At 58.0% G+C, this 49,593-nt stretch carries 47 protein-coding genes, 3 tRNA genes and 1 other RNA gene; 26 read left to right on the top strand and 25 right to left on the bottom strand.

Going from position 1 to position 49,593, the window contains the following annotated elements:
* Window positions 1–2: 2 nt before the first annotated feature.
* Window positions 3–75 (bottom strand) — tRNA-Phe (locus L991_RS14870).
* 200 nt (window positions 76–275) lie between these two features.
* Between L991_RS14870 and L991_RS14865 the strand changes: the two genes are divergently transcribed.
* On the top strand, window positions 276–1,217 hold the full coding sequence (locus L991_RS14865) for a hypothetical protein (protein WP_052190939.1): 942 nt from the start codon (window positions 276–278) through the stop codon (window positions 1,215–1,217).
* 183 nt (window positions 1,218–1,400) lie between these two features.
* Window positions 1,401–1,559, top strand: a complete 159-nt coding sequence (locus tag L991_RS17390; protein WP_156129101.1) for a hypothetical protein — start codon at window positions 1,401–1,403, stop codon at window positions 1,557–1,559.
* 76 nt (window positions 1,560–1,635) lie between these two features.
* Here L991_RS17390 and rnpB read toward each other — a convergent pair.
* Both rnpB and L991_RS16695 read right to left on the bottom strand, forming a co-directional pair.
* Window positions 1,636–2,003: RNase P RNA component class A (gene rnpB, locus L991_RS16750), an RNA gene on the bottom strand.
* A gap of 49 nt (window positions 2,004–2,052) precedes the next feature.
* The gene (locus tag L991_RS16695) at window positions 2,053–3,186 is read right to left on the bottom strand and encodes a GGDEF domain-containing protein (protein WP_052190937.1); all 1,134 of its coding nucleotides are present in this window, start codon (window positions 3,184–3,186) and stop codon (window positions 2,053–2,055) included.
* 136 nt (window positions 3,187–3,322) lie between these two features.
* Here L991_RS16695 and L991_RS14855 point away from each other — a divergent pair, with 136 nt between their 5' ends.
* Entirely contained in the window at window positions 3,323–3,661 is a 339-nt protein-coding gene (locus L991_RS14855; protein ID WP_197053911.1) for a DUF2845 domain-containing protein, read from the top strand.
* Between the two features lie 34 nt (window positions 3,662–3,695).
* Here L991_RS14855 and L991_RS14850 read toward each other — a convergent pair whose 3' ends face one another.
* From L991_RS14850 to L991_RS14830, 5 genes are all read right to left on the bottom strand, one after another.
* Window positions 3,696–4,778: a phospholipase A gene (locus L991_RS14850; protein ID WP_052190935.1), complete on the bottom strand. Its 1,083-nt coding sequence runs from the start codon at window positions 4,776–4,778 to the stop codon at window positions 3,696–3,698.
* A gap of 114 nt (window positions 4,779–4,892) precedes the next feature.
* Entirely contained in the window at window positions 4,893–5,384 is a 492-nt protein-coding gene (locus tag L991_RS14845) for a hypothetical protein (protein ID WP_047396825.1), read from the bottom strand.
* Window positions 5,375–5,797, bottom strand: coding sequence for a GFA family protein (locus tag L991_RS14840; protein WP_047396824.1), 423 nt, complete (start codon window positions 5,795–5,797; stop codon window positions 5,375–5,377). The genes L991_RS14845 and L991_RS14840 overlap by 10 nt, the downstream gene beginning before the upstream one ends.
* A 4-nt stretch (window positions 5,798–5,801) precedes the next feature.
* Window positions 5,802–6,851, bottom strand: a complete 1,050-nt coding sequence (gene pyrC / locus L991_RS14835) for a dihydroorotase (RefSeq protein WP_047396823.1) — start codon at window positions 6,849–6,851, stop codon at window positions 5,802–5,804.
* 80 nt (window positions 6,852–6,931) lie between these two features.
* On the bottom strand, window positions 6,932–7,177 hold the full coding sequence (locus L991_RS14830) for a sulfurtransferase TusA family protein (protein WP_028450472.1): 246 nt from the start codon (window positions 7,175–7,177) through the stop codon (window positions 6,932–6,934).
* A gap of 259 nt (window positions 7,178–7,436) precedes the next feature.
* On the opposite strand from L991_RS14830, the gene L991_RS14825 reads away from it, so the two are divergent.
* The 3 genes from L991_RS14825 (at window position 7,437) to L991_RS14815 (ending at window position 10,156) form a co-directional block, all read left to right on the top strand.
* The gene (locus tag L991_RS14825) at window positions 7,437–8,213 is read left to right on the top strand and encodes a sporulation protein (protein WP_047396822.1); all 777 of its coding nucleotides are present in this window, start codon (window positions 7,437–7,439) and stop codon (window positions 8,211–8,213) included.
* Between the two features lie 137 nt (window positions 8,214–8,350).
* Window positions 8,351–8,866 (top strand): DUF4188 domain-containing protein, encoded by a 516-nt coding sequence (locus L991_RS14820; RefSeq protein ID WP_047396821.1) that lies wholly within the window; start codon window positions 8,351–8,353, stop codon window positions 8,864–8,866.
* Window positions 8,867–9,013: 147 nt separating this feature from the next.
* Window positions 9,014–10,156: an alanine--glyoxylate aminotransferase family protein gene (locus tag L991_RS14815; protein WP_156129100.1), complete on the top strand. Its 1,143-nt coding sequence runs from the start codon at window positions 9,014–9,016 to the stop codon at window positions 10,154–10,156.
* 139 nt (window positions 10,157–10,295) lie between these two features.
* Here the strand turns inward: L991_RS14815 and L991_RS14810 are convergent, their stop codons facing one another.
* The 4 genes from L991_RS14810 to L991_RS14795 form a co-directional block, all read right to left on the bottom strand.
* Window positions 10,296–11,933: a methyl-accepting chemotaxis protein gene (locus tag L991_RS14810; RefSeq protein ID WP_047396820.1), complete on the bottom strand. Its 1,638-nt coding sequence runs from the start codon at window positions 11,931–11,933 to the stop codon at window positions 10,296–10,298.
* 100 nt (window positions 11,934–12,033) lie between these two features.
* Window positions 12,034–12,810 (bottom strand): ABC transporter substrate-binding protein, encoded by a 777-nt coding sequence (locus L991_RS14805; RefSeq protein ID WP_197053910.1) that lies wholly within the window; start codon window positions 12,808–12,810, stop codon window positions 12,034–12,036.
* Between the two features lie 166 nt (window positions 12,811–12,976).
* Window positions 12,977–13,570 carry a histidine phosphatase family protein gene (locus tag L991_RS14800; protein ID WP_047396818.1) on the bottom strand — a complete coding sequence of 198 codons (594 nt, stop codon included), beginning with the start codon at window positions 13,568–13,570 and terminating at the stop codon, window positions 12,977–12,979.
* Window positions 13,571–13,734: 164 nt separating this feature from the next.
* Window positions 13,735–14,583, bottom strand: coding sequence for a GyrI-like domain-containing protein (locus tag L991_RS14795; protein WP_047396817.1), 849 nt, complete (start codon window positions 14,581–14,583; stop codon window positions 13,735–13,737).
* Between the two features lie 154 nt (window positions 14,584–14,737).
* Between L991_RS14795 and L991_RS14790 the strand changes: the two genes are divergently transcribed.
* Complete coding sequence (locus tag L991_RS14790) at window positions 14,738–15,616, top strand: DUF2167 domain-containing protein (RefSeq protein ID WP_047396816.1); 879 nt, start codon at window positions 14,738–14,740, stop codon at window positions 15,614–15,616.
* Window positions 15,613–16,320 (top strand): site-2 protease family protein, encoded by a 708-nt coding sequence (locus L991_RS14785; protein ID WP_028450463.1) that lies wholly within the window; start codon window positions 15,613–15,615, stop codon window positions 16,318–16,320. Before L991_RS14790 ends, L991_RS14785 begins: the two co-directional genes overlap by 4 nt.
* Before the next feature lie 83 nt (window positions 16,321–16,403).
* Here L991_RS14785 and L991_RS14780 read toward each other — a convergent pair whose 3' ends face one another.
* From L991_RS14780 to L991_RS14770, 3 genes are all read right to left on the bottom strand, one after another.
* Window positions 16,404–17,363 (bottom strand): sensor domain-containing diguanylate cyclase, encoded by a 960-nt coding sequence (locus tag L991_RS14780; protein WP_047396815.1) that lies wholly within the window; start codon window positions 17,361–17,363, stop codon window positions 16,404–16,406.
* A gap of 11 nt (window positions 17,364–17,374) precedes the next feature.
* Window positions 17,375–18,181 (bottom strand): hypothetical protein, encoded by an 807-nt coding sequence (locus tag L991_RS14775; RefSeq protein ID WP_047396814.1) that lies wholly within the window; start codon window positions 18,179–18,181, stop codon window positions 17,375–17,377.
* Between the two features lie 366 nt (window positions 18,182–18,547).
* On the bottom strand, window positions 18,548–19,288 hold the full coding sequence (locus tag L991_RS14770; RefSeq protein WP_156129099.1) for a hypothetical protein: 741 nt from the start codon (window positions 19,286–19,288) through the stop codon (window positions 18,548–18,550).
* Between the two features lie 273 nt (window positions 19,289–19,561).
* Between L991_RS14770 and yiaY the strand changes: the two genes are divergently transcribed.
* The 3 genes from yiaY to L991_RS14755 all read left to right on the top strand — a co-directional run bounded on the left by yiaY (window position 19,562) and on the right by L991_RS14755 (window position 23,196).
* A complete protein-coding gene (gene yiaY, locus L991_RS14765) occupies window positions 19,562–20,713 on the top strand; it encodes an L-threonine dehydrogenase (protein WP_047396812.1) in 1,152 nt (383 codons plus the stop codon).
* A 430-nt stretch (window positions 20,714–21,143) separates the two neighbouring features.
* Window positions 21,144–21,509, top strand: a complete 366-nt coding sequence (locus L991_RS14760; protein WP_047396811.1) for a hypothetical protein — start codon at window positions 21,144–21,146, stop codon at window positions 21,507–21,509.
* 142 nt (window positions 21,510–21,651) lie between these two features.
* Window positions 21,652–23,196 (top strand): hypothetical protein, encoded by a 1,545-nt coding sequence (locus tag L991_RS14755; protein WP_047396810.1) that lies wholly within the window; start codon window positions 21,652–21,654, stop codon window positions 23,194–23,196.
* Between the two features lie 60 nt (window positions 23,197–23,256).
* On the opposite strand, the gene L991_RS14750 is transcribed toward L991_RS14755, so the two are convergent.
* Entirely contained in the window at window positions 23,257–24,753 is a 1,497-nt protein-coding gene (locus L991_RS14750) for a S41 family peptidase (RefSeq protein ID WP_047396809.1), read from the bottom strand.
* 162 nt (window positions 24,754–24,915) lie between these two features.
* Here L991_RS14750 and L991_RS14745 point away from each other — a divergent pair, with 162 nt between their 5' ends.
* Together L991_RS14745 and L991_RS14740 are read left to right on the top strand one after the other, a co-directional pair.
* Window positions 24,916–25,599 carry a response regulator transcription factor gene (locus L991_RS14745; RefSeq protein WP_028450455.1) on the top strand — a complete coding sequence of 228 codons (684 nt, stop codon included), beginning with the start codon at window positions 24,916–24,918 and terminating at the stop codon, window positions 25,597–25,599.
* A complete protein-coding gene (locus L991_RS14740) occupies window positions 25,596–26,876 on the top strand; it encodes an ATP-binding protein (protein ID WP_047396808.1) in 1,281 nt (426 codons plus the stop codon). Before L991_RS14745 ends, L991_RS14740 begins: the two co-directional genes overlap by 4 nt.
* A gap of 106 nt (window positions 26,877–26,982) precedes the next feature.
* Here the strand turns inward: L991_RS14740 and L991_RS14735 are convergent.
* Together L991_RS14735 and L991_RS14730 are read right to left on the bottom strand one after the other, a co-directional pair.
* A tRNA-Lys gene (locus L991_RS14735) sits at window positions 26,983–27,055 on the bottom strand.
* Window positions 27,056–27,075: 20 nt separating this feature from the next.
* Window positions 27,076–27,151: transfer RNA gene (locus tag L991_RS14730), tRNA-Lys, on the bottom strand.
* 179 nt (window positions 27,152–27,330) lie between these two features.
* On the opposite strand from L991_RS14730, the gene gloA reads away from it, so the two are divergent.
* The 4 genes from gloA (at window position 27,331) to L991_RS14710 (ending at window position 33,241) form a co-directional block, all read left to right on the top strand.
* Complete coding sequence (gene gloA, locus L991_RS14725; protein ID WP_047396807.1) at window positions 27,331–27,711, top strand: lactoylglutathione lyase; 381 nt, start codon at window positions 27,331–27,333, stop codon at window positions 27,709–27,711.
* Between the two features lie 103 nt (window positions 27,712–27,814).
* The gene (locus L991_RS14720; protein ID WP_047396806.1) at window positions 27,815–29,212 is read left to right on the top strand and encodes a sodium:proton antiporter; all 1,398 of its coding nucleotides are present in this window, start codon (window positions 27,815–27,817) and stop codon (window positions 29,210–29,212) included.
* 536 nt (window positions 29,213–29,748) lie between these two features.
* The gene (locus L991_RS14715) at window positions 29,749–32,286 is read left to right on the top strand and encodes a phosphoketolase family protein (RefSeq protein ID WP_308417286.1); all 2,538 of its coding nucleotides are present in this window, start codon (window positions 29,749–29,751) and stop codon (window positions 32,284–32,286) included.
* Between the two features lie 184 nt (window positions 32,287–32,470).
* Complete coding sequence (locus tag L991_RS14710) at window positions 32,471–33,241, top strand: inositol monophosphatase family protein (protein ID WP_028450450.1); 771 nt, start codon at window positions 32,471–32,473, stop codon at window positions 33,239–33,241.
* 60 nt (window positions 33,242–33,301) lie between these two features.
* Here the strand turns inward: L991_RS14710 and L991_RS16690 are convergent, their stop codons facing one another.
* Together L991_RS16690 and L991_RS14700 are read right to left on the bottom strand one after the other, a co-directional pair.
* Complete coding sequence (locus L991_RS16690) at window positions 33,302–34,135, bottom strand: DUF1700 domain-containing protein (protein WP_052190931.1); 834 nt, start codon at window positions 34,133–34,135, stop codon at window positions 33,302–33,304.
* Window positions 34,122–34,466 carry a PadR family transcriptional regulator gene (locus L991_RS14700; protein ID WP_047396805.1) on the bottom strand — a complete coding sequence of 115 codons (345 nt, stop codon included), beginning with the start codon at window positions 34,464–34,466 and terminating at the stop codon, window positions 34,122–34,124. The genes L991_RS16690 and L991_RS14700 overlap by 14 nt, the downstream gene beginning before the upstream one ends.
* 347 nt (window positions 34,467–34,813) lie before the next feature.
* Between L991_RS14700 and L991_RS14695 the strand changes: the two genes are divergently transcribed.
* Both L991_RS14695 and L991_RS14690 read left to right on the top strand, forming a co-directional pair.
* Window positions 34,814–37,666 carry a PAS domain-containing methyl-accepting chemotaxis protein gene (locus tag L991_RS14695; RefSeq protein WP_081986707.1) on the top strand — a complete coding sequence of 951 codons (2,853 nt, stop codon included), beginning with the start codon at window positions 34,814–34,816 and terminating at the stop codon, window positions 37,664–37,666.
* Window positions 37,656–39,134 carry a chemotaxis protein CheW gene (locus L991_RS14690; RefSeq protein WP_047396804.1) on the top strand — a complete coding sequence of 493 codons (1,479 nt, stop codon included), beginning with the start codon at window positions 37,656–37,658 and terminating at the stop codon, window positions 39,132–39,134. The genes L991_RS14695 and L991_RS14690 overlap by 11 nt, the downstream gene beginning before the upstream one ends.
* Window positions 39,135–39,188: 54 nt before the next feature.
* Here the strand turns inward: L991_RS14690 and L991_RS14685 are convergent, their stop codons facing one another.
* Complete coding sequence (locus tag L991_RS14685) at window positions 39,189–39,398, bottom strand: hypothetical protein (protein ID WP_047396803.1); 210 nt, start codon at window positions 39,396–39,398, stop codon at window positions 39,189–39,191.
* A 73-nt stretch (window positions 39,399–39,471) separates the two neighbouring features.
* Here L991_RS14685 and L991_RS14680 point away from each other — a divergent pair, with 73 nt between their 5' ends.
* From L991_RS14680 to L991_RS14665, 4 genes are all read left to right on the top strand, one after another.
* The gene (locus L991_RS14680; RefSeq protein WP_047396802.1) at window positions 39,472–39,813 is read left to right on the top strand and encodes a zinc ribbon domain-containing protein YjdM; all 342 of its coding nucleotides are present in this window, start codon (window positions 39,472–39,474) and stop codon (window positions 39,811–39,813) included.
* A gap of 60 nt (window positions 39,814–39,873) precedes the next feature.
* Window positions 39,874–41,775 (top strand): radical SAM protein, encoded by a 1,902-nt coding sequence (locus tag L991_RS14675; RefSeq protein ID WP_047396801.1) that lies wholly within the window; start codon window positions 39,874–39,876, stop codon window positions 41,773–41,775.
* A gap of 158 nt (window positions 41,776–41,933) precedes the next feature.
* Window positions 41,934–43,097 (top strand): PleD family two-component system response regulator, encoded by a 1,164-nt coding sequence (locus L991_RS14670; protein ID WP_047396800.1) that lies wholly within the window; start codon window positions 41,934–41,936, stop codon window positions 43,095–43,097.
* Window positions 43,098–43,267: 170 nt separating this feature from the next.
* Window positions 43,268–43,495, top strand: a complete 228-nt coding sequence (locus L991_RS14665; protein ID WP_034619744.1) for a hypothetical protein — start codon at window positions 43,268–43,270, stop codon at window positions 43,493–43,495.
* A gap of 91 nt (window positions 43,496–43,586) precedes the next feature.
* On the opposite strand, the gene L991_RS14660 is transcribed toward L991_RS14665, so the two are convergent.
* Window positions 43,587–44,684 carry an ATP-binding protein gene (locus L991_RS14660; RefSeq protein WP_047396799.1) on the bottom strand — a complete coding sequence of 366 codons (1,098 nt, stop codon included), beginning with the start codon at window positions 44,682–44,684 and terminating at the stop codon, window positions 43,587–43,589.
* The gene (locus L991_RS14655) at window positions 44,684–45,367 is read right to left on the bottom strand and encodes a response regulator transcription factor (RefSeq protein WP_047396798.1); all 684 of its coding nucleotides are present in this window, start codon (window positions 45,365–45,367) and stop codon (window positions 44,684–44,686) included. Before L991_RS14655 ends, L991_RS14660 begins: the two co-directional genes overlap by 1 nt.
* A gap of 157 nt (window positions 45,368–45,524) precedes the next feature.
* Here L991_RS14655 and L991_RS14650 point away from each other — a divergent pair, with 157 nt between their 5' ends.
* The 3 genes from L991_RS14650 (at window position 45,525) to L991_RS14640 (ending at window position 47,927) form a co-directional block, all read left to right on the top strand.
* A complete protein-coding gene (locus L991_RS14650; RefSeq protein ID WP_047396797.1) occupies window positions 45,525–45,959 on the top strand; it encodes a Spy/CpxP family protein refolding chaperone in 435 nt (144 codons plus the stop codon).
* Window positions 45,960–46,349: 390 nt separating this feature from the next.
* A complete protein-coding gene (locus L991_RS14645; protein ID WP_047396796.1) occupies window positions 46,350–46,934 on the top strand; it encodes a hypothetical protein in 585 nt (194 codons plus the stop codon).
* 204 nt (window positions 46,935–47,138) lie between these two features.
* Window positions 47,139–47,927: a hypothetical protein gene (locus L991_RS14640; RefSeq protein WP_028450438.1), complete on the top strand. Its 789-nt coding sequence runs from the start codon at window positions 47,139–47,141 to the stop codon at window positions 47,925–47,927.
* A 76-nt stretch (window positions 47,928–48,003) separates the two neighbouring features.
* Here L991_RS14640 and L991_RS14635 read toward each other — a convergent pair whose 3' ends face one another.
* Window positions 48,004–48,663: a thiol:disulfide interchange protein DsbA/DsbL gene (locus L991_RS14635; protein ID WP_034619742.1), complete on the bottom strand. Its 660-nt coding sequence runs from the start codon at window positions 48,661–48,663 to the stop codon at window positions 48,004–48,006.
* Window positions 48,664–48,711: 48 nt separating this feature from the next.
* Window positions 48,712–49,380 carry an SPOR domain-containing protein gene (locus L991_RS14630; protein ID WP_156129098.1) on the bottom strand — a complete coding sequence of 223 codons (669 nt, stop codon included), beginning with the start codon at window positions 49,378–49,380 and terminating at the stop codon, window positions 48,712–48,714.
* Window positions 49,381–49,593 lie beyond the last annotated feature (213 nt).

Raw genomic sequence — 49,593 nt, 5'->3', positions numbered from 1 at the left:
GGTGGCCAATCGCGGAATCGAACCACGGACACGCGGATTTTCAATCCGCTGCTCTACCAACTGAGCTAATTGGCCAGTGTGCATTGCTGCTCACAAGGGTTGCAATTAAAGCGTATTCACTGGCTTGCGTCAAGGTTAATTGCGAAAAATGGCGCAGGTGAGCCGATGTGTGGCAAAAATGTGGCGCTCGTTGCGCTTTGTTGGGGCCGGCGCTGGATGGTTTGCGCAGGTGGGCTTGGCTTTGCTACGGTAGTGGCTGGCCAGAGGGGAGCAAAATGGCGCAGCAAAGTGCAGAACAAACATGGGCCTGGTTGCAGCAAAACCCGGGTTTTAGCGAATTGGCCGCGGCTTTTCCCGCTTTGTGGGCCGGGGTGCGCGATGAGCTGGCGCAGACGTTTGCCCGCCGTGATCCGGCTGAACTCAAGCGCCTGCTGGCTAAAGCCGCGCAGCGAGCACAGCCGGATGCCCGTTTTCTGGCCGGTGAACGTGATGGGCGCGCATTTGCCTTGTTTGTTGAGCAACAAGTGCGCTTGCGTTTGGCTGAGCTCGCCTTGCGGCAGTATGCCTTTTCGCTGGCCACTGGCGTGAAAAGCGGCAAGGTGCGTTTTAATTTATGGAATGGCCTGCTGGCGCAACGGCTGCTCTTTGCGCATGATTTGGTGCGCAAGCCCGTGTCGCTGCGCTGGTTTCGCAGGCTTTGGCCGCTGATCTGGCAAAAGCAATACCTAATGCCACTGGTGGAAAAGCGCGGGATCTGGTGTTTTTACACTCGGGAATTGATTAGCGCGCTGGCTGAGTTGCTGCAGGGGCGCTCGGCGCTGGAAATCGCCGCCGGGGATGGTACTTTAAGCCGGTTTTTACGCGAGGCTGGCGTGCCGCTGCGTTGCAGCGATGATTACAGCTGGGAAAAAGTGGTGAGTTATCCGCCTGAAGTAGAGCGCCTCGGGGCGATTGAGGCGATTCAGCGGTATCAGCCGGAGGTGGTGATATGCAGCTGGCCGCCGGCTGGGAATGGCTTTGAGCGGCAGATTTTCCGGCAGCGCTGCGTGCAGACGTATATTGTGATCGGCAGCCATTCGCGCTTTATCACTGGCAATTGGGCCGATTATGAAACCCAAACTGCGTTTGATTGGAGCGAAGCGCCTGCTTTATCTCAGCTGATTGTGCCGCCTGAATTACAGGCGGGGGTATGGGTATTTACGCGCAAGGCACAGTAGATAGAGCTTGCGGCCTTATACCTGTCGTTTGATTTGTAGGGGCGATTATTTTGCATCGGCCTTTGGCGCTGGTTGACAGGCCTTGACGTAATTTATGCACATGCCAACGGGGTATTGTTACCACGCGCGCCGATGGGCAGTGCAGGCACAATTTCTGCATGATCAGTTGGCAGGAGTAGTGCAATGAATGAGCAAGTACAGCAATTTGTTCAGCAGCGGATGGCGCAGGGCATGAATCTGAATCAAGCGGTGAATGAAGCCAAAAGTGAGTTTGGCCTGAGCGCCACGCTGGTGTATCTCTCGATTATTCAGGCGGAGCGTCGGCAACTGCAGTATGTGTAAAGCGGTGATTCACCGTCGCTAGGCCGGGTGTGAATGGCGATTGTGGCTTGTTGCCGATTTGAGTGGGGCTTAGAAAGGGCGAAGCGGGCCGATAAGCCGGGTTCTGTCCGGGTGTTGCCACCCGTGATCATCATTCCTCTAGGCGCGGCATTACTACCGCGCTCCAGCAACCTACCCGTAGACTCAGCGAGCAACCTCAACGCCTACTGCTTGGTCTTGCTCCGAATGGGGTTTACCCTGCCAGCGACTGTTACCAGCGCCGCGGTGCGCTCTTACCGCACCTTTTCACCCTTACCTGATCCCCTTGCGGGGCCATCGGCGGTTCAGCTCTCTGTTGCACTGTCCGTCGGCTCACGCCGCCCGGCCGTTAGCCGGCATTCTGCTCTATGGAGCCCGGACTTTCCTCCCCCGTGTTGCCACGGCAGCGATGATCTGTCCCGCTTCGCGGGGGCGATTATCCCCGTCCACCGGCGGGGGCGCAAGCCAAGGATGATCAATGGCCGCGCGGGGTCGGGTGAATTTGATTGCGGCCAGCGGCTTTGGCCTGATACAGCCGCTGATCAGCAAGGGCGAAATTGCTGTCGGGGTCTTGCTCGGTTTGCCACTCGCTCACCCCGGCCGAGAAGCTGCAGCGTAGCTCGGGCACGGTGTCGCTCCAGCTTTGGCTGGCAAACGTGGCGCGGATTTCATCCAGCAGCCGGCTGGCGGTGGTTTGATCAAGCCCGGGTAGCAGCACGCAAAACTCTTCGCCACCATAGCGGGCGATCAGATCGTGCGGGCGCAGCGTGCGCTGCAAATGGCCCACCAGCTGGCGCAGAATATCGTCGCCGACGGCATGGCCGTAGTGGTCGTTGATTTGTTTAAAGTAATCCAGATCGATCAGTGCCACGCTCACGGGCTCGCGCGTGGGGGCGGGCAAGGCTGCAACGGCGTCATATAGGCCGCGGCGATTCAGGGCGCCGGTGAGCGCGTCCTGAATCGCCAGGCGAGAAAGCGCCTGATTGGTTTGCCGTAGCAGCAAAAGATTAAGCCCCAGGCTCATCATGATGTTGCAGGTAGAGGCGATCAGAAATAAAAACTGCTCCAGCAGCGGCGAAAAACTGTCGCTCAGCAGGGCGATAAGGCCGGCGCGAAATAGAAAACAGCCGGCCGCCAGTAGCCCCAATAGGGGCAACATACCCGGCCAGCGCCGGCCAAAGGCTTGCTCGTGCTGCCAAAAGCGCCAGCTAAGTAGCAAAAAGCAGGTGGCTAGCGTGAGCGCGGTTAGCAGCATACTCAAGCGCGCAGGCAGTAGGCCAAAGCTGGCTAAGAGCTCGGCGCTGCTGGCAACGCCCAGCAGACTCCAGTTAAAGCGGCAGAGGGTTTGCGGTGGGTTGAGGAGCAAACCCAAGCTATGGCTTTGCAGCAGGCTGCCAGCGGCAATCAGGCTGATGGCCAGCGCGAGAGTCCAGGCGGGCAGGTGTTCGGCGGCGATTTCGAGGCAAAGCCCGCCCGCGATACACAGGCAAGCCAGCAGCCAGTAGCGCTGCAGGCGCACTTGCTGCACGGATTCGTGGCGGGCGTACAGCCAGCCGCCCAGGCCGATCAGGGCGACGGTAAGGGCATAAACGAAATCGCCAAGTTGCACAGTGGTTCGCGCTCCATTCAGGGTGGCGCTTCTATACTAGCAGCCAGACTGCGGCCTTGCGCTGCGCGGGCTGGCTGGGTGCTGATACGATGTATGAATGGCGATACCTGTACGAGGTATTGCCTTGGAGATTATTTTGAATAAAGCATGGATGGTAATACCCGTGGCACTGGCGCTATTGGGTACGGAGGCCGCGTGGGCTGATACGAATTTGCGCTGTGGCAATCGGCTGGTCACGGTGGAAGACAGCCAAGCCTCAATCCGCAGCAAATGCGGCGAGCCCAGCGAGATCAGTACGCTGATCGAGCCGGCCCGCTATCGCAATCGCTGGGGCGAATGGGTAGTCGATCGCAGCCAGCCCGGCAACGAAGTCACCGTGTGGGTGTATAACTTTGGCCGCGATAAGCTGATGATGCAGCTGCGCTTTGTGAATGGCACGCTGCAAGACGTTCAGCCGCTAGATTATGGCCACTAGTCAGCGCGCGAGGCGCGAAGGAGTGGCCGGCGGTTTATTGCCAGTTCACCAGCGACACACCCAATGCGACGCCGCGATTTTTGAAATTATAGTTTTGCAGTGAATCGCCATAGCCATCAAAGGCTTGCACATAGCCATGCAGCTGGCCGGCGAGCGGGAAGGCCCATTCCAATAGCCAGTAAGAGCGATTGGGCACACTGCTGTTAAATTTCAGATTATTGCGCCAGGTGAGCGCAAACTGATGTTTGCCCCAAGGATAGGTCAACAGGGTTTCCATACGGCCGCTGTAGTCGGTGATGGCCGGGTTGTCATCATCGGCTGGGTCTTCTTTGAGTCGCCACCATGGCTTGATAATCACCGACAAATCACCCGAGCTCAGGCCTACGCTGGCATACAGGCGATTCCACGAGCGGGAGAGCGGCAAGGTTTGGCCATTGGATTGGTGCACCAGGCCAAGATTGAGCATGCGTAGCCGCAGCCAGTCGGGGCCCAACGCCAGAGGCAGGGTGGCCCAGATTTCCGGCTGGTAATCGGTTTCGCGGAATGGCGCCGAGGTTTCCTGATCGTAAACCTGCCAATAGCTTTGCTGGGTGTAGGCGCCCCATAGATCAATCGGGCTGCCTAGCATGTCTTCCCAGAATTTGGTTTTGAACGAGAGCTGGAATTTGGCTTCGACATTTTTAAAGCTATCGGCCGAGCGTTTGGCGCAATTGCGCGGGTTGAGCGAGCAAGGCTGGGTGTTCACGTTTTCCCGCCAAGAGAGCGGCAGGAAATACACCGGCTGATGCGGGCGAATAGTGAAAACGCCTTTTTGATCGGCGGCATCGAGCTCCCAGCGCTGTGAAAACGCATCGCCACTGGCCAGTGTGGTGGCCGCGACCGGGCTTATGGTATTCGTTGTACTTGGGGTGCTCGGTTCGGTCGGCGCTGCGGCTACTGTGGCGCTGTTGGTGCCGGTTTCAGCTGGCGTGGCCACGGGGCTCACGTTGCGGGCCAGCTGATCGTAGCAGGCCAGGCGGGCGTGATTATCGGCGATGCTTTGACAACTAGCGAGGTCGGCCGCGTGCGCGGCACCGCTGAGAAGAAATAGCCAAGAAAGGGTTCGGAGCTTGAACATGGAACAGGCCAGCAGGCGAAATGATCATGCCGCGATCATAGCATTCTGGCCTGTTGGGCCCTTGTTCTGGCGGTGTAGCGCGATGCGCTTACAACGCTTTCAGTGGATGAGTGCTTATTCGGCAGCGGCGTCTTCTGCGCGCATAATGCTCAGCCCGGTGGCTGCGGCCAGCTCGGCTTGTAGCTTGCTCGCGGCCGCGATATTGCGCGCGCTGGCCGGCCAGTGGGCAAAAGCAAAGCGGGCCACCTGCTCTGGGTTGTCCGGCTCGCCGCAGATCATCAGCCATACCGTATCGCGGCGGAAGAGATTCGGATCTTGCTCGAGGCGGATCTCACGAAACGCGCTCACTGGCGCGCTCAGGGTGCGAATCGGCAGCAGACCCAGCAGCAGGGTGCGACGCTGAAACTGGCCCGCGATCAGGCGCTGCTCGCTCGGCAGCGCCCAAAACAGCGCCAGCCCCGCCAAAATCGAATAATAAAACAGCCCGAAGAAATGATTTTCAAACTGGGTGGATTGAATCAAAGGCCGGCCCCAGACCGCTAGCGCCAGCAGCGCCAGCCCCCAGAGCAGCCAGCTGTGCTGGCGTGGGCTACGAATTATGGGCATACAAGCTCCGAAGAACGTCCGGCGTGATGGCAGGGTAGCTCAGCCGTGGGGGAGTACCAATCGGCGCCGCTACCTACCCAGATGTGGGCGTCGGGGCGCTGTGCCAGTGGGGTGTCCAGCGTGCCGAGGGCAATCTCGACCACCCCGGCCGGAGTGGCGGGCGATTGAAAAGTAAGGCTGCTGCCGCACTGCTGGCAAAACTGGCGCACCGTGCCATTGGCTGCGGTAAAGCTGGCCAGCAGCGCTTCGCCACTGAGCCAGCGAAACGCGCGGGTGCTGCCAAAGGTGGCGAAAGCCGCACCGTGAAATTTACGGCACATGCTGCAATGGCAATGCGCCATTTGCGGGGCAAATTCGCCTGCCGCATAGCGCACGCTGCCGCATAAACAGGAACCACGGTGAGGCCAGTCCATCGCCTTAGTCCTGCAGTTTCCAGTGGATGCTCTCACCGGCGCGCAATGGCACTACCACGCTATCGCCAAACTGATATTCGGCGGGCACGGTCCAGCTTTCTTTCACCAGCGTCACCTTATCCGGATTGGTCGGCAGGCCGTAGAAGGCCGGGCCATTCAGGCTGGCAAAGGCTTCCAGCTTATCCAGCGCGCCGGCGGCATCAAATACTTCGGCATACAGTGGCAGGGCCGCATGGGCGGTATACATGCCGGCGCAGCCGCAGCTGCTTTCTTTGGCGCCTTTGGCGTGGGGGGCGCTATCGGTGCCCAGGAAGAATTTGCGGCGCACATGCTCATCATGAGCGGTGACGGCGCGCACCAGCGCCTGGCGATGCAATTCGCGCTTCAGCACGGGCAGGCAATACAGATGCGGGCGAATGCCGCCGACCAGCATGGCGTTGCGGTTCATCAACAGATGATGAGCGGTGACGGTGGCGGCCACATTGGGGCCGGCGCTGGCGACAAATTCAGCGGCGTCTTTGGTGGTGATGTGTTCAAACACTACGCGCAGCGTTGGGAAACGCTCAAGCAGCGGTTTCATGATGCGGTCGATAAACACCGCTTCACGATCGAAAATATCGATCTCGGCATCCACCACTTCGCCATGCACCAGAAACGGCAGGCCCACTTCGGCCATTTTTTCGATGGTGGGCAGCACTTTATTGACATCGGTACAGCCTGCGTCCGAATTGGTGGTGGCGCCAGCCGGATACAGCTTCACCCCATGCACAAAGCCACTGGCCTTGGCGGCCACGATGTCGGCCGGGGTGGTGTTATCAGTGAGGTAGAGCGTCATCAGCGGCTGGAATGCGCTGCCGGCCGGGCGGGCGGCCAGAATGCGCTCACGGTATTCCCCAGCCAGCTGCACATTGGTGACCGGCGGCTTCAGATTGGGCATCACAATCGCGCGGCCAAATTCACGCGCCGTATGCGGCAGCACGCTGGCAAGGCCCGCGCCATCGCGCAAATGCAGGTGCCAGTCATCGGGGCGGGTAATGGTCAAGGTGGTAGTCATATTGGCAATCCTTGTGGGGTATATCCGTGTGGCTTAATTTGGCTATGGCCTATCGCCCGATACATGCTTGGGTATGGGGCTTAGGCGCTGCGCTTTTGAATCAGAAACAGAAACTTGCCCTCAGCTTGCCAGTGCTCGACCAGCGTATGGCCGGTTTGTTTGCAAAAGGCGGCAAAGTCGGTTGGCGTGGCCGGATCAGTGCAGGTCACTTGCAGCAGCTGGCCACCTTCGAGCGCAGCCAGGGCTTTTTTGGTGCGCAAAATCGGCAGCGGGCAATTAAGCCCGGATAAATCGGCACTGAGGTTCGGTTCGGGGCGGCTACTCATGGCAGGACTCGGACAGCAGGCAAAAAAGTCATTGTACCAAGGCTGTCAACGGCTGCAGTGGCTCGTGCAGGGTATGGCGATGGTGGAATGATCTTTAATCTGGGGTATTGCCACATCATCATTGTAAATGCTTGTGTTGAGCGATATACCCCACCAGATACTCAAGCCATCTTTTTGTTCACTGCCGCGTGAAACTTTTTATCGGCCCACCAATCAGAACCAGCGCAGCATATGCTGCACGGATAATTAGAGAGAAACGATGTTTAAGAAACTGTTTGCGGCGGTGGGCGTGGGTGGCGCTACGGTGGATACGGTGCTGGATAATCCGCAAGTGGTGCCCGGCGGTACGCTGAGCGGGGTGGTGTGTATCAAAGGCGGTAGCGTTGAGCAAACCATCGAATACGTAGATCTGGTGCTGATGACCGAAGCCGAGCAGGAAGCCGGCGAAGATGACATCCGCGTCGCCCATGCATTGGGGCGTTTTCGTGCCAGTGGCGCCCTGCAAATCCAGGCCGGGCAAGAGCAACGCCTGCCATTTTCTTTCCAGTTACCGCTTGAATTGCCGGTGAACAATGCCACCGCGCTAACCACACCGGGTGCGCCGTATTACCCGCATATCCGTGCGGCGGTGTGGGTGCATACCGATCTGGCGATTGCCGCGGCGATCGATGCCAAAGACCGTGATTTTCTCGATGTCCGGCCGCTGCCACAAATGCAGGCACTGATCGCTGCGCTGGGCCAGCTGGGCTATATGCACGCCAGCACCGATGTCGAAATCGGCACCGTGCGCGTCAATGATATTTACAGCTCGCTGGGCTGTTATCAGGAATTCGAATTCCGCCCGACGCAGGGCGGCTTTGGCGGCCTCACCGGCGTACAGGAAGTCGAGGTCACCTGCATCCCGCGCCCGGAAGGCGTGCATGTGCTGGTGGAGGTGGATCGCCGTTTCCGTGGCGATAGCTACCGCGCCCTGTGGATGGGCCCGGATTGGCAGCGCGTGGATTGGGCCACCCAGCTACGCCAGCTGATTGGCTAAACGGTGGTGCTGGGGCGGTGGGCTAGCCAGCTAAACCACCGCCTACTGCGGCGGCCGCGCCACGCGGGGCGAGCGGCGGCAGCCGCGGCCCTGCTTCTGGTTTAAGCTAAGGCGGTCTGTTTGCCGCTGAGCGAATCATGAGCAAAGTACATCGTCGTACCGTGGATTTATCGGCCTACCCCGATCTGGTGGTAATTTACCTCGGCTTACGGGTCAACGCCTGGACCGGCCTCAAAACCCTGCTGGGCCTGGGGCCCAAAATTGCTCAAGCGGTTGAGCAGCAGCCCGATGGCCTGCTGCGGCATGAAAACCTGCTGTTTTCCTTATTTCCACCCCATGTTGGCATGCGGCAATACTGGCGCGATTTCGAGTCGCTGGAGCGCTGGGCGCGTTCCGAGCCGCACCGCCAATGGTGGCAGCAGTTTATGCGTCACAGCGGCGGCACCGGTTTCTGGCATGAAACCTATTGCATGCAAGGCGGGATGGAGGCGGTGTATGACGATCTGCCGACCGACATCGGCTTTCTCACTTTTGCACCGCAATGTGTAGCACGCGGCAAGATGTATAGCGCCAGAAGTCGCATGCAAAAAGGCGCTGATGGCAATACCCCAAACCCGGTGGCGGAAGACGAGCTGTACCGCGATCAGCCCTAGCGGGGCCGGCGCAGCGCCGCGCGTGGTGTTGCCCCGCTGGGCTTGATGCGCACTGCGATTATTGTGCACTTGCAGCAAAAACCCGGTGACGTGCGCCAGCCTGCGCGCCATAATCAGCCTGTTGCCTACTTCGCTCAGGAGCCTGCCATGCTGCTTGTCCCGCCCCAAGTTGCCCCGTTTCAGCCCCCGCGCCGCACGCTGCTAGGCCCCGGCCCATCGGATGTGTATCCATCGGTGCTGGCGGCGCAAGCCAAGCCCACGCTCGGCCATCTCGATCCGCTGTTTGTCGGCATGATGGATGAGGTGAAGGCGCTACTGCAATACGCCTTTCAGACCCGCAATGAAATGACGCTGGCGGTGTCGGCCCCTGGTTCGGCCGGGATGGAGGCCTGCTTTGTGAATTTGGTTGAGGCCGGCGAAACCGTTATCGTCTGTCGCAATGGCGTGTTTGGCGAGCGCATGCGGCAAAACGTGGAGCGAGTGGGCGCCCATGCCGTGATGGTTGATGCCGAATGGGGCAAGCCAGTTGACCCACAGGCGGTAGAAGCGGCGCTACAAGCGCATCCGCAAGCGCGCTTTCTGGCTTTTGTGCATGCCGAAACTTCCACTGGCGTGCGCTCAGATGCCCAAGCGCTGTGCGCACTGGCCAAGCAATATGGTTGCCTCAGCATCGTCGATGCCGTGACGGCGCTGGGCGGGATCGAGCTGCGGGTGGATGATTGGGGCATTGATGCCGTGTATTCCGGAAGCCAGAAATGCCTATCTTGTGTGCCCGGCTTGGCGCCCTTGTCATTCTCACCGGCGGCGGTGGAAAAACTCAAAGCCCGCAAAACACCGGTGCAAAGCTGGTTTCTCGATCAAACCCTGGTGATGGGCTATTGGGGCAATGCCAATGGCAGCAAACGCAGCTATCACCACACTGCGCCGGTGAATGCGCTGTATGCACTGCACGAAAGCCTGCGCCTGCTGGCGGCCGAAGGTTTGGAGCACGCTTGGGCGCGGCATGCCCAGCAGCATCAGCTACTGCTGGCCGGCCTGACCGAACTGGGCATCGAGTTTCTGGTGGAAGAATCCGCCCGCCTGCCGCAATTGAATGCCGTGCGCATTCCGGCTGGGGTGGATGATGCGGCGGTGCGCACTGCGCTTTTGAACGATTACAACCTGGAAATCGGCGCAGGGTTGGGCGCGCTGGCGGGCAAAGCCTGGCGGATTGGGCTGATGGGGTATGGCGCGCGGCGCGAAAATGTCGCGCTGCTGCTGCAGGCGCTGGCCGAGGTGCTGCGGCGTTGATGCTTGGGGTATTTTCCGCTGAGCTATCTTTAGTATGACTTGGCGGGCAATACCTGGCTAGGTATTGCCCCTGTCGCCACAGGCCACAGGCCACAGCGGCACGACGGCACGCAGGGCCGCCGCGCCAACCTGTTCATGCTTAGGTCTGGAATTGCTGCAATTCGCGCTGCAGCTCGCTGGCGGCCTCGCCAATCTGGCGGGCGATCTCCTGAATCTGCCGCGAGTGGCCCGCGGTGGTTTGCAGTTGTTGATCCGCCTCGCTGGCCTCGGTGGCGATGTGGTGCACGGCCTGCTCGATGCGCTCGGCCTCGCTCACGGCTTCGCTGGCTTCGGTGGCGGTTTGGTGCAGCATGGTAACTAGCTCGTGGATATGGCTCACGGCCTGATCGGCGGTTTGCACCAGCTGGCGTGCGCGTTCCGACATATCGCTCATGTCGGTGGCGGTGATGGTGATGCCGTCCACCACCTTGGCGATGGCGCTGCGCGAATCTTGCAGCGAAAGCTGCGTTTGCCCGGCCAGCTTGCGCACTTCATCGGCCACGACCGCAAAGCCGCGCCCGGCTTCACCGGCTCGCGCTGCTTCAATCGCGGCATTCAGTGCCAACAGGTTAATCTGATCCGAAATCGCGCCAATCGCATCCAAAACCCGGGTAATGTCGCCAGTGGAGCGGGCCAGCTGATCCAGCTCATGGGCCAAGGATTCGGTCGAGCCGGCATTGTCATTCACGGCGCTGAGCATGGCCCCGAAGCTTGCGCCGGCTTGCTGCAGCTGGCTGCTGGCCTGATTAACCCGATCGCGCGTGGCGGCGGCCAGCGTGGCTGAATGTTGCGCGCTGTGATCGATGGCTTGCACATCTTGGTTGAGCGCCTGCATGTTTTGCGTGGTGTGCAGCAGGTTTTTGTTCATTTGCTCGGTTAAGGTATGAAATTGGCGCACGGCGCCGGCATTGCTGGCCGCGCTGTGGCCGGCCTTGGCCAAGGTCTCGCGTAAGAGCTGCAGCAATTGATTCAGCTGGCTCATCATCGCGGCGATTTCGTCGCCGCCTTGTTCGTGCAGGGTTTGCCGCAAATCGCGCTGGGCGGCAATCTGGCCAATCCGGCGTGCGGAGCGCTGCAGGCGATGCGCAATCTGCCGGGCGGCAAAATACGCCAGTACACTGCCAATCAGCACACACAGGATCGCCAGCTGAATAATGCGCAGCAGCTCGGCCTGCTTGGCCTCGGCCACTTGCGCCATCGTGACGTCCACCCCAATCAGGTAGGTCTGGCCATTTTGCTGCATCGGTAGGAATACGGAGCGGAACGTGCCGTATTTGTCGCTATATTCGGCGAACTGTGCTTGGCCACTTTGCCAGGCTTGCAGGATGGCGGGGGCGGCATCTTCGTATTGGTCAAAGTACTTGGCGTATTTGCCAGCGGCGATTTCGGCCTCGGGGGCGCCATCGCCAATGTAAAACACCTTGCCATCCCGCACCGTCAGTACATAGCAGTAAGCTAAACCGACGCGGCGCGAATATTCGCCCAGCCGGCGCACCAGCTGGCGATATTCGCTGTCAGCAATGCTGCCCGCTTGAGTTGCGCGGCCGATATAATCGCCGGCCAGCATATAGGGCACCGAATTGGCCGCGGCGGTCAGGCGCGCATCCATGCTATGGCGTACTTCTTCGGCTTTACCCAGATAGCTGCTGATACTAAACACCACGATGGCTAAAAGCTGTACGGCCAGTAGCCACAATAAAATACGGGTAAACAGGGATAAACGCTGCAACAGGCGCATGGGATACTCCGAGTGATCTTTCTATAGTTTGAACTCAGAATATCAATCGATGAAAGTATGCGCAATGCATACGGTTGAGGCTGTCACGCCAGGAAACAGCCTAGCGGCTGGCTGGGGCCGCGGCGTTCAGACTTAAACCATACTGGCTGCGGATTTTCTTCAGTACGCCGCGTTTTTCTAATCGCAGCAGGGCGGCATTGAGTTTTTCGCTATCGGCTTGGCTTACGCTTTTTTTGCTGAGCATAAAGTGCACCGGTTCGCTCATTACCAGCAGGGGTAGCTGATAGACGCTGATTTGTTGCTGGCCGGCTTCAAAATGTACGGCGCCGGTGTCGCCCAGCAATAAAGGCGCGCGACCGGCCGCCAGCATGCGTACGCCCTGATTAAAGGTTTCAAACGGCGAGAGCAGCCGCGCTTCATTGAGCCAGAAATAGTGTTTTTTGTAGTCTTCGCCATACCAGCCGGCATTCGGGGCCAATAGGGCGATGCGCTGCTGCAAAATACTGCCAAAACCTTCGAGCTGGGTGTATTGGGCTGCTTGTTCGGGTTTGCTAAAGAGGCTGACCGATTCATCGCGGTAGGGCGCGGTAAACCAGCTAAATTGCTGGCGCTCGGGGGTGATGCTGGCGGCCAGCATCAGGTCGATTTTACCTTCGATAAACATCGCCTGCCGGCGCTTGCGTGGTAATTCGGGGCCAATCTGCAGGCTACAGCCGGCTTCGGCAAAGATCGCCTGCAAAATCTCGATATCCACGCCGCGCGGTTTGCCTTGCGCATCGCTATACACATAGGGCGGCCATTGCTCGACCGCCATCCGCAGCGGCTTTTGGCAGCCGGCGGCTTGCGCCCAGAGCGGGCTTAGGGCGAGGGCCAACACACATCTAGCCATTATTCGCATCACAGACCTCCGGGTTGGCATCGTTCATTTGTTTGTATCCGATGCCTTGCCGGTCCGCAAGCGACTTACGGTAACCTGCTGGTAATGTTGCAGTGCAGCGACTGTGGATAAAACCGTGCACAGCCCGTCGATAAGTTGTGGATAATTACAGGTCCAGGCAGGCAATGCGCTCGATCTGCCCATGCTGCAGGCGATAAAAAGCGTCTTGCGGCATTTCCTGCTGCAGCATTTCATCCAGCGGCAGCTGCGCATACGCGCCGCGGATAAAGCGCCCCAACAAGCCATGCGCCACGATAATCAGTTGCGCGGGGAGGGCAGGGTCGGCCAATAGCGCGGCAATCCGCGCTTGCACGGCCGCCATGGGCTCCACATTGGGGGCGGCGAAATGCCAATCGGGCCGCTGGGCCAGCTCGGGATTTTGCGCATGCAGCGGCTCGACCGCCTGCATTTCCCAGTCGCCAAAGCCTACTTCAATGAGGCGCGCATCGGTGTGCGGATGCGCCGCCGGCAAACCGAGCTCGGCGCAGACTAATTGTGCGGTGTGTTGTGCCCGGCCCAGTGGGCTAACGGCCAGCTGCCAGCTGGCGGGTTCGGTAATGAGGGTGCGCAAGGTGCGGCCCATGGCGCGAGCCTGAGCTTGGCCCAGTGACGTTAGGGGGGAATCACAATGGCCTTGCATGCGGCGCTGTGCATTCAGTTCGGTTTGGCCGTGGCGGAGCAGGTAGATCGTGCGAGTCATGATGGCGCAGGGGCGAGGTGGGCAAGAGCGCCAGTGTAGCCTGCTGGGCGTGAATCGCCCATGGCAAGGTGGCCGGTATTTCTACCGGCTAGTGAGCGAGATCAAGGGTATTGTCCTACAGGCAATGTTATTAAAAGCCTGTAGGGCAATACAGGTGGTGGGTGTTATTGCAGCGCGACCCAGATTTCAGTGCGTAGCTCGGTTGGCGGGGTGTCGATCGGTAGATTCAGATATTGCTCGATGACCGGTACATTGCCCGGCTGCTCACCACTGGCCGGCAGCCACACGCCATACAGCCACTGATAGGCTTGCTCCAGCTCGCTATAGGGGCCGATGTGCTCCAGCACGGCGTAACGACCGGCCGGTAGCGCAAAGGCCTCGATGCCCACGGGCAGTGGCGCATCGGCGTTCACTGTTAGCGCGGCGGCCGAGCGTAATTGCTCGGGTGCCACCGATTGCGGGTCATCAAAATACAGCCCGAACCAGCGTAGCGGCAGGCTCACGGGCAGGCTGGTTTTGTGCAGCTGTAGCTTGGCAAAGGCCTCGCCAATCTGGATATACGGCCCTTGGTGTGGGCACAAGGCCAGCGGCAAGGGGCTAGTTTGGGTATGCAGACGAATCGGGTACATGCTGGGCTCCTGTTGTAAATGACGCTGGAGTACCTGTAGCCGCATGCGCCGGTAGGCGCCCGGGGTATGCCCATAGCTGGCGGCAAACGCCCGTACAAAGGCGGCACTGCTACCGTAGCCACTGCGCCGCGCCAGGCGTTCGAGCTGCTGCGCATGCGTTTGGCCTAGCGAACGCGCCGCTTGCAGTAAACGCAGGCGTTGCTGGGTGGCGCCCACACTTTCGCCCATCATCTCCCGGTAAATGCGGTGGAAGTGGTAAGGCGAGAAATGCGCGGCCGCGGCCAGCTGTTCCAGCGAATAGCTCTGCTGCGGGTGTTGCCAGATCAGCCCCACTGCGCGCTGCAGTCGGCGGGCATAGTCTTGAACGGTAGCGGGTTTTTTCATGGTGTCTCCATGCCGGTGAGCTTAGCGCTGGCGGATTGATCTTTGTTGCGCACTTTGCCCTTAGTCTGACAGATGTTGGCTTAAATTTTGACTTACTCAGTTGGCAGGATCAGCATCTTTCTTTCATAAAACCAAAACCAAACAAGGTGAGATGATGAAAAAACTCTTCATGGCCGTACTGGCCTTGCTGTGCAGTAGCTGGCTGTGGGCCAGTGATCCGGCGATTCAAAGTGCCTATCAGGCCGCAGCCAAGGCGGCTCAGCATGGCCCGGCCGAGATCGGGCTGATTGATCAGGCCAAGCTGAAATTACCTGCCGGCTATGCGTTTATCCCACAAGCCGAGGCCAAAACGCTGATGGTGGCGATGGGCAATTCGGTGGGCGATGATCTCTTGGGCCTGATCATGCCGGAAGATGAGCAGCAAAACTGGTTTATTGATGTCAGCTATGAAAAATCAGGCTACATCAAAGACGACGATGCCAAAGACTGGGATGCGGCCGAGCTCCTCACCAGCCTGAAAGAAGGCACCGAAGAAACCAATAAAATGCGCAAAGAGCGCGGTATTCCTGAATTTGAGGTGATTGGCTGGGTGGAAAAGCCAACTTACGAAGCGGCCAGCCATCGCTTGGTCTGGTCGGCCAATACCCGTGATAAAGGCGCGAGCAGCGATGCCGAGCAAGGAGTGAATTACAACACCTATGCCCTAGGCCGCGAAGGCTATATCAGTATGAATCTGGTGACCGGTATGAGCACGGTAGAGGCAGAAAAACCCATCGCCAAACAATTGCTGGCGGCGCTGGAATTTAACGATGGCAAACGCTACAGCGACTTTAACGCCAGCACCGACAAGGTGGCCGAATATGGCCTGGCTGCGCTGGTCGGTGGGGTGGCCGCGAAAAAACTCGGCCTGCTGGCGGTGATTGGCGCCTTTCTGGCGAAATCGGCCAAGCTGATCGGTTTGGCGCTGGTCGGCGGCTTTGCGGCGATCCGGCGCTTCTTTGGCGGTAAATCTGACGATTCGGCGCAAGTATGAAGCTCTTGTTGCTGCTTTTAAGCAGCGCAAAGCTGGGCAAATTGCTCACCACCGGCGGCAGCATGCTGCTGTCGGTGCTGGTGTATGGCTGGTTCTTTGGCTGGCCGTATGCCGTGGGCTTCGTTGGCCTGTTGCTGGTGCATGAGCTGGGCCACTATCTTGCTGCGCGCCAGCGGGGGCTGGATGTGGGCGCGCCGACGTTTATCCCCTTTGTTGGTGCGTGGATCGAACTTAAGGCGCAGCCGATGAATGTGGAAACCGAAGCCCATATCGCACTGGCTGGCCCGCTGGCGGGTACCGTGGCGGCGGTGGCGTGTTATTTCTATGCCCGTGCCGGCGGCGGCCCGCTGTTTTATGCGCTGGCCTATGCCGGCTTTATGCTCAATCTGTTTAATCTGATACCGCTGGCGCCGTTTGATGGCGGGCGAATTACCGCCATTTTGTCGCCCCGACTGTGGCTGCTGGGCGTGCCGATTTTGCTAGCGCTGTTTGTGTATCGGCCCAGCCCGATGCTGGTGCTGGTGGCCGTGTTGGCCTTGCCGCAGCTCAAGCTGGCGTGGCAATTTGATCCGCATGATCCGGCTAATCAGCATTACTATCAGGCCAGCAGTGGTGATCGCTTTAGCTACGGGCTCTTGTATCTGGGTCTGGCGGCGTATTTGGCCATCATGAGTCATGATGTACATGCACTGATCGGGCGCTAAGCCGCGCACCAAAACACAAGGCTGGTGTATTGCTCACCGGCCCTTGTTTTATCTAGCTCTGTGAGCAATACCTGCCGGGGTATTTAGGCCGTGCAGGCTTCGCTGGCCTGATCGCTCACAATGCAATGGCGGCCTTGCTGCTTGGCGCGATAAAGCAGCCGATCGACTGCCGCGACTAGCTCGGCCGCGCTGCGCGCATCGCCGGCCGGCAGCGTGCCCACCCCGAAGCTGGCGGTGATGTGGTGGCTGCCACTGGATTTGGCATGGGGTAATTGCAATTTATCAATCAGTCGCAAGCAGCGCGCGGCGACTTTTTGCGCCGCTTTGTGATCGGAATTAGGCAACAAAATTACAAATTCTTCCCCGCCAAAGCGGGCGGCCAGATCGCGCGGGCCGGCCGCGGCCAGCTGCAAAGTTTGCGCCACTTGGCGCAGGCATTCATCACCTTGCAAATGCCCGTATAGATCGTTGTATTGCTTGAAGTAATCGATATCGAGCAGGATCAGTGACAGCGGCTCGCCACTGCGCTGGGCGTTGGCCCATTCGGCATGCAGCTGGGCATCGAATTTGCGCCGGTTGGCGATGCCGGTGAGGCCATCTTTGAATGACAGCGCTTCAAGCTCTTTTTGCAGGCTTAAGAGTTTTTCTTCGGTTTTTTTGCGCTCGCTGATATCGAACATAAACCCCACCAGCGCCTCAACCTCGCCAGCAGCATTGCGCACCACATGCACCACATCGCGAATCCACACATAGCCATTGTCACGCGTGAGCGCCCGGTAGTCGGCCTCGTGATCGATGCCGCTTTGCGATTGCGCCACGCAAAAATTCACCACCGCTTCGCGATCATCGGGGTGGATACGCTCCGCCCAGTCATTCACACTCAGCCAGCTATCGCGCTCCCAGCCGAGCAGCGGCTCGATCTGCGGGCCGATATAAGTAAAAGCCATGGTGGCCCAATCGATTCGCCACGGGATCGCCTTGGTCGATTCGAGCAGGGTTTTATACACGGCGCTATCGGGGGTGAGTAATTCATCGAGCGGCATGCGGGGCTCCATTAGCCGGGTTGGGCCGGGTGGCTGTGGTGGGTGGGGATGGCATTCCAGTACCAGTAGAAATAGCCATGCTCAGCTTGTAATAAGGTGTCGGTGTGGATGCTGTGCCGGTGCAGCTGGCCCCAGCAGGCGCGCGCCGAATTGCGGTTATTGTGCAGATCAATACAGGGCAGCGCCGGGTCGGCCGGTTTGGGCGGAATATACAGCGCATAGCCCGTCGGCACCCACAAATCGGCCAGCCGGATTTTGCCCAGCGCCGGCCAATAGCGGGCGACCGAAATCACCAGCGGAAAATCGGCATCGGTCGAGGCAAACACATGCGGAAAATCATGGTGCTCCAGATCGGTACACGCCTCGGTCAGTAGCTGATTGCCGGTGCCCTGATACGGCGACCAATGCCCGGCAAACACGCCGTATTCGTATTCGATATGCGCCAGCGTTGGCACCGGGCTCGCGATCTGGATGGCCTCACCCGGCGCAATCAGCGTAATGCCAAACGCAGCGGCAATGCTGCGGCTTACCCACAGCGGCTCGTAGGTAATGCGCTCGCCCTGCATGCCCAGCTGGGTTTCAATGCCATATGGCGCATTGGGCTTTACGCCCACCACCTCGCGCACCAGATATTCATGCCCCACCGCCAGTGCAGGGTCGGTGGCAACCGGGCTCAGTGGCGTAACCCCGGCCGGCAAGCTGGCTACATAGCTGGGCTGGCCGGCGGCGTTGTAGAAAAACGGCGTCGCGCTCAGATCAACGGGCGTGCTTTGTTTTTCCACGATAAAAACCGGGGTGTCGAAACGGGGTTCAGCCATGCGGGTATCCGATGCTTGCCAGTGATAAACGGCAGATTATCATCGTTTGCTGATGGATTGATGTCAGTGGCGTATTGGGCTTACACGGTCTGCCGCATTGATGTGGCCTTGTGGCGGCTTGCCTCCCGCTACGTACACTAGGCCCGTGGCTATACGTAAGTTTGACGCGTTCTATGTTGGTTTTCTTTCTGCATGCTGACCGAAGGCCTTGGCGCTTACAAAGAAAAAGGCCGCCCAGCTGCGTGGTATTGATGCAACAAGGGCTAAGCCGCGCAAAGGACAATCAATGCACAGGGACCTCATGGGTATGTGAATGAAGGCCTTTTCTGATGAAGCCTGTGATCGTATACGTGGCTAGGTATATCACTAGCCCCGCCGTTGCCACCACCAGCTGCCTGCTGCACCAGCGAGTAATAGCCACACCGGCCAGATCAGGCCAAATAGCCAGGCGATTACGCCGGCGATCAAGAGCGCACTGAGCCAATCCGGCAGCGGGCGCTGGCCAACGGGCGTCGGCTCGGTGGGTGGCGGGGGTGGCAGATTGCCCTGTACGCTGGCAATGCGCTGTTGGCGTTCGGCCTCTTGCGCCGCCAGCTGCTGGCCGCCGGCCTCGTGCCATTCGGCCAGTACGGTGAATTCCCCGCTATCCAGCCATTGGCCATGGGCATGGCAATCATCGACGATGATCCGTACCTGTGGGCTAAAAGCGCGCCTGTGCATCAGTTTTTGGCACACCGGGCAGGGACGGTAGCGCACGCTATCGCTCGGGATGCGCTCGGCTTTGATTCGCGCCAGCCGGCCGTGGTTAATTTCGCGCACCTGGCCAGCGACTTTATCGAGGGCAATTTGCAAAGCGCCCGGGGCGAAATGCAGACCATTGCAGCTGGGGCAGTGTCCCACCGTGGTGTGCAGGCCCGCACCCAGTTGCAATAAGCGCAGATCGCCGCAGCCTGCCGGGCAGCGCAGTTCGCTGTGTTCAGCCAGCACTTTGAAATCGCGGATCGCCAATAGGTCAACCGCATTGTGCAATCCGCAGTAGGGGCAAACCAGCGCATCGATCGCGAGCGCCGCACCGCAACCGGTACAGTTCATTCCGAGGGTTTCCATCACAGTTTTGCCCATTATCAGCGGTAGTGCCGGGCGATGGACTACGGCATGGCCCGGCTGTGGCAGATCGGCGACGCTTTGCGCGAATTGGCCAGCTAAATGCTTTGCCGTATTGCTTGGCAGACCGCGATTTTGCTAGCGCCAAGGCGCGAATGTGGATAAATGCACGCTCGCTAAATCGACGTCAGCAGGGTTTGCTTTGGCGCAAATTCTTACAGTGAAACTGGGCGTAGGCTGGGTACACCTGATCCAGATCCTGAAAGGGGATTTCTCATGACTACCACTGCATTTTTTATTCCAACCGTGAATCTGATGGGCGCTGGCTGTTTGGCCGATGCCGCGAAAACCATCCAGTCCTATGGTTATCAAAAAGCCCTGATCGTGACCGATGTGCCGCTGGTGGCGGTGGGTATCGTGCAAAAAGTGACAAGCCTCTTGACTGAATACGGCGTGGCCAGTGTGGTGTTTGATGGTGTTCAGCCCAACCCGACCACCGGCAATGTCGAAGCCGGCTTGGCGCTATTGCAGAAAAACGGCTGTGATTGCGTGATTTCACTGGGTGGCGGCTCGCCGCATGATTGTGCCAAGGGGATTGCCCTGGTGGCCGTGAATCGCGGCAGTATCAAAGATTACGAAGGCGTGGATCGTTCGGCCAAGCCTCAACTGCCACTGATTGCGATTAACACCACCGCCGGTACGGCCAGCGAAATGACCCGCTTCTGCATCATTACCGACGAAGCCCGGCATGTGAAAATGGCGATTGTGGATAAACACACCACGCCGATTCTGTCGGTGAACGACCCAGAGCTAATGCTGCTGAAACCCGCTGGCCTGACTGCTGCCACCGGGATGGATGCGCTGACGCACGCGATCGAAGCCTATGTATCTACTGCGGCGACGCCAATTACCGATGCCTGTGCGCTCAAAGCAGTAGAAATCATCAGCCAGTATCTGCGCCGCGCGGTGGCCAATGGGCAAGATCTGGAAGCGCGCGAGCAAATGGCCTATGCGCAATTCCTGGCCGGGATGGCGTTTAATAATGCCTCGCTGGGCTATGTGCATGCCATGGCGCATCAGCTGGGGGGCTTCTACGATTTGCCGCACGGCGTGTGTAATGCCATCTTGTTGCCGCATGTGCAGGCCTATAACAAGCAGGTGGCTGCCAAACGGCTGGGCGATGTGGCCCGCGCGATGGGTGAATCGGTCGCCGGCCTCTCGGATAATGCTGCTGCGGATGTGTGTCTGGATGCGATTCGTTCGCTGGCGGCCGATATTGGCATCCCAAGCGGCGTGGGCCAGCTGGGCGCCAAGGCGGAAGATATTCCTACCTTGGCCCAAAATGCACTTAAAGATGCCTGCGGTCTGACCAATCCGAAACAGCCAAGCTTTGACGAAGTCTGCGCGATTTTCGCCGCTGCCCTCTAAGCTTGTCGGCGCGTTGCGCCGCTGAAGCCGAAGAAACCCGCCGTTTGGCAGGTTTCTTCGGCTGCTAACAAAGTAGAAGCGCACTCTTCCTCCAGTCTCGGCCAAGCCGGGCCTAGGCAATAAGGCTTTGAATCTGCAGCCTTGATGTTCTATACCCACCCCTCCCGTCCCCTCCTTGCGGGGAGCCTCGCTGCGCGAGTGGGATTTGTTATTACACTGCGAAACCCGCCTATTGGCGGGTTTTTACTGGGTATATGCTTTAAGGCAAATAAAAATGGTGCCTTCGGGGTTATACGTGCCTAGGTATATGGGGCTGAATACTGACGAGGGCCCCAGGGTAGGCGATGCCCTCTGCCGCTGGGGCGTAGTGGTGCGCAGTGGCGGGGCGAAAGCGCGTATCATGCGGGGCAAAGTTATCGGATGAATCTGTATGAGTCTTAAATTATCCAAAGCCGAGCTGGCGGCCCTGATCGAAGTGAGCCGCGGCCTGACCAGCACCCGCCTGAGCCACAATGTGTTCAAAAATGTGCGGGCACTCACCGGCAATAAGCTGGCGGCCTATGCGCGCAAAACCGGCATTTTGGAAATCACCCCGCAAGGGCGCGAGTATTTGTTTTCGCATTTATGCGTGGAAACCCTGCGCAAACTCAAAGCCGACCCAACTGCTCGCGCGCATGGCGAGGCGCTGGCTTTTCTGCTGCGCAAAGGCCATTTGGAAGTGCGCCCTGATCAAGTCGGCCATTTCCTCACCACCAAAGGCGAAGAGTCGCTGCAGGATATCGACGCACAAGGCTAAGTTGCAGCGCAGGCCATCACTTGCGGTGCGACAAGCTGGCCTCTAGGTATTTACGGCATAATACCAATGACATACGGCGAGCGAGGCTCGCATACTGGCGTCTCTCTTTGGTTTGCGCGCTGCGCAATAAGGCATACACGCTGTGCTTGAGGCATTAATCACTCCGGAAATCACCCAGCAACCCGCCAGCCGGCTGGATCGGGATCCGCATGCGCTGGAAGAATGGCTGGGCTCCTTGCAGCTCTTAAGCACCCAAAGCAGCGCCAGCCAGGTGCTCGATCAGCTGGTGCAATTAAATCGCACCCAGCTGGAGCCCAAGCTGCGCTATCAGCTGATGCAGCGCTACCAGCCGATCATCGCCACGCTGGCGCGGCTAATTCAGCCCGAGCAGGCGCTGAGCAAGCAGCCGATGGGCCGCACTAAGCAAGAGCTGGGCTTTTTGTGTGCGCTGTTGCTGGAGCAGGCCAATGGCCTGAAGCACACTCTGCGTGACTTGGCCGAAGCGCGCTTTTATCTGGGCCGCAAGCCGATAGTCGCCGTGCTGGTGGATTTATTCAGTACCTATTTGGCCCTGATCTGGGCTTGCCAGCGCGCCTATACGCCGGTGCCGGATGGCGTGTGGCTGCAGCTGCATACCTTATTCAAATACGCCGTCACGCGTGGCGATATCAGTTTGCAGCTGATCAGCACGGCGCCGCCCTCGCCGATGCTGTTGCTGTACAAAGAATGCCTGCTGCTTTCGCTGGCCAATCTGCCGGCGTTTAGTAGCCTCGAGCAATTGCAAATCCGCCGCATTATCCAAACCGATACCGAAAGCTGCGAAATCCGCAAATTGGGTGATGTAGCGCCCGGGCGTACGGGCTTTTTGCTGTTGTTGGATCAAGATTTGCCCCCGGTCTTGCCGCATCAGGAAGTCGACCCGCAAACCGGGATCGCGCTGTGGCTGGAAACCGGGCCGCTATTGCGCCAGCTTACCCGCATTATCGAGCGCATCGAAAACGATCAACTACACCACGGCGTGCAGCCGGAGATTCCGGTGTTGCTCTGGCGCAAGCTCGCGCGCCGTTTTGATAACCACATTCGCCGGGCGGCCCCGCGCCAGCCCGAGCAAGGCAGCCTCGCGGTGCTGTATGGCCTGCGTCAGGCCGCGGTGCAGCTCAATGCCGGCCAGCCGCTCAGTCTGGCCGACGCTGCGCCCTTACGTCGCGCGCCAAGCGGCCGGGATGCGGCAGGCCCGGCGTATTGGGAAATTCTGAACGCGGGGGCGGGCGGCTATGCCCTGCGGCTGAGTATCGAAGGCGATCATTTGCCTTGCCGGGTGGGGGATGCACTGCTGGTGTGCGATCAGCGCGAGGTGGGCTGGTTGCTGGCGGCGGTGCGCTGGCAAACCGTCGATCTGGAAGCCGAAAGCACCGAGATCGGTATTGAGATTCTATCGCTGTCACCGTGGCCGGCGCTGTTGCAGCTCAGTCCGGTGGTGGCCGGGGCGGCGCCCTTGCATTGCCTGGCGCTGCCGCCCTGGCCACAGATGGAACGTCCGGCGCTCTTGATCGCCCCGCGCGGTAGTTTTGGCCCAATGCGCGAGCTGCATTTGCACAGTGCCGCTGGCGAGCAGGTTTTGCGCGCCAGCCGGCTGCTGGAGCAAACCCCCAGCTACGAGCTATTCGAGTTTTTTACGATTAGCTGATACATACTTGGGTATTGCGATCAAAGCTATTTCTGTTAAAGCTTTGCAGCCAATACCCCGCTATTGCTGGCGCAGCCAAGCCAGCGCCGCCACCATGCCGGGGTCGTGCAGCTGGGCAAGATCAGCGCTGCTGGGCAGGGCGGCGGGGATGCTCACCGGCACCCCGCGCGCTTCAAACCATTCCCCCTGAGGTGAATAGTAAAACTCGTTCGAGAGGCTGAAATTCACCTTGCCGCTGGTGCGTTTCACCAAGGTATCGGAGAGCGCGCCGCCGCTGGCTTCGCCAATCAATACCGTGCGTGGCCGGTTGCGTAAAGACAGTGCCAAAATTTCGCCCGCGCTAAACGTGCTATTGCTGATCAGCGCGGCAATCGGCTGGCGGTAGCTGCCCTCCGCCGGGCTGAGGCGCACTGGGCGCAAAGCGGTGCGTGTTTCGCCCAGACGCGCCTGTTTGCTAAACAGCGTTTGCGCCGCAGGCAGTAGCCGGCGCATCACCCGTAGCGCCGTTTCGTCGTAGCCGCCGGAGTTGTAGCGCAAATCAATAATCAGCCCCTTGGTCTGGCCAAGTTGCTGCAGTGCTTGCGCGAGACCGGCTTCCAGCGCCTCCACATCGCTGGCCAGTGTGTCCTGCGCACTGAAGCCCGATAACTGGTGAATGGCTAGATAGCCATAGCCTTCCGCAGTGATAAACCATTGCAGTTGTTGATTGGCCGCGGCGCCAGCCGTGCCAGTGTGGGCATAACGCAGGGCTGGCAGGGCTTTGCGCTGCTGAATGCCTTGGCTGACATAGTCTTGCAGCGCGGCCTGCTGGCTTGGATTGAGCGGCGGTGTCCATTGCTGCTGGCTGGCGTATTCCTCGGCGAGCAGATCGCTGAGCATGGGTTTGCGGGTGGTGGTGCAGCTGTCTTCGCCATAAAAAATGCTGACATGCCCATCTTGCAGCGCGCTGGTCAGCGTGCAGGCGGCAGCAAACACTTCGGCATCGCCCGCGCTGGCAGCTAAAGCATTAGCAGCGGGGCGCAGCGCCCGCCAATCGGTCTGGCTCAGGTGGAAATCATGATAATGCTCGGCAAAAGTGTGCCAGATAAGCTGTAAATCGGCATTCGGGTCGGCGCGATAGCCGGCCTCATCCACGGTGCGGCGGCGCTGCGCTTCGCTGCATTGCGTGGGCAAGGCGCTGGCGGGGGCAAACTCGATGCCGGGGCTGTAAACCTGACCGGCTTCACGATATTGCGCCAGCCGCTGGGCCGGGTCGATCTGCAAGCGCAGCGCCAGCTCGCTGGCCGGCAGTTGCTGGGTTTCACTCAGCAGGCAGCCTTGTGAGGTGTAATCAAACCGCGCCCAGCGATAGCCCTGTGGCGTAGGGGTGATTTGCAGTACGTAGCCATAGGCGGGGGCCAGCCAAACGCCTGCCGCCGTCAGCGGTGCGGGGCTAGGGCTGGGGGCCGGTGTTGGCGCTTGGCTCGGGGCAGGGGTAGTGCCCGGGGTGGGTAAGCCGCCACCGCAGGCGCTGAGTAAGGCGGCCGCCACACTGGCGAGCAAAAGGGTTGGGTACATGAGAAGGCTCCGGTGAAATGACATCGCCATGCTAGCCAGCCCCGCCCGCACTGCCTGTGTGAAGATGTGAATGGATGTGAAAAACCGAAACAACTTGGATTTGTCGCCTGTCATCTGCCGGCGCTATAGTCGGCGCTATCTCAAGTACACCGTCATGCACATATGCCACATATTTTGCTGGTGGAAGACGATGCCGCGCTCGCCGCACTGATCGTCGATTACCTGCGCGCCAAAGGGTATCAGCTCAGCCATTTAAGCCGGGGCGACGAAGTCTTGCCCTGGCTGCGCCAGCAGCGCGCCGATCTGCTATTGCTGGATTTGATGCTGCCGGGGCTGGATGGCTTTAGTGTTTGCCGGCTGGTGCGCGGTATCTCCAATCTGCCGGTGTTGATGCTCACCGCGCGGAATCAGCATCTGGATCAGATTGATGGCCTGGAAAGCGGGGCCGATGATTATGTGGTGAAGCCCGTCGAGCCGCGGGTGTTGCTGGCGCGCATTCAGGCGTTGTTGCGGCGGGCCCAGCCGGCACCGCTGGCTGAGCTCACGCGCGGGCAATTGCATTTGCAGCGCAGCTGCCGCCGCGCCACGCTGGGTGGCCAGTCACTGGAGCTAACACACAGCGAGTTTGAATTACTCTGGCTGCTGGCCGAGCATGCCGGCCAGGCGGTGAGCCGCGACACCATGCTGCAATACCTGCGCGGGATTGAGTTTGACGGCCTAGATCGCTCTGCTGATGTAGTGGTGTCGCGGCTGCGGCGCAAACTGGGCGATCACCCTAAATCCCCCGAAAAAATCAAAACAGTCTGGTGTCAGGGCTATATGTTGTTGCCCGAGGTGGCGGCATGAGTGATCGGCTGTGGTGGCCTACTTTGCGCCAGCTCTTGCTGGCCGCGGCCGTGTTGGGGCTGGCGGCGCTCGTGGCTGGTGCGGTTTATGATCAGCTTTTGGCGGGGCGCGAGCAGCACTATGCCCGGCAAACCTACCAAGGCCCTTTGCGCCTGATTGCGCAGCAATTACTCGACCCTAATAGCCCGCATGCTTTGCCGCAGCGACTGAGCCACCTGCAGCACACGCTGGGCGAGGTAAAGCTGCAGTTGTTGCCCTTGGCCGATTTTTCCCCTGCTGAACAAAGCCGCTTGCGGCAAGGCGAATTGCTGTATCCGGCTGCGGGCTACGGGGTGGCGGATCAGGTGTATCAGCGTTTGGGGGATACGCCGTGGGTGATGCGCCTGCAAATGCCGCAAATCCCGCCGCTACTCGATTCTGTGCTGCTGGCTGGCTTGTGTTTTGTTTTGCTGGCTGGAGGCGGGCTGTATCTGGCGCTCATCCGGCCCTACTGGCGCGAGGTGCGAACTTTGCAGCGGGCTGTCGAGGCATTGGGGGATGGGGCATTGGCCACCCGCATCGAGGCGCTGCCGACGAGCTCTACCTTGTATCCGCTGGCGGCGCGGATGAATTTGCTGGCTGCCAGAATCAGCGAATTACTCGCCGCCCAGCGCGATTTATTGCATGCGGTGGCGCATGAATTACGCACGCCGCTGGCGCGGATGTTCTTCCAGCTCGAGCAATTACAGGTCAACCCGAGCGCTGCCAGCGCTGGGCTGGAGGCTAATATTCGGCAAATGCAGGCTTTATTGGAGCAGGTGTTGCACTATGCCAGTCTGGAAATGTATGAGCCTAGCCAGCGTTGCAGCCGGGTAGATCGCGCCATGCTGCGTACGGTGCTGCAGGATTTTGCAGGTTTGCACGATGAATGGCCGGCAGATCTGACGCTATGGGCTGATCCGGCTTTGTTGCCGTACGCCTTGCGCAATCTGGTGGCCAATGCCTTGCGCCACGGGGCGGCGCCGGTCTGGCTAACGAGCGCCCAGGATGCGCAATATGGCTATCTGATCGTCGAAGATGCCGGGCCCGGCGTGCCGGAGAGCGAGCGTGAACGCATTTTTACCCCGCTCGTGCGTTTAGGCGCCGGCGCTCCCAGCGAAGGCGCGGGCCTTGGTCTGGCGATTACGCGCCGGATTGCCCGTTTGCATGGCGGTGATGTGTGGGTAGAAACGGGCGCGCGCGCCGGCGGTGCCAAATTCATCCTCGCGCTGCCGCTGGGTCGCGAACCGGAAAATTAGATTGAGCGCAGGTAAGGCTGGTTTGGCCTGAATGAGAGATGAGCACTTGCAGCGCTGAAAAACAAAAAGCCCCAACCTAAGTTGAGGCTTTTTGCAGAATCTCGTGTGGGTCGGGTGGGATTCGAACCCACGACCAACGGATTAAAAGTCCGCTGCTCTACCGACTGAGCTACCGACCCAGAGGGATGTATGGAACGCTTGGTGGGTCGGGTGGGATTCGAACCCACGACCAACGGATTAAAAGTCCGCTGCTCTACCGACTGAGCTACCGACCCGTGTCGTTGCATACAGAAGCGCGAATTATAAGGATATTTGGCCGCCCGTCAACACTTTTGCGCGAATTTCTGTAAAAAAATTGCCGTATTGGTGCGGGCGCAACAGCGCGCTTCACGGTAAACTACTGCCACCATTGAGAAAATCGGCGTGGCCGCTTTTCGTTGAACGAGGAAAAAAGATGCGAATGTTACATACCATGCTGCGGGTCGGTGATCTGGAGCGCTCAATTGCGTTTTATACCGAGGTGCTGGGCATGCAGCTCTTGCGCCGGAAAGATTATCCGGAAGGGCGTTTTACGCTGGCGTTTGTCGGTTACGGTGATGAAGCCAGCCATACCGTGCTGGAACTCACGCATAACTGGGATACCAGCAGCTACGAGCTGGGCACCGGTTATGGCCATATCGCGCTGGAAACCGACGATATCTATGCCACCTGTGAAGCAGTGCGCGCCAAGGGCGGTAAAGTAAGCCGTGAGCCCGGTCCGATGAAGCATGGCACAACCGTGATTGCTTTTGTCGAAGACCCGGATGGCTATAAAATCGAGTTTATCCAGCCCTGATTGGGGCAAGGAAAGGCGTATCTGCAGGGGTATGCCTAGCTAACCTAGAGCCGTATTGTGCTGCAGCATGATACGGCTCTATGGTATTTGGGAGAGAAGAAAAATGTGGAAGTTTGCTACTGCGCTATTGGCGCTGTGCCCAGCGCTGGCGCAGGCCGCGCAGATGGATGGGGCATCCCTGTCATTGCCGTGGATGTTGCCGTTTGCCGGCTTATTATTATCGATTGCGCTGTGCCCGATTTTCTTGCCGAAATTCTGGCATCACCATTTTGGCAAGGTGGCGGCTTTCTGGGCAGCGGCCTTTGCGCTGCCTTATGCGCTGCTGGCGGGGTGGCCAGCGATGGGCGGGGTGCTGTGGCATGCCTTGCTGGAAGAATATATTCCATTTTTGCTGCTGCTGTTTGCGCTGTATACCGTGTCGGGCGGGATTTTGGTGTGGGGCAATCTGCATGGCTCGGCCAAGCTCAATACCGGTATTTTGGCGCTGGGCACGGTGCTGGCCTCGGTAATGGGTACGACGGGCGCGGCGATGCTGCTGATCCGCCCGCTGCTGAAGGCCAACGATAACCGCCAGCATAATGTGCATGTGGTGGTGTTCTTTATCTTTCTGGTGGCCAATGTGGGCGGTGGTCTCACACCGCTGGGCGATCCGCCGCTGTTTCTGGGTTTTCTGAAAGGCGTGGATTTCATGTGGACGGTCGAGCATATGGCTGCGCCTGTGGCGTTCACTTCCGCCTTGCTGCTGGGCCTGTTTTACCTGCTGGATCGGCATTACTTCACCAAAGAAGGCGTACTGCCGGTGGATAAAACCCCAGATAGCGCGCTGAAAATCTATGGCAAGCGTAATTTCTGGCTGCTGGGCGCGATTGTGGGGTTGGTCTTGCTCTCAGGGATGTGGCGGCCGGGGCTGGTATGGTCGGTGTTTGGAGTGGAGCTGGCGCTGCAAGATCTGGTGCGCGATCTGGGCTTGCTGGCCGTGGCCTTGCTGTCGCTGAAAATCACACCGGCGCAAGTGCGGGCGGGCAATGACTTTAATTGGGGCCCGATGCAGGAAGTGGGCAAGTTGTTTGCCGGGATCTTTGTCGCCATGGCTCCGGCACTGGCGATTTTGAAAGCGGGCTCGGCTGGCGCCATGGCCGGTTTGGTGCAGCTGGTGAGCAACCCCGACGGTACGCCACATGATGCAATGTATTTCTGGCTTACCGGGCTGTTGTCGGCATTTTTGGATAATGCGCCCACGTATCTGGTGTTCTTTAATCTGGCGCACGGTGATGCTGCACATATGATGGGCCCACTGGCCAGCACGCTAATGGCCATCTCCGCTGGTGCGGTGTTTATGGGTGCGATGAGTTATATCGGCAATGCGCCCAATTTCATGGTGAAAGCGGTGGCGGAAGATCGGGGCGTGAAAATGCCAAGCTTCTTTGGGTATATGGCCTGGTCAGTGAGCTGCCTGCTGCCGGTGTATATCTTGATGACACTGGTGTTCTTCCATTACTAAGCACCACACGCCACGCTAGCCGTGGCGTGCAGCAAACCCAAGCCCGCCAGTGGCGGGCTCAGGCTGCTGACAAAGTGGCAGGGCCACACTCTTCCAGTCTCGGCAGAGCCGAGCCTAGGCAATATGGCTTTGAAACTGCAGCCTTGATGTTCTATTCCCACCCCTTCCGCCCCCTCTTTGAGGGGGAGTCTCGCTTCGCGAGTGGGGTTGTCAGCAGTCTAGCCCGCCATTGGTGGGCTTTTTTGTGTCTGGGCGGCAGGCGAGTTGGCGTGCTTTTGTTGTGTGTCAGTATTGCGATTGATTTGTGTTAATAATCCGTTGAGTTTGCTTGTTATGGTCTTGTAATATGCTGATGGCACGCTCAATAGGCGCTGCCCTGCGCGCTAGCGATAGCGCGCAGAACACGTGGTGCAGATGGAGGGAAAATCGGATTTTGTTGTTTGCGCGCGGCGAATTAGCCGCCCAGACGGTAACAAAATTACACGCAGAGCCCGGTTTTTTGCGTTGTATCAACGATTCGCAGCCTGCTAGGGCAGTTGCCAACGCAGTTTTTGATTTGTATCAGTAGCCGGCAGAACGGGCTACGTATACTGGCTCCATCGGGTAAGGAGATACAAAAGCTCCTCACTTCAGACACTCAACACAACCTAGAAAAGAGGTGTATCGTGGCTCAACAACCGTTATCTGCAGAATTGCTCGACAAAATGCATCGTTACTGGCAGGCAACCAACTACCTTTCAGTTGGTCAGATCTACCTGCTGGATAACCCATTGCTGAAAGAAAAGCTCGTACGTGAACACATCAAACCACGTCTGTTGGGTCACTGGGGTACTACACCAGGTCTGAACTTCATCTACGTGCACGCTAACCGTCTGATTAACGACCGCGACATCAACGCGATCTACATCACTGGCCCTGGCCATGGTGGCCCTGGTTTCGTAGCCAACACTTGGGTTGAAGGTTCTTACGAAGAGTTCTTCCCGAACATCGACCGCACCGAAGCCGGTATGCAGCGTCTGTTCAAACAGTTCTCTTTCCCACGTGGCATCCCATCTCACGTAGCCCCAGAAACCCCAGGCTCAATGCACGAGGGTGGCGAGCTGGGTTACTCAGTATCTCACGCTTACGGCGCTGCGCTGGATAATCCAGATCAAGTTGTGTTCGCAGTGGTGGGCGATGGTGAAGCTGAAACTGGCCCGTTGGCGGCTTCTTGGCACTCTACTAAATACATCCACCCGATCAACGACGGTTTCGTACTGCCTATCTTGCACCTGAATGGTTACAAGATCGCCAATCCGACTCTGCTGGCCCGGATGGATAAAGAAGAAGTAACGGCCCTGTTTACCGGTTACGGTTACGAGCCGATCTTCGTTGAACTGAAAACTGAAACTTTCAACGAAAAACCAGAAAGCTTTAACGACATCCACCAAGAAATGGCTGCTGCCATGGACTTGTGTATGGACAAATTTGCCGCGATTCGCGCTAAAGCCAAAGAAGAACTGGCTGCCGGCAAAATGATCACTCGCCCACGTTGGCCAATGATCATCATGCGTACGCCAAAAGGCTGGACTGGCCCGAAAGAAATCAAAGGCAAGAAAGTCGAAGATTACTGGCGCAGCCACCAAGTGCCATTCTCTGATATCGATGGCGAAAACGTTCAAAACCTGGAAACTTGGCTGAAATCTTACCAAATCAATACCCTCTTCAATGAAGACGGTACTGTGAAAGAAGAGCTGGTAGCGATTGCACCTAAAGGTCAGAAACGGATCGGTAGCAACCCAGTCGTGCATGGCCAAGTGTCGAAAGACCTGAAAATGCCAGACTTCCGTAACTACGAAGTGAAGTTTGACAAACCAGGTACTGTGAATGCGGAAATGACCCGTGTAATGGGTAACTTCCTGGCTGACGTGATGAAAGAAAACGAAGCCGAGAAAAACTTCCGTATCTTCGGCCCAGATGAAACTGCATCGAATCGCTGGAACGCCACCATTGAGTACTCAGGTAAAAACTGGCTGGCTAACCACTTCGAAGTGGACGGTGTGAACAACAACGACAATCTGAAACAAGATGGTCGTGTGATGGAAATTCTGTCTGAGCACACTTGCCAAGGCTGGCTCGAAGCGTACAACCTGACCGGTCGTCACGGCTTCTTCAGCTGCTACGAAGCGTTCATCCACGTGATCGATTCGATGTTTAACCAGCACGCGAAATGGCTGAAAACCACTCGCCACATCAACTGGCGTAAACCGATTCCGTCACTGAACTATCTGCTGACTTCACACGTATGGCGTCAAGACCACAACGGCTTCTCTCACCAAGATCCAGGCTTTATCGATCACGTGGTGAACAAAAAAGCTGAAGTGATCCGCGTTTACCTGCCAGCTGATGCCAACACCTTGCTGTCTGTAACTGATCACGTTCTGCGCTCACGTCACTATGTGAACGTGGTCGTAGCCGGTAAACAGCCAGCACTGCAATACCTGACTATGGATCAAGCGATCAAACACGCAACCAAAGGTCTGGGTATCTGGGATTGGGCATCTAACGATGAAGGCGGCGAGCCAGATGTAGTAATGGCGTGTGCCGGTGAAATCCCGACCATGGAAGCGCTGGCTGCGACCGACATCCTGCGTCAACACTTCCCAGATCTGAAGATCCGCTTTGTGAACGTGTGTGACCTGATGACGCTGCAACCGAAAGAAGAGCACCCACACGGCCTGTCAGACCGCGAATTCGACGCGATCTTCACCACTGACAAGCCAGTGATGTTTGCCTTCCACGGTTACCCATGGCTGATCCACCGTCTGACTTATCGTCGCAACGGCCATAGCAACATCCACGCTCGTGGTTACATCGAAGAAGGTTCAACTTCTACGCCATTCGATATGGTGGTGGTGAATCAGCTGGACCGCTTCAACCTGGCTATCGACGTGATCGACCGTGTACCTAAACTGCAAAAAATCGGTGCCCATGTTCGCCAAAAACTGGTGGACAAACTGGTTGAGCACGAACAGTACATCTCTCAAGTGGGCGATGACATGCCAGAAGTTAAAAACTGGAAATGGCCTTACTAAGCCAGTGACCGGTGACCAGCGGTGCCCGCCGCCGCTGGGAAATACCCTAGCCCGCGCTGACGAAAGCAGCGCGGGTTTTTTACGTTTTTGGCATACAATGAGCCTTTGTTGTATTCGCTGATTGCCTGTGGAAAACCTGCCCGTGAAGTCTACCTCTGCCCAGCCCAGTGCCCGGCTGCAAGCCCTGATCCAGATCGCCCGCGAAGTCGCCGCCACCGAAGTGATGCCACGTTTTCGTAAAGTAGCGGCCGAGATCAAACACGATGGCAGCCTGTTTACCGAAGCCGATCTGGCCGCGCAAACCGCCTTGCAACGCCTGCTGCCGCAGTTGGTCGATTGCCCGGTATTGGGTGAGGAAATGAGTCAGGATCAGCAAGAAGCGCTGTGGGCGGCGCACGCCGATGGCTTGTGGATTGTCGACCCGATTGATGGCACCAGTAATTTCGCCCATGGCTTACCGTATTTTGCCGTCTCGATTGCGCTGTTTCAGCAACAGCGCCCGGTGTTGGCGGTGGTGTATCTGCCGGTGCTGGATGAATGTTTTGCCGCCGAAGCGGGTGCCGGCGCCTGGCTAAATGATGATCGGCTGCCGCTAGTGCAAGACGATAAGCCACTGAAGCAAGCCATGGCCTCCATCGAAACCAAATGGCTGTCAGGCCATCTGGCAACGCGGGTGGTGACGGTAAACCCCTATCACAGCCACCGCAATTTTGGCGCCTCCACTATCGACTGGTGCTGGCTGGCCGCTGGCCGCACCGATGTCATGCTGCATGGCGCGCAAAAACTCTGGGATTACGCGGCCGGGGTGTTGATCTTGCTGGAAGCCGGCGGTGAAGTTGGCTGCCTATTCCATGACAGCTACTGGGAAGAAAACCCTTGGCACCGCAGCGCCATTGCCGCCCGTACGCCGAGCCTGTTTAGCGGCTGGTCAGCGTGGGTGCATAAAAACAAATAGGGTATATGGGTGCAGCCTTTTTAAATCAATGACTGTAGCTATATACCCTGTGGTTGAGTTTTAGACTGCTGATTGATGCGTTTGTCCGCTGACCAACTCGGCTTGCCAGCGGAGCCAGCGCCCAGTGCCACGCCAGATGGCGCGCAAAATCAATCCACCGACCACCACACCAAAACCACCCAACAGTAGCAGACCCAAGCCAGTGGCCAGCAGCGCCCCCGGGGTTGGCCCCATCCAGCCGCCAATATTGAGCACGTTTTCTCCATCGCTGGCGCGAATCTCCTGCACCGTGCCGCTGGCGTCACGGCGGATATGCAGCTCATCGTCGCCATCGGTGGCCTGAATAATTACCTGGCCATCGCTTTGCCGCTGAATATGCACCGATTCACCGGCCGGGCCGCTGGCCCAAATTTCACCCGCTTGCCGGCCCGCCCATGGCCAGCCGGTTTCATCCTGCGCCACAGTGGCCCAGCTGTGATTAAGGCTGGGCCAGCCAAACACGGTTTGCGTGGCCCAAGTGCCGGTGAGCAGTAAACCGGCGAATGTAATGCCCAGCGCGCCCAGCCATAAACTCGATAACACCGTGAGCATCAACAAATACGGTAGCGCCAGTAGCACATTAATGATCCCAAGACCGCCCAGCGCCACCAGCGCTCCCCACAGATTGCGCGGGGATTTATGCGCTTCCCAGCTTTGCAGGCGTCGTTCGGCCAATAGCTCGCGCGCCAGCCGCGCCGGCTCGCCCAGCGCCGCGGCAATTTCCGCCTCGCTGCGGCCATCGGCCAGCCCATCGGCAAAATAAGCGCGGTAATCGGCCAAAATTTCAGCTCGCTCGGCTGCGGGTAAGGCCTGCAAAGCGGCTTCCAGCTGATTAAGAAACTCAGTTTGTTGCATGATCCACTCCTTGCGGCGCGGCATGAGCTTGCAGCACCTGATTGATTTCACTCACAAAACTTGCCCATTCCTGCTGCATCTGCGCCAGCGCGGTTTGCCCTGCCGGGGTGAGCCGGTAGTACTTGCGGGCCGGGCCGCTGCTGGATTCGGTGAGATAAGTGCTCACCCAGGCATCGGCCTGCAGGCGGCGCATCAGCGGATAAATCGTGCCCTCGCTGATTTCCATGCTGGCCGATAGCCGGCTCACCAGCTCATACACATAGCTATCTTGCTGCGCCAGCACCGCCAGCACGCACATCTCTAATGTGCCTTTGCGTAATTGCGTTTTCATGCGTCCTCGCTGTAGGGCGGATGAGGTCGGCATCATCCGGCGATATATTTAGAGTAAAACAAGCTACTTTGTAATGCAAGGTAGTGATGAATTAAAATTACCCGCAGTGGGAGGCGATAGCGGCTAAGTAGCTGGTGTAACTGCCCACTTTGTATGATTTTGTGCTTGGGTATATCAATATGATCAATGATTAGATTAGCTTATAGGTAATTACTTGGGTGGGGTATATGGGGCTGGGCACCGTGTTTAGCTAAGTTTGTTTTGTCGCAAAACTGGGCGTGTATGCAGTGCAGCAATTTTGGCACGCTGATTTATAGTGAATCAGACATCCCGTTGAGGAACTCGCCATGCTGTTAAATCAAACTCACGAAGCCATCCTGCAGCAACTTGAAAATCAGGCCAATCAACAGCAATACGCGATCGAGCTGGCCGAGCTGTTGGTGGCTCTCAATCGCAATCAGGCGATTATCGAATTTGACCTAGATGGGGTGATTCTGGATGCCAACCCGGTGTTTCTGAACCTGCTGGGGTATGAACTGGACGATCTGGTGGGCAAGCACCACAGTATGTTTTGTTATCCGCGCTTTGTAGAAAGCGATGATTACAAAGAATTCTGGGCCAAGCTCCACAAAGGCGAATACCACCAGAGTGAATTTGTGCGCCTCACTAAAGAGGGCGTCCCTGTATGGTTGCAGGCCACCTATACACCGGTGAAAGATAAAGCCGGCAAGCCATATAAGGTCATCAAGCTCGCTAATGACATCACCGCCACCAAAACCAAATCGGCGGAAGACGATGCCAAAATTCAGGCCATTTACAACTCGCAAGCCGTCATCGAATTCACCCCGCAGGGCGATGTGCTGGCGGCCAATCCGATTTTTCTTGCCACCATGGGCTACAGTTTGCCGGCGGTGATGGGGCAAAACCACCGGATATTCTGTTTGCCAGAGTACGCCGAGAGCGAGGAATACCAGACCTTTTGGAATAATTTGCAAGCCGGCATGGCCCAGCGCGGGGAGTACCGCCGGGTGCACCACAAAGGCCACTCGGTCTGGCTACAGGCCACCTACACCCCGGTGCAGGGGCCGGATGGCGCGGTGGTAAAAATCGTGAAATTCGCCACCGACATCACCCCAGCCAAGCAAAAATCAATGGAAGACGATGGCAAAGTGGCGGCTATCAGTCGCTCGCAAGGGGTGGTGGAATTCGATCTGGGCGGGCATGTGTTGCATGCCAATCAGAATTTTCTGCAGATCATGGGTTACACGCTGGATGAGGTGCTGCAACAGCATCACAGCCTGTTTGTCGAGCATGAAGAGGTGCAAAGCGCCGCCTATCGCACCTTCTGGCAACGCTTGGGCAAAGGGCAATTCGAGACCGGCGAATATCAGCGCTTTGGCAAAGCCGGGCGCCGGGTCTGGCTGCAGGCCAGTTACAACCCAATTTTTGATATCGATGGTCATGTCGTGAAAGTGGTGAAATTTTGCACCAATATCACCGAGCGTAAATCGGCGGCGCAAGAAGTCACTGCGCGGATCGAGGCCATTTCACTGAGTAATTGCACCGCAGAACTAGACCGTGATGGCGTCATTACCGCCTGCAACGAGAATATGCTGAAAGTGCTTGGGCATTCGCAGCGAGAAGTGGTGGGCAAAACCGAACGTGAATTCATGTTTGCCGAGGATATTGAATCCCCGCGCTATCAGGAAAGCTGGCGTAGCCTGCGCGAGGGGCGCGCGGTGAGCGTGGAATTTCGTTTGCAGGCGCTGGGCGGGCGTGAAGTCTGGCTCACCGGCAGTATGAGTCCGATCATGGCCTTGGATGGCAGCCTGCAAAAGGTACTTTTGATCACCAGCGATATCACGGCCACCAAACTGCAGCAGCTGGATGCCGAGGGCAAAATTAGCGCCATTGATCGTGCGGATGCCATTATTGAATTCGATTTAAGTGGGCGTGTGCTCACCGCCAACCAGAATTTCCTGCAGCTGATGAACTATCAGCTCGATGAAATTCGTGGCCATCACCATCGCATGTTTGTCGATCCGCAGCACGCGGCCAGTGCGGAATACCAAGCCTTTTGGGAGCGCCTGGAGCGGGGTGAGTATGAGGCCGGTGAATACAAGCGCATTGGTAAGGGGGGCAAGGAAGTCTGGCTGCAGGCCAGCTACAACCCCATCTTTAATCCGCTCGGTAAGCCGGTGAAGGTGGTGAAGTTTGCCAGTGATATCACCACGGCCAAGCTGGAAAACGCCGAGTACAAAGCCAAAGTCGATGCGATCAGCCGTGGGCAAGCAGTGGTGGAGTTTGATCTGGATGGCAATGTGCTCACTGCCAATCGAAATTTCCTCGCCACCATGGGCTATACCCTGCGGGAAATTCAGGGGCATCACCATTCGGTATTTTGTGCGCCCGAATATGTACAGAGCAAAGAGTATCGGGAATTCTGGCTGGATCTGAACGAAGGCAAGATCAAGTCCGGGCGTTTTCAGCGGGTGGGTAAATTTGGCCGCGATGTGTGGATTCAGGCTACCTATAACCCGATTCTTGATTTGAATGGCCAGGTCGCCAAAATCGTTAAATATGCCTTCGACATCACCGATGAAGTGCAGCTAGAGCTACAAATCGCCAGCAAAACCAAAGAAATGGCGATGCAGTTGCAGCAGCTACTTGGCGGGATTAGCGGGGTGGCCGAGAATTCAGCCACCGCCTCGATGTTGGCCCAAGAGTCGGCGCATTCGGCCGAGGCCGGCTTTGAATCGGTGCAAAAATCAATTGAAGCCATCGACCGCATTCAGCACAGCTCGCACAAAGTGGGTGAGATCGTGCGGGTGATTGGCGAGATTGCCAATCAAACCAATCTGCTGGCTTTTAATGCCGCGATTGAGGCCGCGCGCGCCGGGCAGTATGGCGTCGGTTTTTCAGTGGTGGCGGCCGAGGTGCGTAAGCTGGCCGAGCGCAGCTCGGAGGCCGCGAAAGAAATTACGCAGCTGATCGAGCAATCGAATCAACAAGTCGATCAGGGGGCGCAAGTGAGCCGAGTGGCGGCCAGCCACTTTGAAGGCATTATGCAAAGCGTGCACAGCAGCAGCAGCAGCGCGGGCGAGATTGCCAAAGCCGCCGAGCAACAACAGCAAATGGCCACCGTGGTGGCGCGGCTGATCGACGAGCTGCAGCGCAGTGTGAAATACCATGAACAATGAGCTGGAACGGGTATTCGGCGTTTTTCTGCTGAATGAGATGCAGCTGGCTTTGCCTTTGCAAGCTTTGCGCGAGGTGACGCCCTGCCTTGGTTTGCGTGAATACCCCTCGGCTGCCCGCGGGATTATCGGAGCGATTGATCTGCGCGGTGCTTTAATCCCGGTGCTGGATTTACGCCGCGTGCTCGGCTTGAGCACGCCCGAGTTGCCCGCGCAAAGCGTGGTGATCATGGCGCACGAAGGCCAGTTGATCGGCCTTTTGGCACATGGCGTACAAGGAGTGTTTCAGCCCGAGGGGCGTGATTTTCAGCCGGTTAGTGCGCAAACAGGCCAGCTGCATTTGCTGGCTGGTAGTTTTCAGCGGCGGGATGTCGCGGCTTTGGTGAGTGTGCTCGATCCGGCGGCCTTGAGCCGTTTGCCGGATTTACCGATGGTGTTGCCCGCTGAAACGGTCGCAGGGCTGGGCGAGGGCCGCGCGGCGGAGCTAAGCTATGTCATGCTGATGCGCTGCGGCGGTGTGCCTCTGGCCATGCCTTCCGATGCGGTGTTTACCACCATACTCACGCCGAATATCGACCGCGATTCGGCGCTCGCCAGCGGGTTTTGCCTTGGCGTGCTGGAGCACGCGGGCAGCAGTATTCCGGCGGTGGATTTGTATCGCATGCTGGGGCTGAATAGCCAATTGCGCCACGCCAATCAGCAGGCCTTTCTGGTGCAGTTTCCGGCTGGGCTGGTAGCTTTTCTGGTGGATGAGATCAACGATGTGGTGCCGACCTATGATCTGTCGCTGGCGCCGATTCCCGCACATTCATTTGCACAGCAGCGCTATTTGGCCGGGGTGCTCGATAGCCGGCAGTTACCCGAGCACAATACCTCGGTGCAAACCCGCGCACTGGGTTATTACCTGATGCTGGATGTGGCGGCATTGCAGGCCGCAGCCGATCTGCAAGGTTTGGGCCGGATGAATATGCGTAGCGAAGGTGAAATCGGGCTGGCGGGTAGCCGCCAACAGCGCCCCACCTGCCAGATGCTCACTTATGATTTATGCGCCGAAGTCGGCACCCCGATCGAGCAGATTGTGGAGATTTTGCCCTGGCAGCATCAGGAGCAAATGATGGGCGGCGGTGATTATGCCGGCGGCTTGGTGGTGCACCGCGGGCGAGCGATTGCGACTTACTCGCTCGCGCAGGTGCTGGGCTTAGAGCCGCCTACGCTCACCCCAACAGCCAGTGTGCTGGTGGTGGAATGCGGCGATACGCTGATCGGCTTTGGCGTAGCGCGGCTGATGAGTATTGATGAGGCCGAGTGGCCGCCGCAAGATGGGCATGCGTTTGAGAGTGGCCATCAGCGTCTGCACGCGAACCCGCAGGCACAAAACTGGAAAAGCGTAATGGCCGGGCAAGGCAGCCAAACACGCTTGCTGAGCGTGCTGGATTTGCGTGAGCTGGCCGAGCAGTTGATGGCGCGCTAGTGGGGTATAGCCCTGCAGTCATTAATAGATAAGGCATGAGCGGCAATACCCTGCTTATTTCTTTTTGCGCTGTAACTGTTGCAGTGCCTGTTTATCCAGGTGGCGCTGCGCCGCGGCGGCGCGGCCATCTTGTTTGCGCTGGCTCAGCCACTCATTGAGTGCAGTGCGGCGCGCCTCGTTGATCAGCTCATCTTCATGGTGGCCGGCTTCCTGATGATCGCGTTTCAGGCGTTTGGCGTCTTGCTTGGCGGAATTGATGCCCATCGCTTAGCTCCTGAGGTTGTGTCCGCTCGGGGTATAATGTGGCGAACTCTTTATTATTGTACAAGGAATCAGCATGTCTGCTTTGCCCCCCTGTCCGGCCTGTGGCTCGGCGTTTACGTATGAAGATGGCAGCCTGCTGATTTGCCCAGAGTGCGCCCACGAGTGGAATGCGGCCGATACTGCCGCCAGTGCTGAAGTCGTGAAAGTCTGGAAAGACGCCAACGGTAATGTGCTGCAGGATGGCGATTCGGTCACCGTGATCAAAGACCTGAAGATCAAAGGCTCGTCCTCGGTGGTGAAAGTGGGTACCAAGGTGAAAAACATTCGCCTGATCGAAGGTGACCACGATATCGATTGCAAAATCGACGGCTTTGGCGCGATGCAGCTCAAATCCGAATTTGTGAAAAAGGCCTAATGGCCGCGCTGTGGCAACAATCCCGCCGCCAGCTGGCGGCGTTTTTACTGGTGTGTCCTGATGTCTGAACTTCGCATTCTTTCGCTGATTCCGCCGATGACGCAGCTCAATACGCCGTATCCATCCACGGCGTATATCACCGGCTTTTTGCGGGCGAATCAAGAAATTGCGGCGCAGGAAGACCTCGCGTTGGCGCTGGTGCTCAGGCTGTTTTCCCGCGCAGGGCTCAGCGAGATTCGCCGTGAATGCGAAAAGCTGCCGCGCAAGCAGCGTAGCCTGGCCGTACAGCATTTCTTGCTCAATTTCAGCCATTACGACAGCACCATTGACCCAGTCATGGTCTTTTTGCAGGGGCGCGATAATACACTGGCGCACCGGATTGCCAATCGCACCTATCTGCCCGAAGGCGCGCGCTTCGCCGCGCTGGAAAGCTATGTGGATGATGGCTCGGGTGATCCGCTCAATTGGGCCTTTGGTGCGCTGGGCAGCTACGATCGCGCGCGGCATTTGGCCACTTTGTATCTGAACGATCTGGCTGATGTGGTACGCGAAGCGATTGATCCGCGCTTTGAGTTTGTGCGCTATGCTGAATCGCTGGCGATGTCGCAGCCCAGCTTTGCGCCGCTGGCCGCCGCACTGGCGGCCCCCGTCAATCTGGTTGACCAAACTTTGCAGGCGCTGACCTTGGCCGCACTGGCGCGGCATCAGCCGACGCTGGTGCTGCTGTCGGTACCTTTTCCCGGCGCGGTGTACGCAGCTTTCCGGATTGCGCAAACGATCCGCCAGCATGCCCCACAGGTGAAAATCGCCCTGGGTGGCGGCTTTGTGAATACCGAGTTGCGCGAGCTGGCCGAGCCAGCCGTGTTTGATTTCTTTGATTTTGTTACGCTGGATGATGGCGAGCGCCCTTTGCTGGCCTTGCTGGCGCATTTGCGTGGCGAGCGCAGCGCGCAGCGCTTGGTGCGCACCTTTATCCGCAATGCGGCCGGCAAAGTCGAATACATCAATTGGCCCGAGCCGGATGTGCCCTTTAGCGAAGTGGGCACGCCCACCTGGGATGGCCTGCCGATTCACCAGTATTTGTCGCTGCTGGATATGCTCAACCCCATGCACCGGCTATGGAGCGATGGGCGCTGGAATAAACTCACCATCGCGCATGGCTGTTACTGGAAAAAGTGCAGCTTTTGCGATGTTACGCTCGACTATATTTCCCGCTACGAAACCACCACCGCCGAAATGCTGGTGGATCGTATCGAGGCCATCATCGCCGAAACCGGGCAAACCGGCTTTCATTTCGTGGATGAAGCGGCACCGCCCAAAATGCTTAAAGCGCTGGCCGAAGAGCTGTTACGGCGCAATGTCACGATTTCGTGGTGGGGCAATATCCGCTTTGAAAAATCCTTTACCCCGGAGCTATGCCAACTCTTGGCCGATAGCGGCTGTATCGCCATTTCGGGCGGCCTGGAAGTCGCGTCGGATCGCCTGCTGAAATTAATGAAAAAAGGCGTCTCGGTTGATCAGGTGGCGCGCGTGACCTATGGCTTTGCGCAGGCCGGGATTCTGGTGCATGCCTATTTGATGTACGGGTTTCCGACCCAAACGGTGCAAGACACCGTGGATGCGTTGGAATACGTGCGCCAGCTGTTTGCCGCCGGCTGTATTCAGTCGGGCTTCTTTCATCGCTTTGCCTGTACCGTGCATTCGCCGGTGGGGAAAAACCCGGAAGAGTACGGCGTTGAGCTGGTGCCGCTGCCCAAAGTCACTTTTGCCAAAAACGATGTGGGCTTTATCGATCGCACCCCTATTGATCACGATCTGATGGGGCGTGGCCTGAATAAAGCGCTGTACAACTATATGCATGGCAATCTGCTGGATGAAGACGTGCGCAGCTGGTTCGAAATCCGCGTGCCGCGCCCGACTGTGCCCAAGCATTTTATCGCCAAGGCGCTGAATCAATACTAGGGGTATTGCTTGCAAGCCAATGTGTGGAAAAGCCTAGAGGGGTATACCTCTAGGCTTTTTGCATCTTAAGCCCTTGGTGCCATCGCATTGCAACATCGACCTATCCTTCGCCTAAGCATGGTCTAGGCTGAAAGCACTGATTCAACAAGGGGTGCAGCATGGATTTGTTTCTGGAGCAGGGGGGCGCGGCAGAGCCATTGCCGCTGGTGCTGGTGGTGGATGATGATCGGCTGATCTTGCAGCTGGTGCAGGAATACCTCAGTAGCGAATATCGGGTGCTCACCGCCAAGCATGGTCAGCTGGCTTTGGCGGTGTTGGAGCAAGAGCCGGTCGCGGCGGTGCTCACCGACATCAAAATGCCGATCCTCGATGGCTTGGGTCTTTGTCAGGCCATGCGCGCCGATCCACGCTGGCAGGCGATTCCGGTGATGATGATGTCCGGCAGCGAATATCTGGATGAGCTGCTGCAAGTGTACGACGTGGGTGGGCAAAGCTTTATCACCAAACCGCTCGATCCCAAACTGCTGAAAACCCAGCTCGCGCACATGCTGCAGCAATCCACCGATCGGGCGCTGATGCAATCGCAGCTGCAATTTGCCACCCAAACCGCCTTTACCGCCATGAGCAGCGTCGGCGAAACCGGCGCACTGCTGCAGGCGCTGAAAGCCTTTAACAGTGCTCGCACCCCGCAGGCTTTGTGCCGGCAAATTATCGAGGCAATTCGCGGCTTTGAGCTTGAAGCCGTAGTGGGGGTGATGGATCGGCAGCAATTGTATGCCCTGAATATGCATGGCCCGGCCAGCCAGCTGGAAACCGCAATTTTACAGCGGATGTCTTCGATGGAGAGGGTTGTGCAATTTAGCAACCGGCTCTCCATCCATTTTCAGCAGGTGCGGCTCATCATCAATAATCTGCCCACCGAAGATACCGAGCGCTGCGGCCGCTTGCGCGACAATCTGGCCATCCTGATTGAGGCTGCCGATACTAGCTTGAAAGCCATCGACATCACCCAAACCGCCTTGCGCCGCCAAGAAACAGTCCTGCGCTCGATTCAATCGCTGACCGCCGCGCTAGACAGCCTCGATCAGCAACAGCGCTTATCGAATCAAAACCGCGGTATCAGTTTTAGTAACGGCATGATGCAGCTGGAACGTGCCTTTGCCGGGCTGGGTCTGAGCGATGCGCAAGAGGCGGTGCTACTGAATATCGTCCGCGATACCTGGGAGCAAATCGCCACCAGCTATAGCGATGAAAATGGGTTGCAAAATCGCTTGAGCGGCATCATTCAGCATTTGCAGGAATCACTGCAGCAGGCCGAATAAAGTCGCAGGGTTGAGTTGCTGTGGCAGTGATCCAAGCAGTATGCACCGTAGCGCCGTTGGTCATCTGGGTAAAAATGACAATAAAATGTAGTTGAGTTACGTAGTAAATGCGCGTAATATACGTGCATCAACTACACAAACAGTCGTCACCGACTACCCAGGAGCCCATCATGTTAATGCTGATCTCATCACTGATCGAACGATTTTCCGGCGTGGCAAACGAGCTGCCAGTGAATGCTCGCGTTAACCTCGCCGGCCGCTTTACCGCCGAACGCTACGATGGCCGTGTGCTGAAAATCGAAGGCGACCGCGCACGGGTCTGCTGGCCTAAAGGCGAAAAAACCTACGAATACCTGAATGATCTGGTGCGCATCGACGAAGACGTGGTGCTGCACTAAGCGATTAAAAAAGCCCTGCACTGCAGGGCTTTTTTTAATGGGTATTGCGTTAAAAGCATTACTAAATGGTGGTTTCAGCTTAATACCTACCCTATGTATCTAGCTCGCTCGTCGTTGCTGCGGCCGGCAAGCGAATATGCACAATCAAACCCGTGATGGCAGCATTCTCGGCCCAGATTTGCCCGCCATGGGCGGTTACCACCCGCTCGGCAATCGCGAGCCCCAGGCCAAAGCCGCTAGTCTGGCCAACTTCGGCGCGGTAAAACGGTGCAAAAATTTGCGCTAGCTGAGTGGGCGTGACGCCCGGGCCTTGATCGCTAATGCTTAGTTGATGGCCATCGGTAGTCGCCTGCAGAGTCACCTGAATCACGCTTTCCGGCGGGCTATAGCGAATGGCATTGCGCAAAATATTTTCCGCTGCCCGGCGCAGCAACTCCGGATCACCCCACACCCCCGCAGCCCCGCTGCTGTGCCATTCGATTATCTGCGCCTTGGCCTGGGCTTCAAAGCGGGCGTCTTCAATTAATTCGCTCAGTAGCTGCTGCCAATCCAGCCATTGCCGTGGCTCGCTCACGCGTGCTTCCAATCGCGATAAGGTGAGCAATTCCCCTAGTAACTGATTCATGCGCTGGGCTTCCCGCTCGATGCGCGGCAGAGCGTCGGCCTGACGAGCTGGATTTTGTTGCGCCAGCCCGATGGCTAGCTGTAGCCGCGCGAGCGGCGAGCGTAGCTCGTGCGATACATCGTGTAGCAAGCGGCGTTGGCCGCTGAGCAGGGCTTGCAGTTGCTCGGCCATCTGGTCGTAATCACGCGCCAGATCGGCCAATTCATCATTTCGCCGTGCCAGTGGCGCGCTAATGCGCAAGTTCAGCTCGCCAGCGGCGGCATTGGCAAAGGCTTCGCGCAGGGCGCGAATCGGCTTGGCGACATAGCGCGCGAGCAGGGCCGCCGACAGCAGGCTGGTGAGTACACCGCCGATCATGGCTTCCAGCGGTACCCGATGCGGTGGCCTCGCTGGCGGGGGCGGAGGCTGGGGGTGATCGCTGCCATTATGGGCGGCGGGTGGCGGTGGCGGCGGGTGGCGCCAGTCGGCTGGCGCGCGCAGCCAGAAAGTGATGCCCACCGCAAAAATGGTGATCAGCTGCGCCAGAAATAAAAAGCCGAAAAATTTCCAAAATAGCCGCCCCATTAGGCCTCCCGCAGCAGCTGATAGCCCTGCCGGTAAACGGTCTGGATGCAGGAGCGGCCATCGGGCAACAGCCCCAGTTTTTGCCGGATGCTGCTGAGGTGCACATCAATGCTGCGATCAAAGCGCGCCAGCGGGCGGCCCAAGCCCAATTGCGATAGCTGCTCTTTGCTCACTGGGCGGCCGGCTTGCTGAGCAAGCACTTCCAGCAAGCTGTATTCAGTGCTGGTGAGGGCCAGTGGCTGGCCCGCCCAGCTGGCCCGGCGCTCGCCCGGCCAGATTTCCAGCTGGCCGATTTTGAGCACCGCCGGACTGGCAGTTTGCTGGCTACGGCGCAAAATCGCTCGGATACGGGCGGTGATTTCGCGGGCTGAGCTGGGCTTGGGCACATAATCATCCGCGCCAAGCTCGAGGCCAATAATCCGGTCGGCGTCGTCCCCCATGGCGGTGAGTAAGATCACCGGCAGATTACTCAGGCTGCGAATTTTGCGCAGCGCCTCGATGCCGTTGAGCTGCGGCATCATGATATCCAGCACGGCAATTGCATACTCGCCCGATAGCGCGGCCTGCGCACCACTGAGGCCATCATGGGCCACGCCCACGCGAAAACCCTCTTGCTGCAAATATTCGCGCAGCAGGCTGACTAGCTCGACATCATCATCCACTAATAACACGGCGGCTGGCATGGTGTTCCCCTTGTTTGTGCTCAGGATAGCGGATTTATGCGCGGCCTTTGCCGACCTTTACGGCTTTTTACATCTCTTTAACCGCCATTAACGTGCGAGCCACGCAGACTAAGCACACGTGATCCGGCAGGGGCCGGAACGCAGTCTGGAGCTCATCATGCCTGTTTCTACTTCCCGTACTGCCCTGTTATCGGTCTTGCTGACCACCTTAAGTGCCGTGGCGACCCCCACTTCGGCGCTGGCCATGCCGCCCGAGCCGCCCGCTCAAGGGCAGATGCACCCACCACGCAGCCCGCTGCTGCATGGCATCGTACTCAGCGCCAGCCAGCAAAGTCAGTTACAGGCCTTGCTGGCCAAGCAGCCGCCGCCGGCCAAACCACAACCCAGCCCAGAGCTGACCGCGCTCATTACCGCACCCCAATTCGATTCGCAGGCAGCGCGGGTGCTGATTGCCCAGCAGCAAGCCACGCAGGCCGAGGCCATGCTGGCTCATCTGGCGCTAGAGCAGCAGATTTATGCCTTGCTGACCCCCGCGCAGCAAGAGCAAGCCCGTGCCAATTTGGCGCGCCCGCCACAACCGCGCGGGCATTAATACGGCGGCAGGGCTGGTTTTCTTCGTGTGGTCGTTTGGCGACCTTGGGCAGCGGTGAATTTTGCCGCTGCTTTTTTTATTGCGGCGGGCCAAGCCTATTGGCGCTTGGGTAGACGGGGGCGGCAAAGTTGCCGCTCCGCCTTGCCGCCCTGCTGCCGCGGGCGGGCTAGCGCTGCAGCCTGGGCCTGAAATAGCGGCTTGAACGGGCGTCGCCGCAGATTTTGCACGGCCAAAACGGGAGCAGGCCACGTGACCTTAACCCAGCTTTACCTGCTTTTACACCTTGCAGGGCTGAATTTGGCAGGTTTTGGCCGATGATTTGCTTAGGCCTGGCTGCCTTGGTCGGGCGGCCATGCCCGGCGGGCTGTGTTTATTTTTTGGGAGTTCATCATGAGTATCTCCAGTGTGAGTAATAGTAGCTGGATAAGCCAGCTCAGTTCGGTCAGTAGCAGTAGTGAAACCCGTGGCTCCCGCCCAGCTCCACCACCCGGCCCGCCGCCGGCGGGCGAGCGGGGCGGCAAGCTGCAGTCGGCCATTAGTTCGGCGCTACAGCAGTTGGGGCTGAATCTGGATGGGGCCAGCAGTACCAGTAGCTCCACCAGTGCTGCTAGCAGTAGTGACAGCACCGACAGCAGCAGCGTCCAGCAGGCGCTGGGGCAGTTTATGCAAACGCTGATGCAGTCGATGCGCGCACAAAGCCAAGGCACAGAGGAGGAGGGCGAGTCGATGTCCGTGGCGGGCAGAATGGGGGGCGGCAAGCCCGATATGGCGGCCGATCTGCAAAGCCTGCTGCAAAAGGTGAGCGCTGGCAGTAGCGACGACAGCGTGAGTGAGTTGCAAAGCAGCTTTAGTACGCTGGTGCAGGCCTTAGGGGGCGATAGTAGCCAGGCTTCGTTGCAGGATTTTCTCTCCGCTTTTCAAAGCCAGCTGCCTACCGGTGGCCCCCGTGGCAATATGGTTGAAACGCAGGTTTAGGTGAGTATCTGATAGGGTATGGCCTGCTAGGCGTTATCAAATAATGCGCGGTGGGCAATACCCTATCTGCCAGGCTGGCCTTCGCCGCGGCGGCTTCGCGGTATTCAGCGGTGCGGGTGTTTAGCACAGTGCGCTGGAATGACTTTCGATTCCGCGGCGCAGGCTTTATCATCAACAGCTGTTACACGTTCTGCATGATCTGCTATGCCCACCTACAAGCCCCGCAGCAGTGATTATGTCCGCACCGAGATTGATGGCCAGCGGCGTAAACTGCTGAAGCATGAATCTTTCGAGCAATTTAATGCCTCGATGCTGGGCTTGGGCGATTTGTCGCTGGAATCTAAATCCACTGACGCGATCGCAGCGGTGTTTGATCTGGAAGGCTTTACCCAATTCTGCAATCAGATTGATCCACATTTATCTGTACCCAGTTTCTTGCACCCGTTTCTTAGCTGGCTGATGAATGAGCTACGCAATGAAATGAAGCAAAAAGATGAGGCCGAAGGCGTGGCGCTGTGGTGCCCCTTGCCGTTCTTTACCAAGTTTCTGGGCGATGGCCTGCTGGTTTTATGGGGCTGCCGTGGCCTCTCGCAAGCGGCCATGCGCAATGTGGTTGCCAGTAGCTACAGTATTTGCAAAAAATACCATCACGAATTTCTGCCCAATCTGAAATCCAAAGTGGCCGAGCCACCGCACCGCTTGCGTGTCGGCTTAGCGCGGGGCACCGTGTATTCGGTCGGGGAAGGCAATGATTATGTGGGCTCGTGCATCAATATGGCGGCGCGGCTGCAAAAGCTGCCCGGTATTACCTTTGCCTTTAATCGCCGCGGTTTTGATCTGGATGATGAGCGTACCACGCCGTTTTTTACCGATTACCTGTTAACCCGCGAAGTGACAGTGCGCGGGATCGGCGAGGGCGAGCTGGTGTGCATCTTGCGCAATGAATACGAGAAAATGAAATCGGCCGATAAGAAAACCTACCGCGAGGTATAGGTCAAGGCTCTTGTCTTGAGTCTGAAAACACAAAAGCCACCGCATGCGGTGGCTTTTGTTTAGCGTGAGCTAAGGTTTATTTCTTCGCCGGTGCTGATTTTGGCGCAGTTTTGTCTTTGGCTAGCAGCTCGTTGATCACCTTGGTAATGGTGTCGTCTTCTTTACCCACCATCGATGGGCTGGTCACCCATTTGCCATTCACGACAAACATCGGTACGCCATCCACATTGTAATCACGGCTCATTGCGCTCAGTTTGTTCAGCTGGGCTTTGGTAGAGAAACCGTTGTAATTGGCTTTGAATTTATTCACATCAATGCCTTGCTTGCCGATCCACTCAAACAGGGCTTCTTCGCGGCGCAGCTCGATGCGATCTTGCTGAATGGCTTTGAATACCGCCATCTGGTGCTTGCGGGTCAGGCCCATGGCTTCCAGTGCGAGGAAGATTTTGGCGTGGCCTTCCAGATCATTGCGGCCATCCCACATCACGTGCACACGGCGGAAATTCACGTTTTTTGGTAGCTTGGCTTCCCACGCTTCTACATGCGGCTCGATGGCAAAGCAGTGTGGGCAGCCGTACCAGAAAAACTCGATCACTTCTTGTTTGCCCGCTACAGCCACCGGCTGTGGCTTGGCGAGGGCTTTGTATTCTTTGCCTTCGGTGATGGCGGCGCTGGCTGTGCCAGCAGCGAGCAAGGTGGCAGTCAACAGGCAGGTTTTAATCCATTGTTTCAACATCTGGTTTCAGCTCCTCTATCCCTGGCGGCGGGTAGCCAGCAGGTATTATTAATTGACTTTGACGATCGTGCTGTCAATCCCGTTGGTTTTCAAGACCGCACGAATGCGTTCAAGTTCACTTTGATCGTGGAAAGGCCCTACGCGCACGCGGTGCCACACGCCTTTATCGGCCACTTCGGTGGTTTGAATGCGCGATTCAATCCCGATCAGCGCCAGCTTGGCTTTCAGATTGTCGGCATCGTTTTCGTTCTGAAAGGCGCCCACTTGCAGTAAGCCTGGTTTGCTTGCATCGGGCGCCGGGCTGCTGCTGGGTTTAGGTTTGCTAGTTGGAGTGGCAGCAGGGCCTTTTTCCCCAGCTTCGGGCAAGACTTTATAGAAATCAAAACGGTCTTCGCTGGCGTTGGCGCTCTCTGGCTTGACGACCGCGCTGGCGGCAGAGGCTTTGGGCGGCGTTGTGATCACCGGCACTGCGTCTTTACCATTACCCGGCTGCAGGATTTCCGGGCCGCTGGTGGTGGTTTCCGGCCCACTGGCGAGAGCATCGCTAGGTACTGTTTGATCTTTGGCAAAGGGATTGCCACGCGCGTTTAAAAACAGCGCCACTGCGATGGCAATGGCGATCCCGACAAACAGCCCGACCAAGAGGCCGGTGAGCATTGAGCTGCCGCCACTTTTGGGGGCGCTGCTGCTGCGTGAATTGTTTCGACTCGACTTCATGTCGCGGCTCATACTATCTCCGTGCGCGAACCGTGGAAAAACTACTGAGGCGTGATTCTCTCCCTGCGGGCGGGGCTTGTCCAGCCGAATACTTGGCCAGCAGTGCCGCTGGGCAGCGGGGCTGTGTTTTTTGGCACAAACAGGGGGAGGCTAAAATTTCGCACAAGGGGCTTGCAGATTCAAACGGCTCTGGTAAAATGCGCAGCTTCTGAC

The sequence above is a fragment of the Chitinibacter sp. ZOR0017 genome, from assembly GCF_000799095.1.
GTDB classification, from domain to species: Bacteria; Pseudomonadota; Gammaproteobacteria; order Burkholderiales; family Chitinibacteraceae; genus Chitinibacter; species Chitinibacter tainanensis.
The sequence above is the reverse complement of the archived record's forward strand: the minus strand, read 5'-3'. Positions and strand labels throughout refer to the sequence as shown.

Coding starts and splice junctions, on each gene's coding strand:
- L991_RS14865 (WP_052190939.1), top strand. CDS start 276: ATGGCGCAGCAAAGTGCAGAACAAACATGGGCCTGGTTGCAGCAAAAC.
- L991_RS17390 (WP_156129101.1), top strand. CDS start 1,401: ATGAATGAGCAAGTACAGCAATTTGTTCAGCAGCGGATGGCGCAGGGC.
- L991_RS14850 (WP_052190935.1), bottom strand. CDS start 4,778: ATGTTCAAGCTCCGAACCCTTTCTTGGCTATTTCTTCTCAGCGGTGCC.
- L991_RS14845 (WP_047396825.1), bottom strand. CDS start 5,384: ATGCCCATAATTCGTAGCCCACGCCAGCACAGCTGGCTGCTCTGGGGG.
- L991_RS14840 (WP_047396824.1), bottom strand. CDS start 5,797: ATGGACTGGCCTCACCGTGGTTCCTGTTTATGCGGCAGCGTGCGCTAT.
- pyrC (WP_047396823.1), bottom strand. CDS start 6,851: ATGACTACCACCTTGACCATTACCCGCCCCGATGACTGGCACCTGCAT.
- L991_RS14830 (WP_028450472.1), bottom strand. CDS start 7,177: ATGAGTAGCCGCCCCGAACCGAACCTCAGTGCCGATTTATCCGGGCTT.
- L991_RS14825 (WP_047396822.1), top strand. CDS start 7,437: ATGTTTAAGAAACTGTTTGCGGCGGTGGGCGTGGGTGGCGCTACGGTG.
- L991_RS14820 (WP_047396821.1), top strand. CDS start 8,351: ATGAGCAAAGTACATCGTCGTACCGTGGATTTATCGGCCTACCCCGAT.
- L991_RS14815 (WP_156129100.1), top strand. CDS start 9,014: ATGCTGCTTGTCCCGCCCCAAGTTGCCCCGTTTCAGCCCCCGCGCCGC.
- L991_RS14810 (WP_047396820.1), bottom strand. CDS start 11,933: ATGCGCCTGTTGCAGCGTTTATCCCTGTTTACCCGTATTTTATTGTGG.
- L991_RS14800 (WP_047396818.1), bottom strand. CDS start 13,570: ATGACTCGCACGATCTACCTGCTCCGCCACGGCCAAACCGAACTGAAT.
- L991_RS14795 (WP_047396817.1), bottom strand. CDS start 14,583: ATGAAAAAACCCGCTACCGTTCAAGACTATGCCCGCCGACTGCAGCGC.
- L991_RS14790 (WP_047396816.1), top strand. CDS start 14,738: ATGAAAAAACTCTTCATGGCCGTACTGGCCTTGCTGTGCAGTAGCTGG.
- L991_RS14785 (WP_028450463.1), top strand. CDS start 15,613: ATGAAGCTCTTGTTGCTGCTTTTAAGCAGCGCAAAGCTGGGCAAATTG.
- L991_RS14780 (WP_047396815.1), bottom strand. CDS start 17,363: ATGCCGCTCGATGAATTACTCACCCCCGATAGCGCCGTGTATAAAACC.
- L991_RS14775 (WP_047396814.1), bottom strand. CDS start 18,181: ATGGCTGAACCCCGTTTCGACACCCCGGTTTTTATCGTGGAAAAACAA.
- L991_RS14770 (WP_156129099.1), bottom strand. CDS start 19,288: ATGGAAACCCTCGGAATGAACTGTACCGGTTGCGGTGCGGCGCTCGCG.
- yiaY (WP_047396812.1), top strand. CDS start 19,562: ATGACTACCACTGCATTTTTTATTCCAACCGTGAATCTGATGGGCGCT.
- L991_RS14760 (WP_047396811.1), top strand. CDS start 21,144: ATGAGTCTTAAATTATCCAAAGCCGAGCTGGCGGCCCTGATCGAAGTG.
- L991_RS14750 (WP_047396809.1), bottom strand. CDS start 24,753: ATGTACCCAACCCTTTTGCTCGCCAGTGTGGCGGCCGCCTTACTCAGC.
- L991_RS14745 (WP_028450455.1), top strand. CDS start 24,916: ATGCCACATATTTTGCTGGTGGAAGACGATGCCGCGCTCGCCGCACTG.
- L991_RS14740 (WP_047396808.1), top strand. CDS start 25,596: ATGAGTGATCGGCTGTGGTGGCCTACTTTGCGCCAGCTCTTGCTGGCC.
- gloA (WP_047396807.1), top strand. CDS start 27,331: ATGCGAATGTTACATACCATGCTGCGGGTCGGTGATCTGGAGCGCTCA.
- L991_RS14720 (WP_047396806.1), top strand. CDS start 27,815: ATGTGGAAGTTTGCTACTGCGCTATTGGCGCTGTGCCCAGCGCTGGCG.
- L991_RS16690 (WP_052190931.1), bottom strand. CDS start 34,135: ATGCAACAAACTGAGTTTCTTAATCAGCTGGAAGCCGCTTTGCAGGCC.
- L991_RS14700 (WP_047396805.1), bottom strand. CDS start 34,466: ATGAAAACGCAATTACGCAAAGGCACATTAGAGATGTGCGTGCTGGCG.
- L991_RS14695 (WP_081986707.1), top strand. CDS start 34,814: ATGCTGTTAAATCAAACTCACGAAGCCATCCTGCAGCAACTTGAAAAT.
- L991_RS14690 (WP_047396804.1), top strand. CDS start 37,656: ATGAACAATGAGCTGGAACGGGTATTCGGCGTTTTTCTGCTGAATGAG.
- L991_RS14685 (WP_047396803.1), bottom strand. CDS start 39,398: ATGGGCATCAATTCCGCCAAGCAAGACGCCAAACGCCTGAAACGCGAT.
- L991_RS14680 (WP_047396802.1), top strand. CDS start 39,472: ATGTCTGCTTTGCCCCCCTGTCCGGCCTGTGGCTCGGCGTTTACGTAT.
- L991_RS14675 (WP_047396801.1), top strand. CDS start 39,874: ATGTCTGAACTTCGCATTCTTTCGCTGATTCCGCCGATGACGCAGCTC.
- L991_RS14670 (WP_047396800.1), top strand. CDS start 41,934: ATGGATTTGTTTCTGGAGCAGGGGGGCGCGGCAGAGCCATTGCCGCTG.
- L991_RS14665 (WP_034619744.1), top strand. CDS start 43,268: ATGTTAATGCTGATCTCATCACTGATCGAACGATTTTCCGGCGTGGCA.
- L991_RS14660 (WP_047396799.1), bottom strand. CDS start 44,684: ATGGGGCGGCTATTTTGGAAATTTTTCGGCTTTTTATTTCTGGCGCAG.
- L991_RS14655 (WP_047396798.1), bottom strand. CDS start 45,367: ATGCCAGCCGCCGTGTTATTAGTGGATGATGATGTCGAGCTAGTCAGC.
- L991_RS14650 (WP_047396797.1), top strand. CDS start 45,525: ATGCCTGTTTCTACTTCCCGTACTGCCCTGTTATCGGTCTTGCTGACC.
- L991_RS14645 (WP_047396796.1), top strand. CDS start 46,350: ATGAGTATCTCCAGTGTGAGTAATAGTAGCTGGATAAGCCAGCTCAGT.
- L991_RS14640 (WP_028450438.1), top strand. CDS start 47,139: ATGCCCACCTACAAGCCCCGCAGCAGTGATTATGTCCGCACCGAGATT.
- L991_RS14635 (WP_034619742.1), bottom strand. CDS start 48,663: ATGTTGAAACAATGGATTAAAACCTGCCTGTTGACTGCCACCTTGCTC.
- L991_RS14630 (WP_156129098.1), bottom strand. CDS start 49,380: ATGAAGTCGAGTCGAAACAATTCACGCAGCAGCAGCGCCCCCAAAAGT.